The following is a 57,671-nucleotide window of genomic DNA, read 5'->3' on the forward strand; positions in this document are numbered from 1 at the left end:
TAGCAGTTAGAGAAATGCGAAAACATGCTGCGTGGTACTTAAAAGGTATTAAAGGAAATGCAAAAGCAAGGACTGCGGTTAATCAATGTGAAACAAGAGAACAGTTAGTAATATTATTAAATGCACTAGTATTAGAAGTAGAAGCGAGAGAGCAATCCGAAATCCAAGTGGGCTAATTTTGAAGGTAACTGTTTAAATTTCCTGTATTATGTGTAAAAATAAAGCTGTTGGATAAAAATCTGACAGTTTTTTTTCTTTTTTAGTGTCTGTAATCGTGACATTGTGTAGAATAATAAGGTATGTATAAAATTGAACGATTCCTTTTTTAGGTGATCATACATAAAAAGATAGTGGAGATGATTAAGCATGAGTCATGAAGAATTAAACTTAAATGACCAATTACTAGTTAGACGTAACAAAATGAATGAGTTACGCGAACAAGGAATAGATCCGTTTGGTAAACGTTTTGATAGAACTCATTTATCAGAAGCATTGAAAAAACAATATGAATCTCTAGAGAAAGAAGAGCTAGAGGAAAAAAATATTACTGTTACAATTGCCGGTAGAGTAATGACGAAAAGAGGAAAAGGAAAAGCTGGATTTGCTCATATTCAAGATCTTGAAGGACAAATTCAATTATATGTCCGTAAAGATAATGTAGGAGAAGAGCAATATGCTATTTTCAACTCTGTAGACTTAGGAGATATCGTTGGTGTAGAGGGTGTTTTATTTAAAACAAATGTAGGGGAACTTTCCATTAAAGTAAAAGATTTCACTCTGCTTACAAAAGCGTTGCGCCCGTTACCAGATAAATTCCACGGTTTAAAAGACATTGAACAACGTTATCGTCAACGTTATTTAGATTTAATTTCAAGTGAAGAAAGCAAGCATACATTTATTCTGCGCAGTAAGATTATTCAATCTATGCGCCGTTATCTAGACAGCCACGGTTATTTAGAAGTAGAAACACCGATGATGCATTCCATTGCAGGAGGAGCATCTGCGCGTCCTTTTATTACACATCATAATGCGTTAGATATGCCTTTATATATGCGTATTGCTATTGAACTTCACCTTAAAAGATTAATAGTTGGTGGATTAGAAAAAGTATATGAAATTGGTCGTGTATTCCGTAATGAAGGTGTATCAACCAGGCATAATCCGGAATTTACAATGATAGAACTTTATGAAGCCTATGCTGATTATCGAGATATTATGAGTCTTACAGAAAACTTAGTAGCTCATATTGCACAAGAAATCCATGGTTCAACTACAGTAGCATATGGAGATTATCAAGTTGATTTGAAGCCGGAATGGACAAGACTTCACATGGTAGATGCAATTAAGCAATATACAGGTGTAGATTTCTGGCCAGAGATGAGTGTTGAAGAGGCTAGAAAATTAGCAAAAGAAAATAATATAGAAATCAATGATAATATGACATATGGTCATATTGTTAATGAGTTCTTCGAGCAAAGAGTAGAAGAAAAATTAATCCAGCCTACATTCATTTACGGTCATCCGTTAGAAATTTCGCCATTGGCGAAGAAAAATGAGGAAGATCCTCGTTTTACAGATCGATTTGAATTATTCATCGTAGGAAGAGAGCATGCGAATGCCTTCACTGAATTAAATGATCCAATTGATCAAAGAGAAAGATTTGAAGCGCAATTAAAAGAGCGTGAGCAAGGAAATGACGAAGCGCACTTAATGGATGAGGATTTTGTAGAGGCATTAGAATATGGTATGCCTCCTACAGGTGGATTAGGAATTGGTATTGACCGTTTGGTTATGCTGTTAACAAATTCTCCGTCTATCAGAGATGTATTGTTATTCCCGTTGATGAGACATCGCTAATACAGAAACATGGTACCTACATGAAGGTACCATGTTTTTTATTTTCGAAAAAAGTTGTGTTCGATTTCTAATATATATTGATTCGCCTAAGGTCATGTAATAGAAGTGGAGGGTAGTGGGGGTATTTAGGGAGGGTGCAAGGTATTAAACTGAGGTAGACAGTACACTATAGAAGAGAGTGAAAGCGAAGGAGGAATTTAAGACGGATATTTGTAGTGTATTTGTTATTATATTTAAAAGTTAAATAACTCAACTTTCGCAGACCAAATTAGGCAGGTAAGCGCTGATGTAGCTCGGTAAACCTGCAATCCAATGTGATAGTTGATTTTTGAGTAATTTTTGTGTTTGTTTGTTTGTCTTCTTCAAGACATCTTGAAGAAGCTCGATTAATTGCTGTAATGCGACAGCCCAATCAAGTTCATTCACTTCGTCACACAGGTCGTAAAATAAACCACCTAATGTACGTTCATCTGTGTGGCAACGATTTTGCCACGAGAGAACAATGTATCTAGTAAAGACGATCGTTGTATGGCTGATGAGTAAGTCATACGAGCGTCCTTGAAACTCTTTTTGTAAACGAAGAAGTGACTTCGTCGTTTTAAAAAACACTTCAATATCCCAACGTATGCCGTAAATACGGACAATTTCTTGTTCAGATAGTGTGCAATCGGTGCTTAAAATGGCAAGCCACTCACTCTTCTTATTACGGTTTTGAACGAACACGACTTTAACGGGTACGCCATTTGCCATCGTCGTCGTGATTGAACGAAGTAGCCCTTTCTTTCCTTGAAGTGGCGTCGCAGATCGATAGAGTTGTTTTAAGGAAAGCATTTGTCCATTCACGTTGTAGCGTTGCTTGGCGTTCTTCACCATCCCAATCACATCAAGCCCTTGTTCAACGATAGCTTTAATAAGAGGTTGTTGAGTGAACCATGTGTCCATTAATACGTAAGACGCTTCAATTCCCTTGGATAACGCTCGTTCAATCATCGCCGGAATTTGGTCAGGTGCAGACTGTAACGCTTCTGTACGGCGTTTATAACCAGAACATCGCTTATCAACTTCTTCATTGATTCCGTTAATGGAAGATGTTTTTGAGCTTAGTAAAGAGAAGTCAATTGGCATGAAAGTATGCCCGTCTGACCAGCCTAATGTAAGCATTCGAAATCCTTTATAAAATCGCATTTTCAAAGAAGCATGATCAAAACAACGGGCAAGTAATTCAACATTTTTACTGCGATTACGATCAAACGTAGAGTCGTCAATAATGAGCACTTTTGGACGGTCCTTTGATGTAAGTACACTGACTTTTTGAATGGTAGCCGCACTAAAGTGTAAAAGAAATTTCCTCCAAGCAAACTTGGAGTGATTTAAAAATCGATAGACGGTATCTTTGCCTGGAAAACAATCATTCTTTTTGGATGTGACAAGGGCAAACCAATTTTTTTGATGGAAAATCAGACAAAAAACAAGCTGAAACAAATAGGCACATGAAAACCCAAAGCTTTTTCGAATACCTGCGCGACGCAGGTGTTTTGACACTTGCAATTCAGAGAATACAGCAGAAAGTTCATTTGGTAGTTGCTCACTCAAGTGTTTTTCCTTTATCATGGAGAAGGCACCTCTTCTTTGTGGTAATGGTTTCTAGTCAATTCCACTATACCAAAGAAGCAGGTGCTTTTTCTGTTTAAAAGCACTCGTCAAGTAACATAATTAATAGTTCTTAAAGCTTTGATAGACTTACTCAAATGTCAATTTTCAAGGTGCGAAAGTTGAGTTAAATAAGAAATAAAATACAATTAAATAATAAGAATATTTTTTCTTTTAAAAAGTAGTTGCATAGAGCGTGAAACGGTGGTATATTAATATTCGTTGCTGAAACAAGCAGTGATGAAAGAAAAAAAGAAATTAAAAAAGTGTTGACTTCGAGAATGGCTTCTGGTAATATTAAAAAGTCGCCGATGACGACATAAACAAATTGCTCTTTGAAAACTGAACAAACAAACGTCAACAATAATCATTTTATAACGAACGTTATAGAATGAAAACAACAAGTAATAAAAAAGCTAGAGTTTAGCAATGAGCTAATCAACTCTTTATTGGAGAGTTTGATCCTGGCTCAGGACGAACGCTGGCGGCGTGCCTAATACATGCAAGTCGAGCGGACTTTAAAAGCTTGCTTTTAAAGTTAGCGGCGGACGGGTGAGTAACACGTGGGCAACCTGCCTGTAAGACTGGGATAACTTCGGGAAACCGGAGCTAATACCGGATAATCCTTTTCTACTCATGTAGGAAAGCTGAAAGACGGTTTACGCTGTCACTTACAGATGGGCCCGCGGCGCATTAGCTAGTTGGTGAGGTAACGGCTCACCAAGGCAACGATGCGTAGCCGACCTGAGAGGGTGATCGGCCACACTGGGACTGAGACACGGCCCAGACTCCTACGGGAGGCAGCAGTAGGGAATCTTCCGCAATGGACGAAAGTCTGACGGAGCAACGCCGCGTGAGTGATGAAGGTTTTCGGATCGTAAAACTCTGTTGTTAGGGAAGAACAAGTACAAGAGTAACTGCTTGTACCTTGACGGTACCTAACCAGAAAGCCACGGCTAACTACGTGCCAGCAGCCGCGGTAATACGTAGGTGGCAAGCGTTGTCCGGAATTATTGGGCGTAAAGCGCGCGCAGGCGGTCCTTTAAGTCTGATGTGAAAGCCCACGGCTCAACCGTGGAGGGTCATTGGAAACTGGGGGACTTGAGTGCAGAAGAGAAGAGTGGAATTCCACGTGTAGCGGTGAAATGCGTAGAGATGTGGAGGAACACCAGTGGCGAAGGCGACTCTTTGGTCTGTAACTGACGCTGAGGCGCGAAAGCGTGGGGAGCAAACAGGATTAGATACCCTGGTAGTCCACGCCGTAAACGATGAGTGCTAAGTGTTAGAGGGTTTCCGCCCTTTAGTGCTGCAGCAAACGCATTAAGCACTCCGCCTGGGGAGTACGGCCGCAAGGCTGAAACTCAAAGGAATTGACGGGGGCCCGCACAAGCGGTGGAGCATGTGGTTTAATTCGAAGCAACGCGAAGAACCTTACCAGGTCTTGACATCCTCTGACACTCCTAGAGATAGGACGTTCCCCTTCGGGGGACAGAGTGACAGGTGGTGCATGGTTGTCGTCAGCTCGTGTCGTGAGATGTTGGGTTAAGTCCCGCAACGAGCGCAACCCTTGATCTTAGTTGCCAGCATTCAGTTGGGCACTCTAAGGTGACTGCCGGTGACAAACCGGAGGAAGGTGGGGATGACGTCAAATCATCATGCCCCTTATGACCTGGGCTACACACGTGCTACAATGGATGGTACAAAGGGCAGCAAAGCGGTGACGCCTAGCAAATCCCATAAAACCATTCTCAGTTCGGATTGTAGGCTGCAACTCGCCTACATGAAGCTGGAATCGCTAGTAATCGCGGATCAGCATGCCGCGGTGAATACGTTCCCGGGCCTTGTACACACCGCCCGTCACACCACGAGAGTTTGTAACACCCGAAGTCGGTGGGGTAACCGTAAGGAGCCAGCCGCCTAAGGTGGGATAGATGATTGGGGTGAAGTCGTAACAAGGTAGCCGTATCGGAAGGTGCGGCTGGATCACCTCCTTTCTAAGGAAAATGGAATTTACATTCCATCAAAGATTGTTGACGATTTGTTGTTCAGTTTTGAGGGAGCAATTCCTCAAAAACAGGCTTATAATAAGCCAATTGTTCCTTGAAAACTAGATTATGAATAGTAAAAACAAGAAAGAAACCGAGTAATCGCCATCTTAGATTCTCTATTTTAAATAGAAGAATTGAAATAAACTAAGGCTTTTAAGCCAATTAGTTAAGTTAGAAAGGGCGCACGGTGGATGCCTTGGCACTAGGAGCCGATGAAGGACGGGATTAACACCGATATGCTTTGGGGAGCTGTAAGTAAGCTTTGATCCAGAGATTTCCGAATGGGGAAACCCTCTATCCGTAATGGGATAGAATCTTTACCTGAATACATAGGGTACTGAAGGCAGACCCGGGGAACTGAAACATCTAAGTACCCGGAGGAAGAGAAAGCAAACGCGATTCCCTGAGTAGCGGCGAGCGAAACGGGATTAGCCCAAACCAAGAGGCTTGCCTCTTGGGGTTGTAGGACACTCTATATGGAGTTACAAAGGAACGGGGTAGACGAATCGATCTGGAAAGGTCAGTCGTAGAAGGTAAAAACCCTGTAGTCGAAACTTCGTTCCCTCTTGAGTGTATCCTGAGTACGGCGGGACACGAGAAATCCCGTCGGAAGCAGGGAGGACCATCTCCCAAGGCTAAATACTCCCTAGTGACCGATAGTGAACCAGTACCGTGAGGGAAAGGTGAAAAGCACCCCGGAAGGGGAGTGAAATAGATCCTGAAACCGTGTGCCTACAAGTAGTTAGAGCCCATTTATGGGTGATAGCGTGCCTTTTGTAGAATGAACCGGCGAGTTACGATTACATGCGAGGTTAAGTTGATAAGACGGAGCCGCAGCGAAAGCGAGTCTGAATAGGGCGAAATAGTATGTGGTTGTAGACCCGAAACCAGGTGATCTACCCATGTCCAGGGTGAAGTCCAGGTAACACTGGATGGAGGCCCGAACCCACGCACGTTGAAAAGTGCGGGGATGAGGTGTGGGTAGCGGAGAAATTCCAATCGAACTTGGAGATAGCTGGTTCTCTCCGAAATAGCTTTAGGGCTAGCCTCAAGATTTAGAGTATTGGAGGTAGAGCACTGTTTGGACTAGGGGCCCCCATCGGGTTACCGAATTCAGACAAACTCCGAATGCCAAATACTTATTCTTGGGAGTCAGACTACGAGTGATAAGATCCGTGGTCAAGAGGGAAACAGCCCAGACCACCAGCTAAGGTCCCAAAGTATACGTTAAGTGGAAAAGGATGTGGAGTTGCTTAGACAACCAGGATGTTGGCTTAGAAGCAGCCACCATTTAAAGAGTGCGTAATAGCTCACTGGTCGAGTGACTCTGCGCCGAAAATGTACCGGGGCTAAACGTATCACCGAAGCTGTGGATTGACATCTATGATGTCAGTGGTAGGAGAGCGTTCTAAGTGCGTCGAAGCTAGACCGTAAGGACTGGTGGAGCGCTTAGAAGTGAGAATGCCGGTATGAGTAGCGAAAGATGAGTGAGAATCTCATCCACCGAATGCCTAAGGTTTCCTGAGGAAGGCTCGTCCGCTCAGGGTTAGTCGGGACCTAAGCCGAGGCTGAAAAGCGTAGGCGATGGACAACAGGTTGATATTCCTGTACCACCTTTAAATCGTTTGAGCAATGGGGGGACGCAGGAGGATAGGGTAAGCGTGCTGTTGGATTAGCACGTCCAAGCAGTTAGGCCGGTAATGAGGCAAATCCCATTACCATAAAAGCGGAGCTGTGACGGCGAGGGAAATATAGTACCGAAGTTCCTGATTCCACACTGCCAAGAAAAGCCTCTAGCGAGATTTATGGTGCCCGTACCGCAAACCGACACAGGTAGGCGAGGAGAGAATCCTAAGGTGAGCGAGAGAACTCTCGTTAAGGAACTCGGCAAAATGACCCCGTAACTTCGGGAGAAGGGGTGCTCTTTTGGGTGTTAAAGCCCGAGAGAGCCGCAGTGAATAGGCCCAGGCGACTGTTTAGCAAAAACACAGGTCTCTGCGAAGCCGCAAGGCGAAGTATAGGGGCTGACACCTGCCCGGTGCTGGAAGGTTAAGAGGAGGGGTTAGCACGTTAAGTGCGAAGCTCTGAATTGAAGCCCCAGTAAACGGCGGCCGTAACTATAACGGTCCTAAGGTAGCGAAATTCCTTGTCGGGTAAGTTCCGACCCGCACGAAAGGTGTAACGATCTGGGCACTGTCTCAACGAGAGACTCGGTGAAATTATAGTACCTGTGAAGATGCAGGTTACCCGCGACAGGACGGAAAGACCCCGTGGAGCTTTACTGCAGCCTGATATTGAATTTTGGTACAGCTTGTACAGGATAGGTAGGAGCCTTGGAAGCCGGAGCGCTAGCTTCGGTGGAGGCATTGGTGGGATACTACCCTGGCTGTATTGACATTCTAACCCGCACCCCTTATCGGGGTGGGAGACAGTGTCAGGTGGGCAGTTTGACTGGGGCGGTCGCCTCCTAAAAAGTAACGGAGGCGCCCAAAGGTTCCCTCAGAATGGTTGGAAATCATTCGTAGAGTGTAAAGGCACAAGGGAGCTTGACTGCGAGACCTACAAGTCGAGCAGGGACGAAAGTCGGGCTTAGTGATCCGGTGGTTCCGCATGGAAGGGCCATCGCTCAACGGATAAAAGCTACCCCGGGGATAACAGGCTTATCTCCCCCAAGAGTCCACATCGACGGGGAGGTTTGGCACCTCGATGTCGGCTCATCGCATCCTGGGGCTGTAGTCGGTCCCAAGGGTTGGGCTGTTCGCCCATTAAAGCGGTACGCGAGCTGGGTTCAGAACGTCGTGAGACAGTTCGGTCCCTATCCGTCGTGGGCGTAGGAAATTTGAGAGGAGCTGTCCTTAGTACGAGAGGACCGGGATGGACGCACCGCTGGTGTACCAGTTGTCTTGCCAAAGGCATCGCTGGGTAGCTATGTGCGGAAGGGATAAGTGCTGAAAGCATCTAAGCATGAAGCCCCCCTCAAGATGAGATTTCCCATAGCGCAAGCTAGTAAGATCCCTGAAAGATGATCAGGTTGATAGGTCAGAGGTGGAAGCGTGGCGACATGTGGAGCTGACTGATACTAATAGATCGAGGACTTAACTAAAAACTCTTAGCGTAAGCTAAGAAAGATTACTTGTTTCTTATCTTTTACTTCATAATCTAGTTTTGAGGGAATAACTCTCAAAAATAAATAGTCTGGTGGCGATAGCGAGAAGGTCACACCCGTTCCCATACCGAACACGGAAGTTAAGCTTCTCAGCGCCGATGGTAGTTGGGGGTTCTCCCCCTGTGAGAGTAGGACGTCGCCAGGCGTTATATATGGAGGATTAGCTCAGCTGGGAGAGCATCTGCCTTACAAGCAGAGGGTCGGCGGTTCGATCCCGTCATCCTCCACCATTATTATTATTGGACAAACTATGATATGCCGGTTTAGCTCAATTGGTAGAGCAACTGACTTGTAATCAGTAGGTTGGGGGTTCAAGTCCTCTAGCCGGCACCACTTTATGAGCCATTAGCTCAGTTGGTAGAGCATCTGACTTTTAATCAGAGGGTCGGAGGTTCGAATCCTCCATGGCTCATCTTATTTTGTCTGCGGGTGTGGCGGAATTGGCAGACGCACTAGACTTAGGATCTAGCGCCGCAAGGCGTGGGGGTTCGACTCCCTTCACCCGCACCAATTAAATATACGCGGAAGTAGTTCAGTGGTAGAACACCACCTTGCCAAGGTGGGGGTCGCGGGTTCGAATCCCGTCTTCCGCTCCATAAAAAAACAATGCCGGGGTGGCGGAACTGGCAGACGCACAGGACTTAAAATCCTGCGGTAGGTGACTACCGTACCGGTTCGATTCCGGTCCTCGGCACCATTGTTTTTAAATTAATGCGCCCGTAGCTCAATTGGATAGAGCGTCTGACTACGGATCAGAAGGTTATGGGTTCGACTCCTTTCGGGCGCGCCATTATATTTCGGGAAGTAGCTCAGCTTGGTAGAGCACTTGGTTTGGGACCAAGGGGTCGCAGGTTCGAATCCTGTCTTCCCGACCATCATTGTTTGGGGCCTTAGCTCAGCTGGGAGAGCGCCTGCCTTGCACGCAGGAGGTCAGCGGTTCGATCCCGCTAGGCTCCACCAAAAAATAAAAAAGTATATTGACAGTGGTTTTAATAACTGTTATTATATAAAAGTTGCTTCTGATAGCAACAAACAAATTGCTCTTTGAAAACTGAACAAACAAACGTCAACAATAATCATTTTATAACGAACGTTATAGAATGAAAACAACAAGTAATAAAAAAGCTAGAGTTTAGCAATGAGCTAATCAACTCTTTATTGGAGAGTTTGATCCTGGCTCAGGACGAACGCTGGCGGCGTGCCTAATACATGCAAGTCGAGCGGACTTTAAAAGCTTGCTTTTAAAGTTAGCGGCGGACGGGTGAGTAACACGTGGGCAACCTGCCTGTAAGACTGGGATAACTTCGGGAAACCGGAGCTAATACCGGATAATCCTTTTCTACTCATGTAGGAAAGCTGAAAGACGGTTTACGCTGTCACTTACAGATGGGCCCGCGGCGCATTAGCTAGTTGGTGAGGTAACGGCTCACCAAGGCAACGATGCGTAGCCGACCTGAGAGGGTGATCGGCCACACTGGGACTGAGACACGGCCCAGACTCCTACGGGAGGCAGCAGTAGGGAATCTTCCGCAATGGACGAAAGTCTGACGGAGCAACGCCGCGTGAGTGATGAAGGTTTTCGGATCGTAAAACTCTGTTGTTAGGGAAGAACAAGTACAAGAGTAACTGCTTGTACCTTGACGGTACCTAACCAGAAAGCCACGGCTAACTACGTGCCAGCAGCCGCGGTAATACGTAGGTGGCAAGCGTTGTCCGGAATTATTGGGCGTAAAGCGCGCGCAGGCGGTCCTTTAAGTCTGATGTGAAAGCCCACGGCTCAACCGTGGAGGGTCATTGGAAACTGGGGGACTTGAGTGCAGAAGAGAAGAGTGGAATTCCACGTGTAGCGGTGAAATGCGTAGAGATGTGGAGGAACACCAGTGGCGAAGGCGACTCTTTGGTCTGTAACTGACGCTGAGGCGCGAAAGCGTGGGGAGCAAACAGGATTAGATACCCTGGTAGTCCACGCCGTAAACGATGAGTGCTAAGTGTTAGAGGGTTTCCGCCCTTTAGTGCTGCAGCAAACGCATTAAGCACTCCGCCTGGGGAGTACGGCCGCAAGGCTGAAACTCAAAGGAATTGACGGGGGCCCGCACAAGCGGTGGAGCATGTGGTTTAATTCGAAGCAACGCGAAGAACCTTACCAGGTCTTGACATCCTCTGACACTCCTAGAGATAGGACGTTCCCCTTCGGGGGACAGAGTGACAGGTGGTGCATGGTTGTCGTCAGCTCGTGTCGTGAGATGTTGGGTTAAGTCCCGCAACGAGCGCAACCCTTGATCTTAGTTGCCAGCATTCAGTTGGGCACTCTAAGGTGACTGCCGGTGACAAACCGGAGGAAGGTGGGGATGACGTCAAATCATCATGCCCCTTATGACCTGGGCTACACACGTGCTACAATGGATGGTACAAAGGGCAGCAAAGCGGTGACGCCTAGCAAATCCCATAAAACCATTCTCAGTTCGGATTGTAGGCTGCAACTCGCCTACATGAAGCTGGAATCGCTAGTAATCGCGGATCAGCATGCCGCGGTGAATACGTTCCCGGGCCTTGTACACACCGCCCGTCACACCACGAGAGTTTGTAACACCCGAAGTCGGTGGGGTAACCGTAAGGAGCCAGCCGCCTAAGGTGGGATAGATGATTGGGGTGAAGTCGTAACAAGGTAGCCGTATCGGAAGGTGCGGCTGGATCACCTCCTTTCTAAGGAAAATGGAATTTACATTCCATCAAAGATTGTTGACGATTTGTTGTTCAGTTTTGAGGGAGCAATTCCTCAAAAACAGGCTTATAATAAGCCAATTGTTCCTTGAAAACTAGATTATGAATAGTAAAAACAAGAAAGAAACCGAGTAATCGCCATCTTAGATTCTCTATTTTAAATAGAAGAATTGAAATAAACTAAGGCTTTTAAGCCAATTAGTTAAGTTAGAAAGGGCGCACGGTGGATGCCTTGGCACTAGGAGCCGATGAAGGACGGGATTAACACCGATATGCTTTGGGGAGCTGTAAGTAAGCTTTGATCCAGAGATTTCCGAATGGGGAAACCCTCTATCCGTAATGGGATAGAATCTTTACCTGAATACATAGGGTACTGAAGGCAGACCCGGGGAACTGAAACATCTAAGTACCCGGAGGAAGAGAAAGCAAACGCGATTCCCTGAGTAGCGGCGAGCGAAACGGGATTAGCCCAAACCAAGAGGCTTGCCTCTTGGGGTTGTAGGACACTCTATATGGAGTTACAAAGGAACGGGGTAGACGAATCGATCTGGAAAGGTCAGTCGTAGAAGGTAAAAACCCTGTAGTCGAAACTTCGTTCCCTCTTGAGTGTATCCTGAGTACGGCGGGACACGAGAAATCCCGTCGGAAGCAGGGAGGACCATCTCCCAAGGCTAAATACTCCCTAGTGACCGATAGTGAACCAGTACCGTGAGGGAAAGGTGAAAAGCACCCCGGAAGGGGAGTGAAATAGATCCTGAAACCGTGTGCCTACAAGTAGTTAGAGCCCATTTATGGGTGATAGCGTGCCTTTTGTAGAATGAACCGGCGAGTTACGATTACATGCGAGGTTAAGTTGATAAGACGGAGCCGCAGCGAAAGCGAGTCTGAATAGGGCGAAATAGTATGTGGTTGTAGACCCGAAACCAGGTGATCTACCCATGTCCAGGGTGAAGTCCAGGTAACACTGGATGGAGGCCCGAACCCACGCACGTTGAAAAGTGCGGGGATGAGGTGTGGGTAGCGGAGAAATTCCAATCGAACTTGGAGATAGCTGGTTCTCTCCGAAATAGCTTTAGGGCTAGCCTCAAGATTTAGAGTATTGGAGGTAGAGCACTGTTTGGACTAGGGGCCCCCATCGGGTTACCGAATTCAGACAAACTCCGAATGCCAAATACTTATTCTTGGGAGTCAGACTACGAGTGATAAGATCCGTGGTCAAGAGGGAAACAGCCCAGACCACCAGCTAAGGTCCCAAAGTATACGTTAAGTGGAAAAGGATGTGGAGTTGCTTAGACAACCAGGATGTTGGCTTAGAAGCAGCCACCATTTAAAGAGTGCGTAATAGCTCACTGGTCGAGTGACTCTGCGCCGAAAATGTACCGGGGCTAAACGTATCACCGAAGCTGTGGATTGACATCTATGATGTCAGTGGTAGGAGAGCGTTCTAAGTGCGTCGAAGCTAGACCGTAAGGACTGGTGGAGCGCTTAGAAGTGAGAATGCCGGTATGAGTAGCGAAAGATGAGTGAGAATCTCATCCACCGAATGCCTAAGGTTTCCTGAGGAAGGCTCGTCCGCTCAGGGTTAGTCGGGACCTAAGCCGAGGCTGAAAAGCGTAGGCGATGGACAACAGGTTGATATTCCTGTACCACCTTTAAATCGTTTGAGCAATGGGGGGACGCAGGAGGATAGGGTAAGCGTGCTGTTGGATTAGCACGTCCAAGCAGTTAGGCCGGTAATGAGGCAAATCCCATTACCATAAAAGCGGAGCTGTGACGGCGAGGGAAATATAGTACCGAAGTTCCTGATTCCACACTGCCAAGAAAAGCCTCTAGCGAGATTTATGGTGCCCGTACCGCAAACCGACACAGGTAGGCGAGGAGAGAATCCTAAGGTGAGCGAGAGAACTCTCGTTAAGGAACTCGGCAAAATGACCCCGTAACTTCGGGAGAAGGGGTGCTCTTTTGGGTGTTAAAGCCCGAGAGAGCCGCAGTGAATAGGCCCAGGCGACTGTTTAGCAAAAACACAGGTCTCTGCGAAGCCGCAAGGCGAAGTATAGGGGCTGACACCTGCCCGGTGCTGGAAGGTTAAGAGGAGGGGTTAGCACGTTAAGTGCGAAGCTCTGAATTGAAGCCCCAGTAAACGGCGGCCGTAACTATAACGGTCCTAAGGTAGCGAAATTCCTTGTCGGGTAAGTTCCGACCCGCACGAAAGGTGTAACGATCTGGGCACTGTCTCAACGAGAGACTCGGTGAAATTATAGTACCTGTGAAGATGCAGGTTACCCGCGACAGGACGGAAAGACCCCGTGGAGCTTTACTGCAGCCTGATATTGAATTTTGGTACAGCTTGTACAGGATAGGTAGGAGCCTTGGAAGCCGGAGCGCTAGCTTCGGTGGAGGCATTGGTGGGATACTACCCTGGCTGTATTGACATTCTAACCCGCACCCCTTATCGGGGTGGGAGACAGTGTCAGGTGGGCAGTTTGACTGGGGCGGTCGCCTCCTAAAAAGTAACGGAGGCGCCCAAAGGTTCCCTCAGAATGGTTGGAAATCATTCGTAGAGTGTAAAGGCACAAGGGAGCTTGACTGCGAGACCTACAAGTCGAGCAGGGACGAAAGTCGGGCTTAGTGATCCGGTGGTTCCGCATGGAAGGGCCATCGCTCAACGGATAAAAGCTACCCCGGGGATAACAGGCTTATCTCCCCCAAGAGTCCACATCGACGGGGAGGTTTGGCACCTCGATGTCGGCTCATCGCATCCTGGGGCTGTAGTCGGTCCCAAGGGTTGGGCTGTTCGCCCATTAAAGCGGTACGCGAGCTGGGTTCAGAACGTCGTGAGACAGTTCGGTCCCTATCCGTCGTGGGCGTAGGAAATTTGAGAGGAGCTGTCCTTAGTACGAGAGGACCGGGATGGACGCACCGCTGGTGTACCAGTTGTCTTGCCAAAGGCATCGCTGGGTAGCTATGTGCGGAAGGGATAAGTGCTGAAAGCATCTAAGCATGAAGCCCCCCTCAAGATGAGATTTCCCATAGCGCAAGCTAGTAAGATCCCTGAAAGATGATCAGGTTGATAGGTCAGAGGTGGAAGCGTGGCGACATGTGGAGCTGACTGATACTAATAGATCGAGGACTTAACTAAAAACTCTTAGCGTAAGCTAAGAAAGATTACTTGTTTCTTATCTTTTACTTCATAATCTAGTTTTGAGGGAATAACTCTCAAAAATAAATAGTCTGGTGGCGATAGCGAGAAGGTCACACCCGTTCCCATACCGAACACGGAAGTTAAGCTTCTCAGCGCCGATGGTAGTTGGGGGTTCTCCCCCTGTGAGAGTAGGACGTCGCCAGGCTGTCAAAAAGTTCTAAAAGCTTAATGCTTTTAGGGCTTTTTTATTTTAATTATCTTTTTTATATTTCCCCCCAAATGTATTATTCCTTTTAAATTCCTTCCGCTTTGATATGTATAAATATACCATTATTTATTCTATTAAGATAAGCCCCAACAAATTATTCAAACTTGAAAATTGTGATAAATCAGACTATAGTTAATATAATCTTATACACACTCTCCTCTGTGACATGAAAGAATGATGATAGCAGGTTTGGAATGACTAAAAAATGGGAAAATTAATAAAACGTCTTCCTTGCTAAATATTATTTTTATCGTGTATAATTATAGTCAAATATAGTCAAAGTCAGAAGGGGGAGGCTTGGTGAGAAATATTTCGGATATAATTGAGCATTACTTAAAAGAAGTATTAGAAATGAGCGAAAAATCATTAGTGGAAATAAAGCGAAGTGAAATCGCCGATAAATTTGAGTGTGTGCCATCACAAATTAATTATGTCATTAATACTCGTTTCACTATTGAAAAGGGGTATGTTGTTGAAAGTAAACGTGGTGGCGGTGGTTTCATTCGAATTATGAAAGTTCAAACATATGATCATGCCCATTTAATTGATCAATTACTATCCCTTATTCAAAGTCGGATACCTCAAAATAGTGCGGAAGATTTAATTCTTCGACTAGTAGAAGAAGATGTTATTAATAAGCGAGAAGCAAAGATTATGTTAAGTGTAATCGATCGCTCTGTATTATATTTAGAATTACCTTATCGAGATGAATTAAGAGCAAGATTATTAAAGGCGATGTTAACATCATTAAAATACAAATAACATCCCAGTTTTTAAATTGAGGTGAGAAATATGATGTGTTCTGAATGTAATCAAAGACCAGCTACTCTACATTTTTCAAAAAATATTAATGGGAATAAGACAGAGTTTCATCTCTGTGAGCATTGTGCAAAAGAAAATGGCGATATGTTTATGATAAATGGGGCATCTGGTTTATCTTTAAACAGTTTATTGGCTGGATTACTAAATATAGAGCCAAGTTTCCAACACATCACGGAGGATACTTATAAGCGACAGCAGCCTTTACAGTGTAAAGAGTGCCAGATGACATTTTCTCAATTCAGGAAAATTGGTAAATTAGGATGTCCTCACTGTTACGATACATTTAAAGAACAATTGCTGCCATTCATTAAACGATTGCATGGTGGCAATGTTGAGCATAAAGGAAAAATTCCAGAAAGAATAGGCGGCCATTATCTCATTAAAAAGGAAATTGACCAGTTACGAATGGAGATCAAGGAACTGATTAATAGGGAAGAGTTTGAAAAAGCAGCAGTTATTCGAGATGAAATAAAACATAAAGAAAAACAGTTAACTTCTTTAAATGAGGGAGGGGAGTAACGTGTCTTTAGAAAAATTTATAAGTAAAGCACGGACTTCGTGGATGAGTTCCGATGGACCAGACTCTGAAATTGTTCTTACCTCTCGGATTCGATTAGCTAGGAATATACAGAGCGTGAAATTTCCTCTTTTATTTTCAAAAGAAGAAGCTGATAATGTGATCCAGCAGGTAGAGGATTCTTTATTAAAGCAATCTGATCAATCTATTAGAGAGCTGGAATTGCTTGCAATGAGTGAATTAAACACATTAGAGAAAAGAGTTCTCGTAGAAAAGCATCTAATTAGTCCTCAACTTGCTGACCAATCTCCTTATGGAGCTGTCATATTATCAGAAGATGAAGAGTTAAGTATCATGATTAATGAAGAGGATCATATTCGAATTCAGTGTATAAAGCCTGGTCTCCAAATAGATGAAGCGTTTAAAGAGGCTGATTCAATAGATGATTTAATAGAAAAAAAGATAGATTATGCTTATCATACAGAAATGGGATATTTAACAAGCTGTCCGACTAATATTGGAACAGGTTTAAGAGCTTCTGTAATGATGCATTTACCAGGAATGGTGTTAACGCAACAAATGAGTCGCATTATTCCGGCTATTCAACAACTTGGCTTAGTGGTTAGAGGTATTTATGGGGAAGGCAGCGAGGCTCTAGGGAATATTTTCCAGATATCCAATCAAATAACTTTAGGAAGATCTGAAAAAGACATCATGGAGGAACTGAAAAGTGTTGTTACTCAGTTAATTGAGCAAGAAAAAGGAGCAAGAAATGCATTAGCACAAACCTCTAACATACAATTAGAAGATAGAGTTTTCCGTTCCTATGGAATACTACGCAATAGTCGTATTATGGAAACAAAGGAAGCGGCTAAATGCCTATCGGATGTTAGATTAGGTATTGATATGGGATATATTAAGAATATATCAAAAAGTATCCTTAATGAATTAATGATTCTTACTCAGCCAGGATTTTTACAACTTTACGCAGGAGAACAGATGAATCCAAATGATCGCGATATACGTCGTGCATCCTTAATAAGAGAAAGATTAAAATTGGAAGCAGAATAAAGATTCTAAGGAGGATGAAAGTATGATGTTTGGCCGATTTACAGAAAGAGCGCAGAAGGTATTAGCACTTTCCCAGGAAGAAGCAATTCGCTTAGGTCATAATAATATTGGTACAGAGCATATTTTACTTGGGTTAGTTCGTGAAGGGGAAGGAATCGCAGCCAAGGCTTTACAGGCGCTTGGATTAGGTGCTGAAAAAATTCAAGAGGAAGTAGAAAATTTGATCGGCCGTGGGCAAGATGCAGCACAAACTATTCATTATACACCAAGAGCTAAAAAAGTAATTGAACTATCGATGGATGAAGCAAGAAAATTAGGTCATTCTTATGTTGGTACAGAACATATCCTTTTAGGTTTAATTAGAGAAGGGGAGGGGGTAGCTGCTAGAGTATTAAATAATCTAGGTGTAAGCCTAAATAAAGCTCGTCAACAAGTACTGCAGTTACTTGGAAGTAGTGAGGCTGGCAATCATCCAGGTGGCTCGGCAGCTAGTGCTAATACTCCAACTCTTGATAGCTTAGCTCGTGATTTAACAGCTATTGCAAGAGAAGGAAGTCTTGATCCAGTTATCGGTAGAAGCAAGGAAATCCAACGTGTTATTGAAGTGTTAAGCAGACGAACAAAAAATAATCCTGTATTAATAGGGGAACCAGGTGTTGGTAAAACAGCTATTGCCGAAGGTCTTGCACAACAAATTATTCAAAATGAAGTTCCGGAAATTTTAAGGGATAAACGTGTTATGACATTGGATATGGGTACAGTTGTGGCTGGTACGAAATATCGTGGTGAATTTGAAGATCGTTTAAAGAAAGTAATGGATGAAATTCGCCAGGCTGGTAATATTATTCTATTCATTGATGAGTTGCATACTTTAATTGGTGCAGGTGGGGCAGAAGGGGCTATCGATGCTTCTAATATTCTAAAACCATCTTTAGCTAGAGGTGAGCTTCAATGTATTGGTGCTACTACATTAGATGAATATCGTAAATATATTGAAAAAGATGCGGCTTTAGAAAGAAGATTCCAGCCTATTACTGTAGATGAACCTACTAGTGAAGAATCTATTCAAATTTTAAAAGGATTAAGGGATCGATATGAAGCACATCATCGTGTTTCTATTACAGATGAAGCGATTGATGCAGCTGTGAAATTATCTGATCGCTATATTTCTGATCGTTTCTTACCAGATAAAGCAATTGATTTGATTGATGAGGCTGGTTCTAAGGTTCGTTTAAGATCCTATACAACTCCGCCTAATTTAAAAGAGTTGGAAGTAAAGTTAGAGGAAGTACGCAAAGAAAAGGATGCTTCTGTTCAAAGTCAGGAATTCGAGAAGGCGGCATCTTTACGTGATACAGAACAAAGGTTAAGAGAACAATTAGAAGAGACGAAGAAGAATTGGAAAGAAAAGCAGGGACAAGAAAATACAGAAGTGACAGTGGAAGATATTGCGAGTGTTGTTTCTAGCTGGACTGGAATACCTGTATCTAAGCTTGCACAAACGGAAACAGATAAGTTATTAAACATGGAAAATATTCTTCACAATCGAGTAATTGGTCAAGAAGAAGCAGTAATTGCGATTTCTAAAGCGGTAAGACGTGCTAGAGCTGGATTAAAAGATCCAAAGAGACCAATTGGCTCCTTTATTTTCCTTGGTCCTACTGGGGTAGGTAAAACGGAGCTTGCTCGTGCTCTTGCGGAGTCTATGTTTGGGGATGAAGATGCGATGATTCGTATCGATATGTCTGAATACATGGAGAAGCACTCCACTTCAAGATTAGTAGGATCACCTCCAGGGTATGTTGGGTATGAAGAAGGCGGACAATTAACGGAGAAAGTAAGAAGAAAACCATATTCTGTTGTGCTTTTAGATGAAATTGAGAAGGCACATCCTGATGTATTTAATATCTTACTTCAAGTGCTAGAAGATGGTCGCTTAACAGACTCAAAAGGAAGAACGGTTGATTTCCGTAATACTGTATTAATTATGACTTCTAATGTTGGTGCTTCTGCGTTAAAACAAAATAAATATGTTGGTTTCAACGTTCAGGATGGAGACCAAGATTATAAAGATATGAAGGGCAAAGTAATGGAAGAGCTAAAAAGAGCATTCCGTCCAGAGTTCTTAAACCGTATCGATGAGACAATTGTTTTCCATGCATTAGAGAAGAAGCATTTAAAGGAAATCGTAACTTTAATGGCAGATCAGTTAGTTAAACGCCTAGCAGAGATGGATATTCAATTAGCCATTACAGAAGCTGCAAAAGAAAAAATTGCAGAAGAAGGTTATGATCCAGAGTATGGAGCAAGACCACTTCGTCGTGCAATACAAAGGCATGTAGAGGACCGATTATCTGAAGAGCTTTTAAAAGGAACCGTATTAACTGGTCAACAGATTGAATTAGATGTAGAAAATGGTGAGTTCACAGTAAAGGTAAATGGAGCAGAGCCAGCAGTAAATCTGCAAAAATAATAAGCGAATAGATTAATATAAGTGACACACGTATTACAGCTTCCTGCGTGTGTCCTTTCTTTATTTAATAAAATATAGGGAAAAGATAACCGTCTAAGTATTCGAATAGAAACAAATCAGGAATACATATCATTAGGATGGGAGAAATTAGTAGACGAAAGGAAAAGGGTGCTGAACATGGCCAAGAGGAAAACAAAATTTCTTTGTCAGGATTGCGGATATGAATCTGCAAAATGGATGGGGAAATGCCCAGGGTGCGGCAACTGGAATACAATGGTGGAAGAAGTAGAGAAAGGCGCTGTTCAAAGAAAAGGAGCGTTCGCCCACTCAGCTACCAGTACGATTGCTGCAAAACCGATTCCTATAACAAGTATTGAAACTGTTAATGAACCAAGAATTTATACAGATTTAACCGAATTAAATCGTGTGCTTGGAGGAGGTATAGTTCGTGGTTCACTCGTATTAATAGGAGGGGATCCAGGGATAGGGAAGTCAACACTTCTATTACAAGTCTCCTCTCAGTTGGCACAGAAAAAGCACTCTGTTTTATATGTATCTGGGGAGGAATCCCAGAAGCAAACAAAGTTAAGAGCGGACCGCTTAGGAGTAGTTTCAGACCATTTGCTTGTTTATTCGGAAACCAATCTAGAAGATATAAGTAGAACGATTGAAAATACAAATGTAGAGTTTGTCGTTATTGATTCTATTCAAACAATCTATCATCCGGAAGTTACTTCCGCACCTGGAAGTGTTTCTCAAGTTAGAGAATGTACAGCGGAATTAATGCGAATTGGAAAAACAAAAGGAATAGCAATTTTTATTGTAGGACATGTAACAAAAGAAGGCTCTATCGCAGGTCCAAGATTGTTAGAACATATGGTGGATACTGTTTTGTATTTCGAGGGAGAAAGGCATCATACATATCGCATTTTGCGAGCAGTAAAGAATCGTTTTGGCTCTACCAATGAGATGGGCATTTTTGAGATGAAGGAATTTGGTCTTGAAGAAGTGGAGAATCCATCTGAAATTTTCCTGGAAGAGCGTTCACAAGGTGCCGCTGGTTCAACCGTTGTAGCATCAATGGAAGGGACAAGACCTGTACTTGTTGAAATCCAAGCATTGATATCACCGACTAGCTTCGGAAATCCAAGGAGGATGGCGACAGGGATAGATCATAACAGAGTCCCGCTTTTAATGGCAGTATTAGAAAAAAGAGTAGGGATGTTATTACAGAATCAGGATGCATATTTAAAAGTAGCTGGTGGTGTAAAACTGGATGAGCCTGCTATTGATTTAGCAATCGCAGTAAGTATTGCCTCAAGCTTTAGAGATAAACCGACTAGAGCAACGGATTGTATTATAGGAGAAGTTGGTTTAACAGGAGAAGTGAGAAGGGTTTCTCGTATTGAACAAAGAGTACAAGAGGCTGCTAAACTTGGGTTTGAACGTGTTATTATTCCATCAAATAATTTAAGTGGTTTAAAGGCTCCAGAGGGAATCGAGGTTGTTGGAGTTAATACAGTGGCAGAAGCATTAACAGCGGCATTGGGGCATTAATTTAGAAAAAATACATTGATGTGAATTTTCAGTTGTGTTAAAATGGAATATTTATTTATTTGACAGGAATTTATTTTTAATGCTAATCTAGTTTTATCAAATAAAATAGGTATTTATCTCTTTGTCTGTGTTAAATTTCCAATTTATAGTAGGGGATTATGTGCTTTTTCTATGTATCTTCCTTAATCAAGAATTTTTATAGATGGATACGAAGGCGGAATTTGAAGTATATTATTATTTCCCGCGCAATGTATAAGGAGCGCATCATTATTAACACTAGTATTTGGCATAGTCATCATATCTATAAAAATAACTTTTTCATTACAAATAAAAAATTCCTGTAATATTAGGTTTCAAAACTGGGAATTTGTTTATAATGTGAAAGAGGAGGTGGAAGTATTGTTAAAACGCATTGTTCAAATTTGTTTTTTAATTATTGGAGGAACAATAGGATTTTTATTCATTCCTGATTTATTCTCAATAATGTCCATTGATCATGATCTTATTAATAACGCATATGTATCAGCAATACTTGGTGCCATTATTTTTTATCTTATTACTTTTTGGGCGGTTGATTATATTGTTAACTTTATCAAGTTCTTGGAAGAATCGATTGTAAAGGCTCCAATAACGGATATAATTTTTGGAAGTGTTGGAATAGGGTTTGGGTTAACATTAGCCTTTTTAGTAGGGTATGCGTTAACGTCTGTTCCTGTGCTTAATACTGTCGCTCCAATCCTTTTATCATTACTTTTTGGATATTTAGGTTTTCAAGTTGGATTTAAGAAGAGAGATGAACTATTGACCCTCTTCACAGCAAGAAAGAAAAAAGTAGTGGAAGAAGAACCCTTAAAAGTTGAGAAAAGTAATTTAAAAATATTGGATACTAGTGTTATTATTGATGGAAGAATAGCTGATATTTGTCAAACAGGATTCTTAGAGGGCACAATTGTTATTCCGCAATTTGTTCTTGGGGAGCTTCAGCATATAGCAGATTCATCAGATGCGCTTAAACGTAATCGAGGAAGAAGAGGATTAGATATTCTTAATCGGATACAAAAGGAATTAGCGATTAAAGTGGAAATTTACGAAGGTGATTTTGAAGATATCGCAGAAGTAGATAGTAAACTAGTTAAATTAGCTAAATTAACAAATGGCGTTGTTGTAACGAATGATTTTAACCTAAATAAAGTTTGTGAACTGCAGAAGGTTGCTGTTCTTAATATTAATGACTTGGCAAACGCTGTAAAACCGGTTGTTCTTCCTGGTGAAGAGATGAAAATCCAAATTATCAAAGACGGGAAAGAGCATAATCAAGGTGTTGCATATCTAGATGATGGAACAATGATTGTTGTAGAAGAAGGACGCAATTATATTGGAAAGCATATAGATGTTCTTGTAACAAGCGTTTTGCAGACGTCTGCGGGTCGAATGATTTTTGCTAAACCAAAGTTATTAGAAAAAGCATTGTAAGAATAGGGGTTAGTTACATGGCTTATGAAGTCATTATTCCGGCGGCTGGACAAGGAAAACGAATGGGACTAGGAAAGAATAAGTTGTTTCTTGAGCTAGACCATTTACCAGTATTTATTCATACCTTAATTGTTTTCGAAAATGATCCAAACTGTAATGGAATTTGGTTGGTAGTTAGTTCAGACGATAAAAAACAAATGAATGAATTAGTAAAGAAATATGCAATTACGAAAGTTACTGCACTAATTGAGGGTGGTAGCGAAAGACAACACAGTGTCTACCATGCAGTAAAGGAAATACCGGATGATACGATTGTTCTTGTTCATGATGCGGCTAGACCTTTTATTCAAACAGATCAAATAGCTAGATTGACAAAGGTTGCAGAGGAAATTGGCGCAGCTGTTTTAGCAGTACCAATTAAAGATACTGTCAAAAAGGTTGATGGTGATTTGGTAGTGGAAACAGTTGAGCGTTCAAGCTTGTGGGCTATTCAGACCCCACAAGCTTTTCGCATTTCCATTTTAAAAGATGCACATGAAAAAGCGGTTGTAGATACATATATAGGTACAGATGATGCTAGTTTGGTGGAGAGATTAGGACAAGCTGTTCATATTGTTGAAGGAAACTATGACAATATTAAATTGACGACTCCAGAAGATTTGTACTTTGCTGAAGCGATAGTGGCGAAGCGAAGAACAAAGAATTAGGTGTGCGAGAAATATTTTATAATAAGGGAAAAAGACTGGAGGAGTTTTAAGATGTTTCGGATTGGACAGGGGTTTGACGTTCATCAATTAGTAGCCGGGAGGCCGCTTATTATCGGTGGGATAGAAATACCGCATGAAAAGGGACTATTAGGACACTCTGATGCAGATGTTTTATTACATACGATTGCGGATGCCTGTTTAGGCGCTATTGGAGAAGGGGATATTGGAAAGCATTTTCCAGATACGGATGAAGCATTTAAAGATGCTGATTCAGCAAGACTATTGCAGCATGTATGGCAAATAGTGAAAGAAAAAGGCTATAAATTAGTAAATGCTGATTGTACGATTATGGCACAGCAACCTAAAATGGCACCCCATATTCAGGCAATGCAAGCAAGGATTGCGGAATTACTCGAAACAGAACAGGAAAATGTAAATGTAAAAGCGACTACGACAGAGAAATTAGGGTTTACTGGAAGAGGAGAAGGGATTGCTTCACAAGCGGTTGTATTACTCCAAAAAAGAAATGTATAAATGATAGGTAATTAAGGGCGAACACCTTTTAAAGGAAAAAGCAAAGTGATAGAATAGATTAGAAAAAGCGTAAGTAATCAAGGAGGCACAAGCATGTCTAACGAAATTCGTGTTCGTTATGCTCCAAGTCCAACAGGACATCTGCATATTGGGAATGCGCGTACAGCATTATTTAATTATTTATTTGCACGTAGTAAAGGCGGAAAGTTTATCATCCGCATTGAAGATACGGATAAAAAAAGAAATATTCAAGGCGGAGAAGAAAGTCAGTTAAAATATTTGAAATGGCTTGGAATGGACTGGGATGAGAGTACGGATGTTGGTGGAGAATATGGACCGTATCGTCAGTCTGAAAGAAATGATATTTACAAAAAGTACTACACGGAATTATTGGAAAAAGGACTTGCATATAAATGTTATTGTACGGAAGAAGAAATTGAAGCAGAAAGAGAAGAGCAAGTAAGCAGAGGAGAAACACCTAAGTATTCAGGAAAATGCCGCCATTTAACAAAAGAACAGCAGGAGAAATTAGAAGCTGAGGGAAGACAGCCTAGTATTCGAATTCGTGTTCCTGAAAATGTTGTTTATGAATTTAATGATATGGTTAAAGGGGACGTTTCTTTTGAATCAGAAACAATTGGCGATTATGTCATTGTTAAAAAGGACGGTACTCCAACATATAATTTTGCTGTGTCTATTGATGATCATTTAATGGAAATCACCCATGTTTTACGTGGAGATGATCATATTACCAATACACCAAAACAATTAATGCTTTATGACGCGTTTGGTTGGGAAAGACCGATATTTGGGCATATGACTTTAATTGTCAATGAAAGCAGAAAGAAATTGAGTAAACGTGACGAATCCATTATTCAATTTATTGAGCAATATGAAGAATTAGGCTATTTACCTGAAGCGTTATTCAATTTTATTGCTCTATTAGGCTGGTCACCAGAAGGCGAAGAGGAATTATTCTCTATCGAAGAATTTATTCGTATTTTTGACCCAACGAGATTGTCTAAATCTCCTGCGCTATTTGATCAAAATAAATTGGCATGGATGAATAATCAATATATTAAAAAGGCGGATATAGAGACAGTTGTTCGTCTAGCTGTTCCTCATTTAGAAAAAGCTGGTTTAGTGAATGAAAATCGTTCTGCTGAAGAAAAAGCATGGGTGAATAATTTGGTTGGTTTATATCAAGAACAAATGAGCTGTGGAGCAGATATTGTAGACTTATCTACTTTGTTCTTTAGTGATGAAATCCATTATGATGAAGAAGCAAAAGAAGTTTTAGCTGGGGAACAGGTTCCTGCAGTAGTACAAGCCTTTAAAGAGGCGTTAGCTGAAATGTCGGAATGGAGTGCGGATCAGATAAAGGCTTCCATCAAAGCAGTTCAAAAGGCTACTGGCCAAAAGGGTAAAAACTTATTTATGCCAATTCGAGTAGCTACAACTGGACAAACCCATGGACCAGATTTACCAAAAGCAATTGAGCTTCTAGGAAAAGAAAAAATTGATGTTAGATTAACGGCATTAATTAGTTAACATTTGTAGGGAAATGTAATATAGTAATAGGAAAGCTATATAGAAAAATCGTAGATGAGGAAAAGTAAAAAAGGAGAAGCTTATTAGAGAGAATCATCACCCGGCTGAAAGTGATTCAAGTAACCTCTTTTTTGAAGTGCGCCTCAGAGTCCTGTATCGAAAAAAATGTTTTTAGTAGATAGAGGCGGAGCCTATCCGTTAACAGGGATGAGTGGAGATTATTGTGATGAGCGATAGTCTAAACAGAGTGGAACCGCGCCTCAAAAAGCGTCTCTGTCTTTTTAGACAGAGATGCTTTTTTTATGGATTTATAAATTTATCCAATGAGAGGTAAAGGCTAATTTGTTTTGAGGAAGAAATGTTTTTCCTTAGTATTGGAGTTTGATTTCTATGGGGGACGTGGGGAATTTTAATCCTGATTCTAAATAGAACTTTTTTAGGAGTTAAGCTGTTTGTTTCTTGTGTATAAAGAAATATAAATGCTTTAGGAAATGAAGATAAGGAGTATGACTGTTAGAAAGCAGATATAGTCGCAAATGGGGGGAGATTAATATGTTTCAGCGCATAAAAGAGGATATAGCTGTTGTGTTTGAACAAGATCCTGCTGCAAGAAGCTCAATAGAGGTCATCTTAACCTATTCAGGGGTGCATGCCATATGGTTTCATCGAATTGCTCATTTTTTATTTAGACATAAAAGATTCTTTCTAGCTAGGGTCATCTCACAATTTAGCCGCTTTTTGACAGGTATTGAAATACACCCAGGAGCAAAGATTGGTAATCGACTGTTTATTGATCACGGAATGGGTGTTGTCATAGGGGAAACGTGTGAAATAGGGGATAATGTCACCATTTTTCAGGGAGTAACGCTGGGTGGAACAGGGAAAGAAAAAGGAAAAAGACATCCGACCGTTAAGGATAATGCACTTATTGCCTCAGGTGCCAAAGTTTTAGGATCGATTGTTATTGGGGAAAACGCCAAAATAGGTGCTGGATCCGTTGTACTTAGAGATGTACCAGCAAATTCAACGGTTGTAGGTATTCCGGGAAGAGTAAAAGTGCAAGATGGTATTAAAATAAAGAAAGACTTAAACCATTGTGATTTACCAGATCCAGTTGCTGATCGACTAAAAGAAATGGAAATGGAAATTACTCAATTAAGAGAACAACTAAAAGAATTACAGGAAGAAAGGAGTTATAAGTAATGTCTATTCAAATATATAACACTTTAACAAGAGTAAAGGAGGCCTTTGTTCCACTTGAAGAGGGAAAGGTCAAAATGTATGTATGTGGACCAACTGTCTATAACTATATCCATATTGGTAATGCTCGACCTGCCATTGTTTTTGACACAGTTCGTCGTTATCTAGAATTCCGTGGTTATGATGTACAATACGTATCCAATTTCACCGATGTGGATGATAAATTGATTAAAGCAGCAAATGAACTTGGAGAAACAGTGCCTGTTATTGCTGATCGCTTTATCCATGCATACTTTGAAGATGTTTCCGCATTGGGTTGCAAAAAAGCTGATTCGCATCCCCGAGTAACAGAGAATATGGATATTATTATCGATTTTATTGCTGCATTAATTGAAAAGGGCTTTGCCTACGAGTCAGAAGGTGATGTCTATTATCATACAAGAGCTTTTGATGGATACGGTAAGCTTTCTCATCAATCCATTGATGAACTGCGCTCAGGTGCTAGAATTGCGGTAGGAGAGAAAAAACAAGATTCATTAGATTTCGCTCTATGGAAAAAGGCGAAAGATGGAGAGATTTTCTGGGATAGTCCTTGGGGGCAAGGTCGTCCGGGATGGCATATCGAATGCTCTGCAATGGTCCGCAAATATTTAGGTGATACCATTGATATCCATGCAGGCGGACAGGATTTAGCATTTCCCCATCATGAAAATGAAATTGCTCAGTCTGAAGCATTAACAGGAAAGACCTTTGCTAATTACTGGATGCATAATGGATATATTAATATTGATAATGAGAAGATGTCTAAATCACTTGGGAATTTTATTACGGTAAACGATATTATTAAAATTCATAATCCACAAGTGCTAAGATTCTTTATGCTATCTGTTCACTATCGCAATCCGATTAACTATAGTGAAGAGGTATTGGAAAATACGAGGGCTGGATTAGAAAGAATTCGGACTTCTTATGAAAACTTAAAGCATCGCAGTGCAGCTAGTACAGATCTTACTGATACAAATGACGAATGGATTGCCAAAATTGTCGAGCTTCGAAAACAATTTGTGGAAAGTATGGATGATGATTTTAATACAGCGAATGGAATTTCTGTTCTTTTTGAATTATCGAAGCAAGCAAACTATTATCTACTTGAAAAAACAACATCACCTGCTGTTATTCATGCTTATATGAAAGAATTTGAAGAATTATTTGGAGTGCTTGGTCTATCCTTATCTCCTGATGAGGAATTATTAGATGAAGAAATAGAAGCACTAATTGAAAAAAGAACGCAAGCAAGAAAGGATAGAAATTTTGCGCTTGCTGATCAAATTAGAGATCAATTAAAGGCAATGAATATCATTTTAGAGGACACAGCACAAGGTATACGATGGAAAAGAGGGTAAAAGATGCTTCTCTATGATAAAAAAGTAGATGAAAAGCAATTGAACAGCCTTGCCCTTGCCTATATGGGCGATGCTGTTCTTGAAATATATGTGAGAAGACATTTATTATATAGCGGAAAAGTGAAGCCAAATCAGCTTCATAGGGAAGCTACTAGATATGTATCAGCTAAAGGACAAGCAAAGGTAGTGCATTACCTCTTTGAAAAGGAATTTTTTTCAGAAGAGGAAATAGCGGTATTAAAGAGGGGGAGAAATGCCAAATCAGGCACGGTTCCCAAAAATACAGATGTACAGACATATCGATATAGTACTGGTTTTGAAGCGGTACTAGGATATTTATATTTAGCGAAGAAAGAAGAGCGACTTGAGGAAATAATCCAAGCGGCTTTTTCTGTCATTGAAAGCAAATAGGAGGAGCGAAAAGTGTCTAGTGACTTTATTGTTGGAAAAAATGCAGTAATTGAAGCGTTAAAATCAGAAAGAGATGTAAATAAAATACTTATTGCTGAAGGTTCACAAAAGGGCCAAATGCAAACAGTAATCGGTTTAGCTAAACAGGAAAATGTGCTTGTTCAATTTGTTCCCAAAAAGAAATTGGATAGCTTGGTAGATGCGAATCATCAAGGGGTTGTAGCGCAAGTTGCTGCCTATCAGTATGCAGAAATAGATGATTTGTTTGCTTTGGCAGAAAAGAAGCAAGAAACACCTTTTTTCTTGTTGCTTGATGAGATTGAGGATCCACATAATTTAGGGTCTATCATGCGAACTGCTGATGCAGTAGGTGCCCATGGCATTATTATTCCACGGAGACGAGCAGTAGGTTTAACGGCAACTGTAGCCAAAGCTTCTACAGGTGCCATTGAGCATATTCCCGTAGTACGAGTGACAAATATGGCAAGGACGATCGATGAACTTAAAACGAGAGGGATATGGATTGCAGGAACAGATGCAAAAGGAAGTGAAGATTATCGTAGATTTGATGGAACGATGCCATTAGGATTAGTGATTGGTAGTGAAGGGAAAGGCATGGGAAGGCTGATTAAGGACAAATGTGATTTTCTTATTCATTTACCTATGGCTGGAGCTGTCACTTCTTTAAATGCTTCTGTTGCAGCCGCACTTTTAATGTATGAGGTATATCGGAAACGCCATCCACTTGAGGGATAATAATGGATATTCTTATCGTCGACGGATATAACATTATTGGAGCTTGGCCAGAATTAAATGCGCTAAAGCATAAAGATCTTGCAGCTGCAAGGGATGCTTTGGTAGGCAAAATGGCGGAGTATCAGGGATATTCAGGATACCGGGTAATAGTTGTCTTTGATGCCTATTATGTGAAGGGGACAGAGAAAAAGTATAAAGATTACAAAGTGGAAGTCATTTTTACTCGTGAAAATGAAACAGCTGATGAACGGATCGAAAAGCTAGCTATTGAGCTAAATAACAGAAAAACACAAATCCATGTTGCGACATCGGATTTCACGGAACAGTGGGCAATTTTTGGACAAGGTGCACTGCGAAAATCAGCCAGGGAATTGTGGATAGAGATGGGTGGTATGGAGCAGGAAATAGGAAAAAAAGTGAAAAAAATAAAAGAAAAAAAGCCTGTTGCTAAGATTCCGCTTTCAAGAGAAGTAGAAGAAATTTTCGAAAAATGGCGCCGTGGAGAGAAATGAGTTGTTGACGCTCAAAAAAAAGCTAGAGTATAATGGATTTATCCATGATTGCACGGTCGGGGGGATCTGTATGAGTACTGACAACTGGACTAAGAGTAACGAATATATTGGAAATTATATGGAACTTGAAGATGAAGTGTTAGTGGAATTGGTGCACCAAGGGGAAAGTGATGCTTTAGATTATTTAATTCAAAAGTATCGTAACTTTGTGCGAGCTAAAGCCAGATCCTATTTCTTAATCGGAGCAGACAAAGAAGATATAGTACAAGAAGGAATGATTGGTCTATATAAGGCGATTCGTGACTTTAAAGAGGACAAGCTCTCCTCATTTAAGGCTTTTGCAGAACTATGTATAACGCGCCAGATTATAACTGCTATTAAAACGGCAACTAGGCAAAAGCATATTCCTTTAAATTCTTATGTTTCTTTGGACAAGCCAATCTATGATGAAGAGTCTGATCGAACATTGATGGATATTATATCTGGTGCAAAAGTACTTGATCCAGAAGAATTAATCATTAATCAGGAAGAGTATGATCATATCGAGATAAAAATGTCTGAATTATTGAGTGATTTAGAAAGAAAAGTATTGTCTCTATATCTCGATGGTCAATCTTACCAGGAAATTTCTGAAGAGTTGAATAGACACGTAAAGTCTATTGATAATGCTCTACAACGGGTGAAAAGAAAGTTAGAGCGATATTTAGAAATAAGAGAATTTTCGCTTTAAGCGTCAATGTTTTTTTGAAATAGCAAATATTTACTGATATTGACATCTTATGCGTGTCCATGATACAGTTTGAGAAGATATAAAGGACGTAGTAGGTGTAATGTAAAATGAGAAAAAAGCTTGTGTTAGCATGTGAAAAATGTGGGTCAAGAAATTATTCTACTGTGAGTAACAATGGAACAGAACGTTTGGAGATAAAGAAATTTTGTCAAACCTGTAATGCTCACACCGTTCATAAAGAAACAAAATAGCGATTTTTAGGATAAATTGCCCGCACTTAAAGATGGAGGTAACAAAATGCAAAGTGCTGTTAAGTATTTTCGCGAAGTTGGTAGAGAGTTAAGAAAGGTTAGTTGGCCGAGAAAGAAAGAGTTAACTAATTATACACTCACAGTTCTTGTAACTGTTGTCTTTTTTGCTATCTTCTTTGCAGTTGTTGATTTAGGATTTTCTGAACTTATTCGTTTAATACTTGAATAACAGTTGTCTACTCATGGTATAATGGTAAAACGATAGGAAACATTTACAAAAGCCCGGTAACGGGTTTTTTCATTTGCTGAAAAATAAATGAATTGTTCCTTACAGATACTATAAAAAACAGCACGAAAAAATAAAGTTACAGGGAGGGACGGACGAAGTAGTCCTCTTTTATGGAAAAAAACTGGTATGTAGTGCATACGTACTCTGGATATGAAAATAAGGTGAAAGCCAATTTAGAAAAAAGGGTAGAAACAATGGCGATGCAAGATAAAATTTTCCGCGTTGTTGTACCTGAAGAAGAAGAAACTGATATTAGAAATGGTAAAACAAAAGTAGTGAAAAGAAAAGTTTTCCCAGGTTATGTATTGGTAGAAATTGTTATGACGGATGATTCATGGTATGTAGTACGTAATACACCTGGCGTAACTGGGTTCGTAGGCTCTGCTGGATCGGGCTCTAAACCAACTCCGCTTTTACCGGAAGAAGTCCAAGTGATTCTGAAGAGAATGGGTGTCGAGGAACAAAGAATTGAAATTGAGTTTGAATTAGGGGAAACAGTGAAGGTGAATGAAGGTCCATTTGCTAATTTCACTGGGACTGTTGAGGAAATTGATAAGGATAAAGCGAAGGTTAAAGTATTAGTAAATATGTTTGGAAGAGATACTCCTGTGGAACTCGATTTTACACAAATTGAAAAATTTTAACCAGAAAACTTGAAATGATCTTGAAAAAGTGTTACTATTTCATAGGTCAGTATATCTCATAAAGAGATAGTATATTGTCAAATTTCTTTATTTCATATAAAGACGATAAGTTGAGTGGGAGGGGAAACCCCTATTACCACATCACGGACTTTAAGGAGGTGTGTCTCGTGGCTAAAAAAGTAATTAAAGTTGTTAAATTGCAAATCCCAGCAGCTAAAGCGAATCCGGCACCACCAGTTGGTCCTGCATTGGGTCAAGCTGGCGTAAACATCATGGGATTCTGTAAGGAGTTTAACGCTCGTACAGCTGAACAAGCTGGTTTAATAATTCCTGTTGAGATTACGGTTTTCGAAGACCGTTCATTTACATTTATTACAAAAACTCCACCTGCTGCAGTTTTACTTAAAAAAGCAGCTGGTATCGAGTCTGGTTCTGGTGAACCAAACCGTAATAAAGTAGCAACTGTTAAGCGTGACAAAGTACGCGAGATTGCTGAAACAAAAATGCCTGATCTAAATGCAGCTAGCGTTGAAGCAGCTATGCGTATGGTTGAAGGTACTGCCCGTAGCATGGGTATTGTTATTGAAGACTAAACCTATAATATGGTTAGTGTTGATTAAGGTTGTGACGACGGTAAATCTTTAGTCGCAACCTTTATTCGTGGGAGGTAATTCCGCTAAAACCACAATTCAAGGAGGAAATATAGTTATGGCTAAAAAAGGTAAGAAGTATTTAGAAGCTATCAAACTTGTTGATCGTACTAAAACTTACCCAATTCAAGAAGCAATTGAGTTAGTGAAAAAGACTAGCACTACTAAATTTGATGCATCTGTTGAGGTTGCTTTTCGTTTAGGCGTTGACCCTAAGAAAGCTGACCAACAAATCCGTGGAGCAGTTGTTCTTCCGAACGGAACTGGTAAAACTCAACGCGTTTTAGTTTTTGCTAAAGGAGAAAAATTAAAAGAAGCTGAAGCAGCAGGAGCAGACTATGTAGGCGATGCTGAATATATAACTAAAATCCAACAAGGTTGGTTCGATTTTGACGTAATCGTTGCAACTCCAGATATGATGGGTGAAGTTGGTAAACTTGGTCGTGTATTAGGACCTAAAGGTTTAATGCCAAACCCTAAAACAGGTACAGTTACATTTGATGTAACGAAAGCTGTTAACGAAATCAAAGCTGGTAAAGTAGAATACCGCGTAGACAAAGCTGGTAACGTGCATGTTCCAATTGGTAAAGTTTCATTTGATGAAACTAAACTAGTTGAAAACTTCCAAACTATCTTTGAGACAATGTCAAAAGCAAAACCAGCAGCTGCAAAAGGAACTTATATGAAGAACGTTTCTGTTACTTCAACAATGGGTCCTGGCGTAAAAGTAGATCCTTCTACTGTATGATAAAATTTGGTATTTGACAAAATGAGATGGATATCATATACTTCATCTTGTTGAAAAAAATAAATAACATTTGTACCGTAGACAGTAGGTGCTTATAACAAGCTTAATTTCCTACCGAGGTAATACGATAGATTATTTGATCAGTTGTGAGAACGACTATTGTATACACCTCCATGTCTAAATGATATGGAGGATTTTATTTGTCGGTATGAATGTAGAAATTCTACAGGAGGTGTAAAGATGAGCATCGTAATCGAACAAAAGAAACAAGTAGTATCTGATATTGCTGAAAAATTCAAAGCAAGTAAATCAACTATCGTTGTTGACTACCGTGGTTTGACTGTTTCAGAAGTAACTGAACTTCGTAAACAACTTCGTGAAGCAGGAGTAGAGTTCAAAGTTTTCAAAAACTCTTTAACTCGCCGTGCTGCAGAATCTGTTGAATTAGCAGGTTTAAACGAATCTCTAATTGGTCCAAACGCTATCGCGTTCAGTAATGAGGATGTTGTTGCACCAGCAAAAATTTTAAACGACTTCGCTAAAAAACACGAAGCGTTAGAAATTAAAGCAGGCGTAATCGAAGGAAACCTAGCAACAGTTGAAGAAGTGAAAGCTCTTGCTGAACTTCCATCACGCGAAGGTTTACTTTCTATGTTACTCAGCGTTCTTCAAGCACCAATCCGCAATCTTGCTCTTGCTACAAAAGCAGTTGCAGATCAAAAAGAAGAACAAGGCGCTTAATATTTTATACGGAAACGTATCATAAAAACCCAAAATACAAGGAGGAAAAATATAATGTCTAAAGAACAAATCTTAGAAGCAGTTAAAAATATGACTGTTTTAGAATTAAACGATTTAGTAAAAGCAATTGAAGAAGAATTTGGAGTAACTGCTGCTGCTCCTGTAGCTGTAGTTGCAGGTGGCGGAGAAGCTGCTGCAGAAAAAACTGAGTTTGATGTAGTTCTTGCATCTGCTGGAGACCAAAAAATCAAAGTTATCAAAGTTGTACGTGAAATCACAGGTCTTGGTCTTAAAGAAGCAAAAGAACTTGTTGACAACACTCCAAAAGCAGTTAAAGAAGGAGCTTCTAAAGAAGAAGCTGAAGAAATCAAAGCTAAACTTGAAGAAGTTGGAGCTAACGTTGAAGTTAAGTAATGTTAGTTAAAAAAGAAGCTCGCTATAATAGCGGGCTTTTTTTTCCTAAAGTGTATGAGGCTTAAGAAGCATCTAGTCACAATCAGCCCAGTGGGAATGGCGTTTGAAACCATCTTTTTGTGTAAGTGAATTATGTGAGAAGATATGGGAGAAGTCTGCTGACTGTATGTGATAGCTTAAAAGTCATCTGCGCTTTTTTTGATTCATTGCAAGAATTGCCTTGCTTTGCAATTAATCCTCAAGTGGTCTTCCTTATATAAATTCTCCTAAGGAGGTGTTCGTATGACAGAACATTATTATTCCCGAACCCAGAATGTAAATAGCGATCCGAATTACTGGAATTTTACGCTTAAAGGTAATACAATACGTTTTAAAACAGATAATGGGGTTTTCTCTAAAAGAGAAGTTGATTTTGGCTCTAGACTATTAATTGAAACCTATACATTTCCAAATATAGATGGAGATGTTTTGGATGTAGGCTGTGGCTATGGTCCGATAGGTCTTTCTGTTGCAAAAGCAGATCCAGATAGAATGGTTCATATGGTAGATGTTAATTTAAGAGCGATTGAATTAGCACGAGAAAATGCACAGCAAAATGGTATTGGAAATGCACAAATTTATGAAAGTGATCGACTTCTTGATGTGAAAGCGAACAAGTTCGCTTCTATCTTGACTAATCCGCCGATTAGAGCAGGGAAAAAAGTAGTCCATGATATTTTTGAACAAAGCTATGAACATTTAGCTGCAAATGGTGAGCTATGGGTAGTGATTCAAAAGAAACAAGGCGCTCCATCAGCTATCACGAAATTAGAAGAGTTTTTTAAAGAGGTAAATGTAGTAGAAAAGAAAAAAGGGTATTTTATAATTCAAGCAAAAAAGATTGACTAGTCCTTTTTGTTGTGATAGCATTGTAAAATGCCAATATAATATTTTTCTGAAACTCGCAATTTTATCCAACTTATTGTATAAAATTGGTGTGAGAAGGAAAAACTAACAGAATAATATTAGAAATATGAAAATGTGGTTTTTTGATTGGAAAACCCTTTTTCTTTTTGTCTTATAAAAACGGGTTTTTTTAAGCCTTTTTTATAAGATGTTAATAGATGTACTATAACGTTTGATTTGAGGGGTGAATCAGTTGACAGGTCAACTTGTTCAGTATGGACGACACCGCCAGCGGAGAAGCTACGCACGAATTAGTGAGGTTTTAGAATTACCAAATCTTATTGAAATCCAAACCTCTTCCTATCAATGGTTTTTAGATGAGGGATTGCGAGAAATGTTCCAGGACATTTCACCTATTGAAGATTTTACTGGCAATTTATCACTTGATTTCATTGATTATAGCTTAGGCGATCCTAAGTATTCAGTGGAAGAATCGAAAGAGCGAGATGTTACATATTCTGCACCTTTGCGTGTGAAGGTCCGTCTTGTGAATAAAGAAACAGGAGAAGTAAAAGACCAAGATGTATTCATGGGTGATTTCCCGCTTATGACTGAAACTGGTACTTTTGTTATTAATGGTGCGGAACGTGTTATCGTTTCTCAGTTAGTACGTTCTCCAAGTGTTTATTATAATGGGAAGCTCGATAAAAACGGAAAAAAAGGATTTACCGCAACGGTTATTCCTAACCGTGGAGCATGGCTAGAGTATGAAACAGATGCAAAGGATGTTGTATATGTGCGTATTGACCGTACACGTAAACTTCCGGTTACTGTTCTGTTGCGTGCATTAGGATTTGGTTCTGATCAGGAGATTCTTGAATTGATCGGTGACAATGAATATTTACGCAATACTTTAGAAAAAGATAACACAGAAGGAACAGACAAAGCGCTATTAGAAATTTATGAGCGTCTGCGTCCTGGTGAACCGCCTACTGTTGAAAATGCAAAAAGTCTATTGGTATCAAGATTCTTCGATCCAAAAAGATATGATCTTGCAAATGTAGGTCGTTATAAAATCAATAAAAAGCTTCATATAAAAAATAGATTGTTTGGTCAACGTTTGGCGGAAACATTAGTGGACCCTGAAACAGGAGAAATCATTGCTGAAAAAGGAACACTTTTAGATCGCCGTGCGCTTGATCGCATTATTCCAAATCTAGAAAACAATATTGGATTCAAAAAACTAAGCCCTTATGGTGGCGTGTTAGAAGATGATGTTGTTGTGCAATCGGTGAAAATTTATTCGCCGTTAGATGAAGGGGATAAAGAAATTAATGTTATTAGTAATGCATACGTAGAAGAAGCTGTGAAAAACATTTCTCCTGCAGATATCATTGCTTCTATCAGCTATTTCTTTAACCTATTACATGGGGTAGGTTTAACAGATGATATTGACCATTTGGGTAACAGACGTCTACGTTCTGTAGGTGAATTGTTACAAAACCAATTCCGTATTGGTTTATCTAGAATGGAACGTGTTGTTCGTGAAAGAATGTCTATTCAAGATACGAATACCATTACTCCGCAACAGTTAATCAATATTAGACCTGTTATCGCATCAATTAAAGAGTTCTTTGGAAGCTCTCAGCTTTCTCAATTTATGGACCAAACAAACCCATTAGCAGAATTAACGCATAAACGTCGTCTATCTGCATTAGGACCTGGTGGTTTAACAAGAGAACGTGCAGGAATGGAAGTTCGTGACGTTCACTATTCTCACTATGGCCGTATGTGTCCGATTGAAACACCTGAGGGACCAAACATTGGTTTGATTAACTCTTTATCTTCTTATGCAAAAGTGAATAGATTCGGGTTTATTGAGACACCATATCGACGTGTTGATCCTGAAACAGGTAAAGTATCATCAAGAATTGATTATTTAACTGCTGATGAACAAGATAACTACGTTGTTGCCCAAGCGAACTCTCGTTTAGGAGAAGATGGTTCTTTCTTAGATGAAGATGTAGTTGCGCGTTTCCGTGATGAGAACGTTGTTGTTAAGCGTGAGCGTATTGACTATATGGACGTTTCTCCAAAGCAGGTTGTATCTGCTGCGACAGCATGTATCCCGTTCTTAGAAAACGATGACTCTAACCGTGCCTTGATGGGTGCGAACATGCAACGTCAAGCAGTACCTTTAATGCAGCCGGAAGCTCCAAGAGTAGGAACTGGAATGGAGTACGTTTCAGGAAAAGACTCTGGTGCAGCGGTTATCTGTAAGTATCCTGGTATTGTTGAACATGTAGAAGCACGTGAAGTTTGGGTTAGACGTATTTCGGAAGTAGATGGTCAAGAAGTTAAAGGAAATCTTGATAAATACAAAATGCTTAAATTTGTTCGTTCAAACCAAGGTACATGCTATAACCAACGCCCAATTGTTGCTGTTGGAAACAAAGTAACAAAAGGGGAAGTTCTAGCAGATGGACCTTCTATGGAGCTTGGTGAATTAGCACTTGGTCGTAACGTATTAGTTGCCTTTATGACATGGGACGGATACAACTACGAGGATGCTATTATCATGAGCGAACGCTTAGTAAAAGATGATGTATATACTTCTATTCATATTGAAGAATATGAATCAGAATCTCGTGATACAAAGTTAGGACCGGAAGAAATTACACGTGATATCCCGAATGTCGGGGAAGATGCTTTACGCAACTTAGATGATCGCGGTATTATTCGAATCGGCGCAGAAGTGAAAGATGGAGATTTACTAGTTGGTAAAGTTACACCTAAAGGGGTAACGGAATTAACAGCAGAAGAACGTTTATTACATGCTATTTTTGGTGAAAAAGCACGTGAAGTTCGTGATACAAGCTTACGTGTTCCACATGGCGGCGGCGGTATTGTTCATGATGTTAAAGTCTTCAATAGAGAAGATGGAGACGAATTACCACCAGGTGTTAACCAATTGGTCCGTGTATACATTGTTCAAAAACGTAAAATCCATGAAGGCGATAAGATGGCTGGTCGTCACGGTAACAAAGGGGTAATCTCTCGTATTTTACCAGAAGAAGATATGCCATATTTACCAGACGGAACACCAGTTGATATCATGTTAAACCCACTAGGTGTACCATCACGTATGAACATCGGTCAGGTATTAGAATTGCATCTAGGGATGGCTGCAAGAAGCCTAAACATCCATGTTGCATCTCCGGTATTTGATGGTGCTCGTGAAGAAGACGTATGGGAAACAATTAGAGAAGCTGGAATGGCACAGGATGCGAAAACAGTACTTTATGATGGACGTTCAGGTGAACCATTTGATAACCGTGTATCCGTTGGAGTTATGTATATGATCAAACTTGCTCACATGGTTGATGATAAACTACATGCTCGTTCAACAGGACCATATTCTTTAGTAACGCAACAGCCACTAGGAGGAAAAGCTCAATTCGGTGGTCAGCGTTTTGGAGAAATGGAGGTTTGGGCGCTTGAAGCTTATGGAGCAGCGTATACTTTACAAGAAATTCTAACTGTTAAATCAGATGACGTTGTTGGTCGTGTGAAAACGTATGAAGCAATTGTTAAAGGAGAAAATGTTCCAGAGCCAGGAGTACCTGAATCATTCCGTGTATTAATGAAAGAGCTACAAAGTTTAGGGTTAGATGTAAAAATCTTATCTAGCACGGAAGAAGAAATCGAAATGAGAGACACCGACGATGATGATGACATTCATCAAGCTGAATCTCTTACGATTGTTTCGGAAACAAAAGAGCCTGAGTCAGAAAAGGTAGGCATGCAAGAATAATAAAGTAATGAACAAGGCCTGTCTAAAAACGAAAGGGTCAGACTCCACCATGAAGATATCTAGATAGAAGATCCTTATATATCTTTTATAATTAGATTATTCACGTGAGGTCAGACCCTTTTGTGACGGCCTGTCTTTGATTATAAATGTATATAAGAAGTTTTAAGTAAGGCAAAAGCCTGAAGATCGAAAGGGAGGTAGGACCCTTGTTGGATGTTAATAATTTTGAATATATGAAAATAGGTCTAGCTTCACCAGACAAAATCCGTTCTTGGTCATTTGGTGAAGTCAAAAAGCCAGAAACAATTAACTATCGTACTTTAAAACCGGAAAAAGATGGCTTGTTCTGTGAGCGTATTTTTGGTCCTACAAAAGACTGGGAATGTCACTGTGGTAAATACAAGCGTGTTAGATACAAAGGTGTAGTTTGTGATCGGTGTGGAGTAGAAGTTACTCGTGCAAAAGTTCGTCGTGAGCGAATGGGTCATATCGAATTAGCAGCTCCAGTTTCACATATTTGGTATTTTAAAGGAATCCCAAGCCGTATGGGACTTGTTTTAGATATGTCTCCACGTGCTTTGGAAGAAGTTATTTATTTTGCTTCTTACGTAGTTACAGATTCAGGTGATACTGCTCTTGAGAAAAAACAACTTCTTTCAGAAAAAGAATATAGAGCATACCGTGACAAATACGGCGTGAAATTCCAAGCTTCTATGGGAGCTGAAGCAATCAAAAAACTACTATCTGATATTGATTTAAATAAAGATGTAGAAGCATTAAAGGAAGAATTAAAAACTGCACAAGGTCAAAGAAGAACACGTGCAATCAAAAGACTAGAAGTATTAGAAGCATTCCGTGGTTCTGGTAATGAACCTTCTTGGATGATTCTTGACGTACTTCCAGTAATTCCTCCAGAATTACGTCCTATGGTTCAATTAGATGGTGGACGTTTTGCAACTTCTGACTTAAATGATTTATATCGTCGTGTAATTAACCGTAATAATCGCTTAAAAAGATTATTAGACTTAGGAGCACCAAGTATTATCGTTCAAAACGAGAAACGTATGCTTCAAGAAGCGGTTGACGCACTGATCGATAACGGTCGTCGTGGGCGTCCGGTAACTGGTCCTGGTAACAGACCACTTAAATCACTTTCTCACATGTTAAAAGGTAAACAAGGACGTTTCCGTCAAAACTTACTAGGAAAACGTGTTGACTATTCTGGACGTTCGGTAATCGTTGTTGGTCCGAACTTAAAGATGTATCAGTGTGGTCTGCCTAGAGAAATGGCAATTGAATTGTTTAAGCCTTTCGTAATGAAAGAGTTAGTAGAAAAAGGTATTGCTCATAATATCAAGTCTGCAAAAAGAAAAATTGAAAGACTTCAACCAGAAGTATGGGATGTGCTTGAAGAAGTAATTAAAGAGCATCCAGTATTGCTTAACCGTGCCCCAACTCTACATAGATTGGGAATCCAGGCATTTGAACCAACTTTAGTAGAAGGCCGTGCGATTCGCCTTCATCCACTAGTATGTACAGCATACAATGCTGACTTTGATGGAGACCAAATGGCGGTTCACGTTCCTTTATCTTCTGAGGCACAAGCGGAAGCACGTTTACTTATGCTTGCAGCTCAAAACATCTTGAACCCAAAAGATGGTAAACCGGTTGTTACTCCTTCACAGGATATGGTATTAGGAAACTACTACCTAACATTAGAACGTGAAGGTGCTGTTGGAGAGGGTATGATTTTCAATGATACAAGCGAAGCAATATTGGCTTACCAAAACGGTTATGTACATTTACACACTCGTGTAGCAGTACGTGCTAGCTCTTTAAATAATGAAACATTTACAGAAGAGCAAAATAATCAATTGTTATTAACGACAGTTGGTAAATTAATTTTCAATGAAATTTTACCGAAATCTTTCCCATATATTAACGAACCGACTAAAACAAACTTAGAAGAAAAAACTCCTGAAAGATATTTTGTTGAGCCAGGTGTAGATGTGCCTGCTACTATCAGAGAGTTGCCAATTCTTGAGCCGTTTAAGAAGAAAATTTTGGGGAATATAATCGCTGAAGTATTTAAACGATTCAAGATTACTGAAACTTCTAAGATGTTGGATAGAATGAAAGATCTAGGATTCAAACATTCCACAAAAGCGGGTATTACTGTTGGTGTAGCTGATATCGTTGTATTAGGTGAAAAGCAAGAAATTATCGAAGAAGCGCAAGGTAAAGTTGATAATGTCATGAAACAATTTAGACGTGGGTTAATTACCGAGGAAGAACGTTATGATCGCGTAATTTCTATCTGGAGCTCTGCGAAAGATATAATCCAAGCGAAGCTGATGAAGTCCTTGGATAAACGAAATCCAATCTTTATGATGAGTGACTCAGGTGCCCGTGGTAACGCATCTAACTTTACACAGCTTGCTGGTATGCGTGGTTTGATGGCCAACCCAGCTGGTAGAATCATTGAATTGCCGATTATCTCAAGTTTCCGTGAAGGATTAACAGTATTAGAATACTTTATTTCTACTCACGGTGCTCGTAAAGGTCTTGCCGATACAGCACTGAAAACAGCAGATTCTGGTTACTTAACTCGTCGTCTAGTAGATGTAGCACAAGATGTTATTGTCCGTGATGATGATTGTGGTACAGATAGAGGATTATTGGTTTCTGCTCTTAAAGAGGGGACAGAAATTATTGAATCCCTGGATGAGCGTTTAATTGGACGATATGCAAGAAAGGCCATTAGACATCCAGAAACGAAGGAAGTACTTGTTCCTGAAAATGGACTGATTACAGAAGATTTAGCTGTGGAAATTGTAGAAGCTAATATTGAAGAAGTGTGGATTCGTTCTGCATTTACATGTAATACTCGTCATGGAGTATGTAAAAAATGTTATGGTCGCAACTTAGCAACTGGCCAAGAGGTGGAAGTAGGAGAAGCTGTTGGTATTATTGCAGCACAATCAATCGGGGAACCAGGTACACAGTTAACAATGCGTACATTCCATACAGGTGGGGTTGCTGGAGACGATATTACACAAGGTTTACCTCGTATTCAGGAAATATTTGAAGCTCGTAATCCAAAAGGGCAAGCGGTTATTACTGAAATGGCAGGGATAATTGTTGGTATCAATGAAGGCAGAGACCGTCAACATGAAATTGTTGTTCAAGGTGAATTAGAAACTAGAACATATACTGCTCCTTACACAGCAAGATTGAAAGTTAAGATCGATGATGTTGTAGAACAAGGACAGGAATTAACAGAGGGTTCTATTGATCCGAAAGAATTAATTAAAGTGAAAAACGTTACAGCAGTACAAGAGTATCTACTTCGCGAAGTACAAAAAGTATATCGTATGCAAGGGGTAGAAATTGGGGATAAACACGTAGAAGTAATGGTTCGCCAAATGTTACGTAAAATCAGAGTAGTGGATGCTGGTGAGACGGATGTATTACCAGGTACACTATTAGATATTCACCAATTTACGGATGCAAACGCAAAAGCTTTAAAAGAAGGAAAACTTCCAGCAACAGGAAGACCAGTTTTACTAGGAATTACGAAAGCGTCTCTTGAAACGGATTCATTCCTATCCGCTGCATCATTCCAAGAAACTACAAGAGTTCTTACAGATGCTGCGATTAAAGGAAAACGTGATGAATTACTAGGATTAAAGGAGAATGTAATTATTGGTAAATTGGTTCCGGCTGGAACAGGTATGCCAAGATATCGCTATGCAGAGCCAATTACTGTAGAAGAACAAACAGAAGAGTCGGTTATTGTAGAGTAAATAAATTGATTTATTCCTGAAAAAAGAAAGAATATGGTTATTATGGGGATTCTATCGATTCTATCATTATTAGATGCTCGATAAATCCTCATAAACCATGACTTTTAGGAAAAAAATATAATTACTAGTAAAGTTTTTTAGGAAAATAATTGACATAAAAATTTATAGATGATACTATAACAAAGGTGCTCCTATTCACCTGTTACTTTGGAGGATATAAAAAATGTCTTATGAAAAAGTACTACAGGCAAGTAAAATAGTAGTAGGAACAAAGCAAACAGTAAAAGCGTTAAAAAAAGGAATAGCGACTGAAGTTATTGTTGCAAAAGATGCTGATCCAATGTTAATTAGAAAAGTATCTGAGATAGCCGAAGAAGTTAACATTCCAATTATACTTGTTGAATCCATGAAGAAGCTCGGCGAATCATGTGGAATAGAAGTAGGCGCAGCAACTGTTGCCATAATTAATTAAAACTGTTTTTATGGAATTTGCCATGAAAACTTTGTTTTTGCCCTAATATGAACCACCTGGATGTGTGGGCTTCAAACATAAAAGGAAGGGAGGAAAAAGAAATGCCTACAATTAACCAATTAGTACGCAAGCCTCGTCAATCTGCTGAAGAGAAGTCGAAGTCTCCTGCGTTAAACAAAGGTTATAACAGTTTCAAAAAAGCACAAACAAACGTATCTGCACCTCAAAAACGTGGGGTATGTACTCGTGTTGGTACAATGACACCGAAGAAACCAAACTCTGCATTACGTAAATATGCACGTGTTCGTTTAACAAACGGTATCGAAGTAACAGCATACATTCCTGGTATTGGTCACAACCTACAAGAACATAGTGTTGTACTAATCCGTGGAGGACGTGTAAAAGACTTACCGGGGGTACGTTATCATATCGTACGCGGTGCGCTTGATACTGCTGGTGTTACAAACCGTATGCAAGGTCGTTCTAAATACGGTACTAAAAAACCAAAAGCAGCTAAAAAATAATAAATTAGATTTTATAGCATAATCGAAAGGAGGAAATCAAATGCCACGTAAAGGTCCTGTAGCAAAAAGAGACGTGTTACCAGATCCAATTTACAATTCAAAGCTTGTATCTCGTTTAATCAACAAGATGATGATTGATGGTAAAAGAGGGAAATCTCAAGCTATCCTATATTCAGCATTCGAAATCGTTGCTGAGCGTTCTGGAAAAGAAGCGATTGAAGTATTTGATCAAGCATTAAAGAATATCATGCCAGTTCTTGAAGTAAGAGCACGCCGTGTTGGTGGTTCTAACTATCAAGTTCCAGTGGAGGTTCGTCCTGAAAGACGTACAACTTTAGGTCTTCGCTGGTTAGTTAACTATTCTCGTCTTCGCGGTGAGAAAACAATGGAAGAAAGATTAGCTAACGAAATTCTAGATGCAGCAAACAACACTGGTGCATCTGTGAAGAAACGTGAAGATACACATAAAATGGCTGAAGCGAACAAAGCGTTTGCTCACTATCGTTGGTAAGATTATTATTTACAAAAATACTTTCATTATGAAAGGAGAAAGACCAAATGGCAAGAGAGTTCTCCTTAGAAAACACTCGTAATATTGGTATCATGGCACACATTGATGCTGGTAAAACGACTACAACCGAGCGTGTACTTTATTACACTGGTCGTATCCACAAAATTGGTGAAACTCACGAAGGTGCATCTCAGATGGACTGGATGGAGCAAGAACAAGAACGTGGAATTACCATTACATCAGCAGCTACAACTGCACAATGGAAAGGTAACCGTGTAAACATTATCGATACTCCAGGGCACGTAGACTTCACTGTTGAAGTTGAACGTTCTCTTCGTGTACTTGATGGTGCTGTTGCAGTACTTGATGCTCAATCAGGTGTTGAGCCACAAACAGAAACAGTTTGGCGTCAAGCAACAACTTACGGTGTACCTCGTGTAGTATTCGTAAACAAAATGGATAAAATCGGTGCAGACTTCCTTTATTCATTAAAAACTTTGCATGATCGCTTGCAAGCAAACGCTCATGCAATTCAACTACCAATTGGTGCTGAAGATCAATTCGAAGGTATCATTGACTTAGTTGAAATGAAAGCAACATTCTACGGAAATGATCTTGGAACAGATATTCAAGAACGTGAAATTCCAGAAGAATACAAAGAGTTAGCTGATGAATACCATGAAAAATTGGTTGAAGCAGTAGCAGAACTTGATGAAGATCTAATGGAAAAATACCTTGGTGGTGAAGAAATCACTACTGATGAGTTAAAAGCTGCTATCCGTAAAGGTACAGTTAACGTTGAATTCTATCCAGTAATCTGTGGATCTGCTTTCAAAAACAAAGGTGTTCAAAAAATGCTTGATGCTGTAATTGATTACTTACCATCTCCATTGGACGTACCTTCAATTAAAGGTAATCTTCCTGATACTGATGAAGTAATCGAAAAGCATTCAAGTGATGATGAGCCATTTGCTGCTCTTGCATTCAAAGTAATGACAGATCCATTCGTTGGTAAACTGACATTCTTCCGTGTATATTCTGGTACATTGAGCTCAGGTTCATATGTACAAAACTCTACAAAAGGCAAGCGTGAACGTGTAGGACGTATCCTTCAAATGCATGCAAATAGCCGTCAAGAGATTACAGAAGTACATGCTGGTGATATTGCAGCAGCAGTTGGTTTAAAAGATACTACAACTGGAGATACTCTATGTGATGAAAAGAACTTAGTAATCTTAGAATCCATGGAATTCCCAGAGCCAGTTATCGAATTATCTATTGAACCAAAATCAAAAGCTGACCAAGATAAAATGACAACTGCACTACAAAAATTACAAGAAGAAGATCCGACATTCCGTGCGCATACAAACCAGGAAACTGGTCAAGTTATCATTGCTGGTATGGGTGAACTTCATTTAGATATTCTTGTAGACCGTATGCGTCGTGAATTTAAGGTTGAAGCTAATGTTGGTGCGCCTCAGGTTGCTTACCGTGAAACATTCCGTTCATCTGCATCAGTTGAAGGGAAATTCAGCCGTCAATCTGGTGGTCGTGGACAATATGGTCACGTTTGGATTGAATTCGCTCCAAATGAAGAAGGAAAAGGATTTGAATTTGAAAATGCTATCGTCGGTGGTGTTGTTCCTCGTGAATACATCGCTCCAGTCCAAGCAGGACTAGAAGATGCATTACAAAGAGGAGTACTTGCTGGTTATCCATTGGTAGACATCAAAGCTAAATTATTTGATGGATCATACCATGATGTTGACTCATCTGAAATGGCGTTCAAAATCGCTGCTTCAATGGCATTGAAAAATGCAGCATCTAAATGTAGTCCTGTAATTCTTGAGCCTGTTATGAAAGTAGAAGTTATCATTCCTGAAGAATACATGGGTGATATCATGGGTAATATTACTTCACGTCGTGGACGTGTTGAAGGTATGGAAGCTCGTGGTAACGCACAAGTAGTTCGCGCAATGGTTCCTCTTTCTGAAATGTTTGGTTATGCTACGACATTACGTTCAAGCACGCAAGGTCGTGGAGTATTCTCAATGGTGTTTGACCATTATGAAGAAGTACCGAAATCAATCTCTGAAGAGATCATCAAAAAAAATAAAGGGTAATTGTTGATTTTACCTTTTTAATGAAGTATAACTACTATGTAAGCAGTAAAGCTGTGATGAATAATCACAGCTCTATAAAAATACTTAATTTTTTACAAATCAAAGGAGGATTTTCCTAATGGCAAAAGCTAAATACGATCGTTCTAAGCCCCATGTAAATATCGGAACTATTGGTCACGTTGACCATGGTAAAACTACATTAACAGCTGCTATCACAACTGTACTTGCAAAAGCAGGTGGAGCTGAAGCACGCGGTTATGATCAAATCGACGCTGCTCCAGAAGAGCGTGAGCGTGGAATCACAATCTCAACTGCACACGTTGAGTATGAAACTGAAACTCGTCACTATGCACACGTTGACTGCCCAGGACATGCTGACTATGTTAAAAACATGATCACTGGAGCTGCTCAAATGGATGGCGGAATCTTAGTAGTATCTGCTACTGATGGTCCTATGCCACAAACTCGTGAGCACATCCTTCTTTCTCGTCAAGTTGGTGTACCTCACTTAGTAGTATTCCTAAACAAATGTGATATGGTTGATGATGAAGAATTATTAGAATTAGTAGAAATGGAAGTACGTGACCTATTATCAGAATATGAATTCCCTGGTGATGATATTCCTGTAATTAAAGGTTCTGCTCTTAAAGCTCTTGAAGGAGAAGCTGCTTGGGAAGAAAAAATCACTGAGCTTATGGCTGCAGTTGATGAATATATCCCAACTCCAGCACGTGACACTGACAAGCCATTCATGATGCCAGTTGAGGATGTATTCTCAATCACTGGTCGTGGTACAGTTGCTACTGGTCGTGTTGAGCGTGGACAAGTTAAAGTTGGTGACGTTGTAGACATCATCGGTTTAGCTGAAGAGAAAAAATCAACTACTGTAACTGGTGTTGAAATGTTCCGTAAATTACTTGATTATGCAGAAGCTGGAGATAACATCGGTGCACTTCTTCGTGGGGTTGCTCGTGAAGATATCCAACGTGGTCAAGTATTAGCGAAACCAGGTACAATTACTCCACACGTAAAATTTAAAGCTGAAGTTTACGTATTATCAAAAGAAGAAGGTGGACGTCATACTCCATTCTTCACAAACTACCGTCCTCAGTTCTACTTCCGTACAACTGATGTAACTGGTATTTGTAACTTACCTGAAGGCGTAGAAATGGTTATGCCTGGCGATAATATCGAAATGGATGTTGAATTAATTTCTTCTATCGCTATCGAAGAAGGAACTAAATTCTCTATCCGTGAAGGTGGACGTACAGTAGGCGCTGGTGTAGTTGCTACTATCGTTGAGTAATAACTTTTTTAAAAAAACAAGCTGATTCTTCAGCTTGTTTTTTGTTTACAGTAATCCTAGTAAAAGATTATATGTAAGAATTAAAATTACATAAGAAATAGATAAGTTGGTTAGGTTTAAAGAGCATGGAGATCAGTTATACTAGTTAGAGTTATTTAATATAGAAGAAAAGAGATTTCCAATATCTTTCTATATAAACTACAATCCATATTTGTTAGAATAAAAAAGTCGTATTAATAGATTAGTTCAATCAAATTATCATTAGCTTTTAATTGACTGACTATTATACATTGGGTTGAAAAATCGTGACAGTATATGTATAATAATCTGAGTGTACTAAAACGAAAGAAAAATAATAATTGTTGTTGCTTTTCTAGGCGTTTTTATGTATAATAAACAATGTTGGTCTTTGACTGCGATGATGCGGGAGGTTGCTGACACACCCGGCCGCTTTGCCATGGCGAGTGTGTGGGAAATTCCTGCGGAGAATGTCTATTCTAAAATAGGCGAAAAGGAGGGAAAGTAATGGCAAAACAAAAAATTCGTATTCGTTTAAAAGCGTATGATCATAGAATTTTAGATCAATCAGCTGAGAAAATCGTTGAAACTGCAAAACGTTCTGGTGCTGCTGTATCTGGACCAATTCCGTTACCGACAGAAAAGTCTATTTACACAATCCTACGTGCGGTTCATAAATATAAAGATTCTCGTGAACAGTTTGAAATGCGTACGCATAAACGTCTAATCGACATCGTGAACCCAACTCCACAAACAGTTGATTCACTAATGCGTCTGGATTTACCATCAGGTGTAGATATCGAAATTAAATTATAATTGAAATAAACATTTAAACTATCAGGAGGTGTGACTTAAATGACCAAAGGAATCTTAGGAAGAAAAATAGGTATGACTCAAGTATTCGCTGAAAACGGCAACCTTATCCCTGTAACAGTAGTTGAAGCTGCTGAGAACGTTGTTCTTCAAACGAAAACTGTTGAAGCTGATGGCTACACAGCAGTTCAAATCGGTTTTGAAAACAAACGCGAAAAGTTAGCTAACAAACCTGAACAAGGGCACGTTGCTAAAGCAAGTACTGCTCCTAAGCGCTTCGTTCGTGAATTCAGAGATGTTAGTGTGGAAGAGTATGAGGTTGGTCAAGAAGTCAATGTAAGTATTTTCGCTGAAGGCGATGTAGTAGATGTAACAGGTATCTCTAAAGGGAAAGGTTTCCAAGGTTCAATTAAGCGCCATGGACAATCTCGTGGACCAATGGCCCATGGATCTCGTTATCATCGTCGTCCGGGTTCAATGGGACCTGTAGCACCAAACCGTGTATTTAAAGGGAAAGCATTACCTGGTCGTATGGGCGGAGAACAAATTACTGTTCAAAACTTAGAGATCGTTAAAGTAGATGCAGAACGCAATCTGCTATTAATTAAAGGTAACGTACCTGGAGCTAGAAAAGCTTTATTAAAAATCAAAACTGCTGTTAAAGCATAATTATTAATCTGGAAAGGAGGAAATAAGAATGCCTAAAGTTGCATTATTCAACCAAGACGGTACGCAAGCTGGAGATATCGAATTAAACGAATCAGTATTTGGTATCGAGCCTAACAACCATGTTTTATTTGAAGCAGTTGTTATGCAAAGAGCTTCTTTACGTCAAGGAACTCATAAAACTAAAATTCGTTCTGAGGTTGCTGGTGGTGGACGTAAGCCATGGCGCCAAAAAGGTACAGGACGTGCACGTCAAGGATCTATCAGATCTCCACAATGGCGTGGTGGTGGAACAGTGTTTGGACCGGTTCCACGTAGCTATAGCTACAAATTACCTAAAAAAGTTCGTAGATTAGCAATTAAATCTGCATTATCTGCTAAAGTATTAGAAGAAAATGTTTTAGTATTACAAAACCTTGCTTTTGATGCACCTAAAACAAAAGATTTTAAAGCGGTACTAGGTAATCTTTCTGTTGAAAAGAAAGCATTAATCGTTACAGCTGACCTTGATGAAAACGTAGCATTATCTGCTCGTAACATCCCAGGGGTAACAGTTGTTACTGCTACTGGAATTACTGTTTTAGATGTTTTAAACCATGATAAATTAATCATGACAAAAGCAGCGGTTGAAAAAGTAGAGGAGGTGCTTGCATAATGGATGCACGCGATACGATTAAGCGCCCCGTTATCACTGAACGTTCTACTGATTTAATGGTTGATAAAAAATACACGTTTGAAGTTGATGTAAGAGCTAATAAAACTCAAGTTAAAGATGCTGTTGAAGAAATCTTTGGCGTAAAAGTTGAAAAAGTTAACATCATGAACTACAAAGGTAAGTTCAAGCGTATGGGACGTTTCGTAGGATACACAAATAAACGTCGTAAGGCAATTGTTAAATTAACAGCTGACAGCAAAGAAATCGAATTCTTTGAAGCTTAATAATAATATTTAGAAGAGGAGGGAACACAAATGGCGATTAAAAAATACAAACCTACCTCCAATGGTCGACGTAACATGACGTCATCTGACTTTAGTGAAATCACTACAAGTACTCCAGAGAAGTCATTGCTTGCTCCTTTACACAGAAAAGGCGGCCGTAATAACCAAGGTAAGTTAACTGTTCGTCATCAAGGTGGAGGTCATAAGCGTCAATATCGTGTTATCGATTTTAAACGTGACAAAGATGGCATTCCAGGACGCGTTGCTACAATTGAGTATGATCCAAACAGATCTGCTAACATCGCGTTAATTAATTATGTAGATGGTGAAAAACGCTACATTCTTGCACCGAAAAATTTAGAAGTTGGATTAGAAGTTATGTCAGGACCTGAGGCTGATATCAAACCAGGTAATGCATTACCTCTTGTTAATATCCCAGTGGGTACAGTTATCCACAACATCGAATTAAAACCAGGCAAAGGTGGACAATTAGTTCGCTCTGCTGGAACAAGCGCTCAAGTGCTTGGTAAAGAAGGTAAATACGTACTAGTACGTTTAAATTCTGGTGAAGTTCGTTTAATTCTTGCTACTTGCCGTGCTTCTATCGGTCAAGTTGGTAATGAACAACACGAATTAATCAACATCGGTAAAGCAGGTCGTAATCGTTGGTTAGGTAAACGCCCAACTGTACGTGGATCTGTAATGAACCCTAATGACCATCCACACGGTGGTGGTGAAGGACGTGCACCAATCGGACGTAAATCACCAATGTCTCCTTGGGGTAAACCAACACTTGGTTTCAAAACACGTAGCAAGAAAAATAAATCTGATAAATTTATTGTACGTAGCCGTAAAAAATAACGGGGTTGAACTACGGTTCAATGATAGAACCGTAGAACAATCACGAAGGGAGGTTCCATTATGGGTCGCAGCTTAAAAAAAGGGCCTTTTGTTGATGATCATTTACTAACAAAGATCGAAAAATTAAGTGATAGTGATAAGAAACAAGTTGTTAAAACTTGGTCTCGTCGTTCTACGATCTTCCCACAATTCATCGGTCAAACAATCGCTGTTTATGATGGTCGTAAACATGTTCCAGTTTATGTTACTGAAGACATGGTAGGTCACAAACTTGGAGAATTTGCTCCAACTCGTACTTACAAAGGTCATGCAAGTGACGATAAGAAAACAAGACGTTAATGAGAGGAGGGCATTCCTATGCAAGCAAAAGCTGTTGCAAATACAGTTCGTATTGCTCCTCGTAAAGCTCGTTTAGTCGTAGATTTAATTCGAGGAAAGCAAGTTGGTGAAGCGGTAGCTATTTTGAAGTTAACTCCAAAAGCAGTTTCTCCAATCATAGAGAAAGTTTTAAAATCTGCTGTTGCTAACGCAGAGCATAACTACGAAATGGATATTAACAACCTAGTGGTTGAACAAGCATACGTTAATGAGGGACCAACTCTAAAGAGATTCCGTCCACGTGCACAAGGTCGTGCAAGTCAAATCAACAAACGTACTAGCCATATCACTATCGTTTTATCAGAAAAGAAGGAGGGGTAATTAGTGGGTCAAAAAGTAAATCCAGTCGGTTTACGTGTTGGGATCATTCGTGACTGGGAATCTAAATGGTTCGCAGGTAAAGACTATGCTGATCTTTTACACGAAGACCTAAAGGTACGTGAGTATATTACAAAACGCCTAAGCGATGCTTCTGTTTCTAAAGTAGAAATCGAGCGTGCAGCTAACCGCTTAAATGTTACTATCCACACTGCTAAACCAGGTATGGTTATTGGTAAAGGTGGTACAGAAGTTGAAGCTTTACGTAAAGCTCTTAACTCACTTACTAACAAACGTGTACACATCAATATCTTAGAAATTAAAAGAGCAGACATGGATGCAAAACTAGTTGCTGAGAACATTGCTCGTCAATTAGAAAATCGTGTATCTTTCCGTCGTGCTCAAAAACAAGCAATCCAACGTTCAATGCGCGCTGGTGCTAAAGGTATTAAAACAATGGTATCAGGTCGTTTAGGCGGCGCAGATATCGCACGTTCTGAATCTTATAGCGAAGGAACTGTTCCGTTGCACACTCTACGCGCAGATATTGATTATGCTGCTGTAGAAGCTGATACAACTTATGGTAAATTAGGTGTAAAAGTTTGGATCTACCGTGGAGAAATCCTTCCAACTAAGAAGAAAACTGTGGAAGGAGGCAAATAATATGTTACTACCTAAACGTGTAAAATATCGTCGTGTACACCGTGGCAAAATGCGTGGTCAAGCAAAAGGTGGTACAGAAGTAGCATTTGGTGAATTTGGTTTACAAGCTTTAGAAGCTTCTTGGATTACAAACCGCCAAATCGAAGCTGCTCGTATTGCAATGACACGTTACATGAAACGTGGCGGTAAAGTTTGGATTAAAATTTTCCCACATAAGCCTTACACTGCTAAGCCTCTTGAAGTCCGAATGGGTTCCGGTAAGGGTGCTCCTGAAGGTTGGGTTGCAGTTGTTAAGCCTGGAAAAATATTGTTCGAAGTAGCAGGTGTATCTGAAGAGATTGCTCGTGAAGCACTTCGTCTTGCAGCGCACAAACTTCCTATTAAATGTAAGTTTGTAAAACGTGAAGAAATTGGTGGTGAAACTAATGAAAGCTAATGAAATTCGTGACCTTACCACTGCTGAAATTGAACAAAAAGTTAAATCCTTAAAAGAAGAGCTTTTCAACCTTCGCTTTCAATTAGCGACTGGACAACTTGAAAATACAGCTCGCATTCGTGAAGTACGCAAAGCGATCGCTCGAATGAAAACTGTCATTCGTGAGAGAGAAATCGGCGTTAACAATCGATAAGTTGAGAGGAGGTTCGTAAAATGAGCGAACGCAATCAACGCAAAGTCTATACTGGTCGTGTTGTATCTGATAAAATGGATAAAACCATTTCAGTTGTTGTTGAAACATACAAAAAACACTCTTTATATGGCAAACGCGTGAAATACTCTAAGAAGTATAAAGCTCATGATGAGCAAAACACAGCAAAAATTGGCGATGTAGTCCGCATCATGGAAACACGTCCATTATCAGCTACAAAACGTTTCCGTCTTGTAGAAGTAGTAGAAAAAGCAGTTATTATATAATTGTTCGGAATTAAGCATCCCGAAGGGAGGTTACACACATGATTCAACAAGAATCACGTTTGAAAGTTGCTGACAACTCTGGTGCTCGTGAAGTACTTACTATTAAAGTTCTTGGTGGTTCAGGACGTAAAACTGCAAACATCGGTGATATCATCGTAGTTACTGTAAAACAAGCAACACCAGGTGGCGTTGTTAAAAAAGGTGACGTAGTTAAAGCAGTAGTCGTTAGAACTAAAAGTGGTGTTCGTCGTGCAGACGGTACTTACATTCGTTTCGATGAAAACGCATGTGTAATTATCCGTGATGATAAGAGTCCACGTGGAACACGTATCTTTGGACCAGTTGCACGCGAACTTCGCGACAATAACTTTATGAAGATTGTATCATTAGCTCCAGAAGTACTATAATATAAATTTTAATTGCCTTTAAGGAGGTGCGAACAGATGCATGTTAAAAAAGGTGACAAAGTAATGGTCATCTCTGGTAAGGATAAAGGCAAAACAGGTGTTGTTCTTGCTGCATTCCCTAAGAAAGATCGCGTGATCGTCGAAGGGATTAATATTGTTAAGAAGCACTCTAAGCCATCCCAATTGAATCCACAAGGTGGAATCAACGACCAGGAAGCTGCTATTCATGTATCCAACGTTATGCCTATCGACCCTAAAACTGGTGAACCTACTCGTGTAGGAACAAAAACTGTTGAAGGAAAAAAAGTACGCGTAGCGAAAAAATCCGGTGAAATTCTAGATAAATAGTACAAGAAGAAGGGAGGTACAATGAATGAACCGCCTAAAAGAAAAATTTGTTAAAGAAACTACTCCTGCTCTTATGAGCAAGTTCAATTATAAATCAGTAATGGAAGTTCCAAGACTGGAAAAAATCGTTGTTAACATGGGTGTTGGTGATGCTGTAGCAAACGCAAAAGCATTAGATGTTGCTGTTGAAGAATTAGCACAAATTACTGGTCAAAAACCATTAATCACTCGTGCAAAAAAATCAATTGCAGGTTTCCGTCTACGTGAAGGAATGCCAATCGGAGCAAAAGTTACTCTTCGTGGAGAACGCATGTATCAATTCATTGATAAACTTGTATCTGTTTCTCTTCCACGTGTACGTGACTTCCGTGGTATATCTAAAAAGTCATTTGACGGTCGCGGTAACTACACTTTAGGTGTAAAAGAACAATTAATTTTCCCTGAAATTGATTACGATAAAGTAAACAAAGTAAGAGGAATGGACATTGTTATCGTTACAACTGCAAAAACAGATGAAGAAGCTCGTGAACTGTTAACTCAATTTGGAATGCCGTTCCAAAAGTAATCTCTAATTAGAGGGAGGCGAAGATGTGGCTAAAAAGTCAATGATTGCGAAGCAAAAACGCACGCCTAAATATAAAGTACAAGAATACACACGTTGCGAACGTTGTGGTCGTCCACATTCTGTGTACCGTAAATTTAAGCTTTGCCGTATTTGTTTCCGCGAATTAGCGTATAAGGGACAAATTCCTGGTGTGAAAAAAGCAAGCTGGTAAAACCCGATATTGGGAAGGAGGTAAATACAAATGGTTATGACAGATCCAATTGCAGATTTGCTTACAAGAATCCGTAATGCGAATATGGTTCGTCACGAAAAATTAGAAGTTCCTGCTTCTAACATCAAAAAAGAGATCGCTGAAATCTTAAAGCGTGAAGGTTTTGTACGTGATGTAGAATATATCGAAGACAACAAACAAGGTATTATCCGCATTTTCTTAAAATACGGTTCAAGCAACGAGCGTGTAATTACTGGACTTAAAAGAATTAGTAAACCAGGTCTTCGTGTATATGCGAAAGCAACAGAAGTACCTCGTGTATTAAACGGTCTTGGAGTTGCATTAGTTTCTACTTCTCAAGGAGTACTTACTGATAAAGAAGCTCGTGCGAAACAAGTTGGCGGAGAAGTATTAGCATACGTTTGGTAATAATAGGTTTAATGAATGGAGGTGCAACTAAATGTCTCGTGTAGGTAAAAAACCAATCGAAGTACCAGCAGGCGTTACAGTTTCTATGGATAACAGTACTGTAACGGTGAAAGGTCCTAAAGGTGAATTAACTCGTACTTTTAATTCTGATATTGCAATCAGCTTGGAAGAAAACGTGATTAATGTAACTCGTCCTTCTGATGCGAAGGAACATCGTGCATTACATGGAACAACTCGTGCATTGTTATCAAACATGGTTGAGGGTGTTTCAAAAGGCTTTGAGAGAGGTCTTGAATTAATCGGTGTCGGTTACCGTGCTCAAAAACAAGGAAGCAAGCTTGTTTTGAACGTAGGTTACTCTCATCCAGTAGAAATCGAACCAGAAGCTGGTATCGAAATCGAAGTACCATCTGCTACGAAAGTAGTTGTTAAAGGAACTAGTAAAGAACGTGTTGGAGCACTTGCTGCTAACATTCGTGACGTTCGCCCACCAGAACCTTATAAAGGTAAAGGTATCCGTTATGAAGGCGAATATGTACGTAGAAAAGAAGGTAAAACTGGTAAGTAATGCCGCATAGGTAAACGAAAGGAGTGACCTAAATGATTACGAAGGCTGATAAAAATCAAGTCCGTAGAAAAAGACACGCACGTGTGCGTTCTAAACTTAGCGGAACTGAAGCTCGTCCTCGTTTAAATGTGTTCCGTTCAAACAAACACATTTACGCTCAATTAATTGATGATGTTAACGGTGTAACAATCGCAAGTGCATCTTCTTTAGATAAAGAGCTTAATCTTGAATCTACTGGTAATTTAGAAGCTGCTGTTAAGATCGGTGAATTAGTAGCTAAACGTGCTGTAGAAAAAGGAATTAAATCAGTAGTATTTGACCGCGGAGGATATTTATATCATGGTCGCGTTAAAGCTTTAGCTGATGCTGCTCGTGAGAACGGCCTAGAATTTTAATAGACAAAGGAGGGACATAAAAAGATGCGTCGTATTGATCCAAACAAACTTGAACTTGAAGAACGCGTAGTTACAGTTAACCGTGTAGCGAAAGTTGTTAAAGGTGGACGTCGTTTTCGTTTCTCTGCTCTAGTAGTAGTTGGGGACAAAAATGGTAACGTTGGTTTTGGTACTGGTAAAGCTCAAGAAGTACCAGATGCAATTCGCAAAGCGGTTGAAGATGCGAAGAAAAATCTTATTGAAGTACCAATGGTTGGTACAACAATTCCACACCAAATTATCGGACATTTTGGAGCTGGTGAAATTCTATTGAAACCTGCTTCAGAAGGTACTGGGGTTATCGCTGGTGGTCCAGTTCGTGCTGTACTTGAATTAGCTGGTGTAGCAGATATTTTATCTAAGTCATTAGGTACAAATACACCAATTAACATGGTTCGTGCAACTTTAGACGGTTTAAAACAATTAAAACGTGCTGAAGACGTAGCGAAGTTACGTGGAAAATCAGTAGAAGAACTGTTAGGATAAGGAGGGAAATTAGATGGCAAACAAACTGGAAATTACCCTCACTAAAAGCGTAATTGGTCGTCCGCAAGACCAACGCGAAACAGTTAAAGCTTTAGGATTACGTAAAGTAAATCAAACAGTTGTTCAACAAGATAATGCTGCTATTCGTGGTATGATCAATAAAGTATCACATCTTGTAACTGTATCAGAAAACTAAAAATCATTCTTCTTCAAATAAGGAGGTGCCAAAATGAAACTTCATGAATTAAAACCTGCAGAAGGTTCTCGTCAAGAACGCAAACGCAAAGGGCGCGGTATCGGTTCAGGTAATGGTAAAACTGCTGGTAAAGGTCATAAAGGTCAAAATGCACGTTCAGGTGGGGGTGTAAGACCAGGATTTGAAGGTGGTCAAACTCCTTTATTCCGTCGTTTACCAAAACGTGGTTTTACTAATATCAACCGTAAAGAATACGCTATTGTGAATTTAGATACTCTAAATCGTTTTGAAGATGGAACTGAAGTAACTCCAGAACTTCTTATCGAAACAGGAGTTGTTAGTAACGAGAGAGCAGGAATTAAGATTCTTGCAAAAGGCAACGTAGAGAAAAAGCTTACTGTTAAAGCTCATAAATTCTCCTCTGCTGCTAAGGAAGCTATTGAAGCTGCCGGCGGTCAAACAGAGGTGATCTGATGTTTCAGACAATCTCCAATTTTATGCGCGTGGGTGAAATAAGACGAAAAATCATATTCACCCTATTAATGTTGATTATATTTCGTTTAGGTACTTTTATTCCTGTACCTTATGTAAATGCAGACTTCTTAAAAGCACAAGATGCTTTCAGTGCCTTCGGAATTTTAAATACTTTCGGTGGTGGGGCATTAAAAAACTTTTCTATTCTTGCAATGGGGATCATGCCTTATATTACAG

55 protein-coding genes, 9 tRNA genes, 6 rRNA genes and 2 other annotated features (2 of these 72 running past the window's edge) are annotated in these 57,671 nt (G+C 40.1%); of the genes, 69 read left to right on the forward strand and 1 reads right to left on the reverse strand.

Annotated features, from left to right (window positions below; all coding sequences use genetic code 11):
• On the forward strand, positions 1-176 hold the 3' end of the coding sequence (dusB, locus tag AB3U99_RS00500; protein WP_400244793.1) for a tRNA dihydrouridine synthase DusB. 826 nt of this gene lie to the left of the window's left edge; the window shows 176 of its 1,002 coding nt (coding positions 827-1,002); its start codon lies off the left edge, out of view; it ends in the stop codon at positions 174-176.
• A 190-nt stretch (positions 177-366) separates the two neighbouring features.
• The gene (lysS, locus tag AB3U99_RS00505; protein ID WP_400244795.1) at positions 367-1,857 is read left to right on the forward strand and encodes a lysine--tRNA ligase; all 1,491 of its coding nucleotides are present in this window, start codon (positions 367-369) and stop codon (positions 1,855-1,857) included.
• A 249-nt stretch (positions 1,858-2,106) separates the two neighbouring features.
• Here lysS and AB3U99_RS00510 read toward each other — a convergent pair whose 3' ends face one another.
• Positions 2,107-3,468 carry a transposase gene (locus tag AB3U99_RS00510; RefSeq protein WP_400244797.1) on the reverse strand — a complete coding sequence of 454 codons (1,362 nt, stop codon included), beginning with the start codon at positions 3,466-3,468 and terminating at the stop codon, positions 2,107-2,109.
• A 485-nt stretch (positions 3,469-3,953) separates the two neighbouring features.
• Between AB3U99_RS00510 and AB3U99_RS00515 the strand changes: the two genes are divergently transcribed.
• The 67 genes from AB3U99_RS00515 to secY all read left to right on the forward strand — a co-directional run.
• Positions 3,954-5,501, forward strand: a 16S ribosomal RNA gene (locus tag AB3U99_RS00515).
• Between the two features lie 218 nt (positions 5,502-5,719).
• Positions 5,720-8,658 (forward strand): 23S ribosomal RNA (locus AB3U99_RS00520).
• Between the two features lie 91 nt (positions 8,659-8,749).
• Positions 8,750-8,866, forward strand: a 5S ribosomal RNA gene (rrf, locus tag AB3U99_RS00525).
• A gap of 9 nt (positions 8,867-8,875) precedes the next feature.
• Positions 8,876-8,951, forward strand: a tRNA-Val gene (locus AB3U99_RS00530).
• A 27-nt stretch (positions 8,952-8,978) separates the two neighbouring features.
• A tRNA-Thr gene (locus AB3U99_RS00535) sits at positions 8,979-9,054 on the forward strand.
• Positions 9,055-9,060: 6 nt separating this feature from the next.
• Positions 9,061-9,133, forward strand: a tRNA-Lys gene (locus AB3U99_RS00540).
• 13 nt (positions 9,134-9,146) lie between these two features.
• Positions 9,147-9,231: transfer RNA gene (locus tag AB3U99_RS00545), tRNA-Leu, on the forward strand.
• Between the two features lie 11 nt (positions 9,232-9,242).
• Positions 9,243-9,317: transfer RNA gene (locus AB3U99_RS00550), tRNA-Gly, on the forward strand.
• A 12-nt stretch (positions 9,318-9,329) separates the two neighbouring features.
• Positions 9,330-9,418: transfer RNA gene (locus AB3U99_RS00555), tRNA-Leu, on the forward strand.
• A 16-nt stretch (positions 9,419-9,434) separates the two neighbouring features.
• Positions 9,435-9,511 (forward strand) — tRNA-Arg (locus AB3U99_RS00560).
• 8 nt (positions 9,512-9,519) lie between these two features.
• A tRNA-Pro gene (locus AB3U99_RS00565) sits at positions 9,520-9,596 on the forward strand.
• Positions 9,597-9,605: 9 nt separating this feature from the next.
• Positions 9,606-9,681 (forward strand) — tRNA-Ala (locus AB3U99_RS00570).
• A 195-nt stretch (positions 9,682-9,876) separates the two neighbouring features.
• Positions 9,877-11,424 (forward strand): 16S ribosomal RNA (locus AB3U99_RS00575).
• Positions 11,425-11,642: 218 nt separating this feature from the next.
• Positions 11,643-14,581 (forward strand): 23S ribosomal RNA (locus AB3U99_RS00580).
• A gap of 91 nt (positions 14,582-14,672) precedes the next feature.
• Positions 14,673-14,789 (forward strand): 5S ribosomal RNA (gene rrf / locus AB3U99_RS00585).
• The 16S, 23S and 5S rRNA genes sit together here with 9 tRNA genes alongside, the layout of an rRNA operon.
• A gap of 363 nt (positions 14,790-15,152) precedes the next feature.
• Positions 15,153-15,614 (forward strand): CtsR family transcriptional regulator, encoded by a 462-nt coding sequence (locus AB3U99_RS00590; RefSeq protein WP_400244799.1) that lies wholly within the window; start codon positions 15,153-15,155, stop codon positions 15,612-15,614.
• Between the two features lie 30 nt (positions 15,615-15,644).
• Positions 15,645-16,193: a UvrB/UvrC motif-containing protein gene (locus tag AB3U99_RS00595; protein WP_400244801.1), complete on the forward strand. Its 549-nt coding sequence runs from the start codon at positions 15,645-15,647 to the stop codon at positions 16,191-16,193.
• A 1-nt stretch (position 16,194) separates the two neighbouring features.
• The gene (locus AB3U99_RS00600) at positions 16,195-17,262 is read left to right on the forward strand and encodes a protein arginine kinase (protein WP_400244803.1); all 1,068 of its coding nucleotides are present in this window, start codon (positions 16,195-16,197) and stop codon (positions 17,260-17,262) included.
• A gap of 22 nt (positions 17,263-17,284) precedes the next feature.
• Positions 17,285-19,735, forward strand: a complete 2,451-nt coding sequence (gene clpC / locus AB3U99_RS00605; RefSeq protein WP_400244804.1) for an ATP-dependent protease ATP-binding subunit ClpC — start codon at positions 17,285-17,287, stop codon at positions 19,733-19,735.
• Positions 19,736-19,912: 177 nt separating this feature from the next.
• On the forward strand, positions 19,913-21,292 hold the full coding sequence (gene radA / locus AB3U99_RS00610) for a DNA repair protein RadA (protein ID WP_400244806.1): 1,380 nt from the start codon (positions 19,913-19,915) through the stop codon (positions 21,290-21,292).
• A gap of 399 nt (positions 21,293-21,691) precedes the next feature.
• A complete protein-coding gene (locus AB3U99_RS00615) occupies positions 21,692-22,765 on the forward strand; it encodes a PIN/TRAM domain-containing protein (RefSeq protein WP_400244808.1) in 1,074 nt (357 codons plus the stop codon).
• A 17-nt stretch (positions 22,766-22,782) separates the two neighbouring features.
• Positions 22,783-23,472: a 2-C-methyl-D-erythritol 4-phosphate cytidylyltransferase gene (gene ispD, locus AB3U99_RS00620; RefSeq protein ID WP_400244810.1), complete on the forward strand. Its 690-nt coding sequence runs from the start codon at positions 22,783-22,785 to the stop codon at positions 23,470-23,472.
• A 51-nt stretch (positions 23,473-23,523) separates the two neighbouring features.
• Positions 23,524-24,006, forward strand: a complete 483-nt coding sequence (ispF, locus tag AB3U99_RS00625; protein ID WP_400244812.1) for a 2-C-methyl-D-erythritol 2,4-cyclodiphosphate synthase — start codon at positions 23,524-23,526, stop codon at positions 24,004-24,006.
• Between the two features lie 93 nt (positions 24,007-24,099).
• Positions 24,100-25,557 (forward strand): glutamate--tRNA ligase, encoded by a 1,458-nt coding sequence (gene gltX, locus AB3U99_RS00630; protein ID WP_400244814.1) that lies wholly within the window; start codon positions 24,100-24,102, stop codon positions 25,555-25,557.
• 42 nt (positions 25,558-25,599) lie between these two features.
• Positions 25,600-25,835: a binding site (T-box leader), on the forward strand.
• Between the two features lie 274 nt (positions 25,836-26,109).
• A complete protein-coding gene (gene cysE, locus AB3U99_RS00635) occupies positions 26,110-26,760 on the forward strand; it encodes a serine O-acetyltransferase (RefSeq protein WP_400244816.1) in 651 nt (216 codons plus the stop codon).
• The gene (gene cysS / locus AB3U99_RS00640; RefSeq protein WP_400244818.1) at positions 26,760-28,160 is read left to right on the forward strand and encodes a cysteine--tRNA ligase; all 1,401 of its coding nucleotides are present in this window, start codon (positions 26,760-26,762) and stop codon (positions 28,158-28,160) included. The genes cysE and cysS overlap by 1 nt, the downstream gene beginning before the upstream one ends.
• 3 nt (positions 28,161-28,163) lie before the next feature.
• Positions 28,164-28,571, forward strand: a complete 408-nt coding sequence (locus tag AB3U99_RS00645) for a Mini-ribonuclease 3 (RefSeq protein ID WP_400244821.1) — start codon at positions 28,164-28,166, stop codon at positions 28,569-28,571.
• 12 nt (positions 28,572-28,583) lie between these two features.
• Positions 28,584-29,327: a 23S rRNA (guanosine(2251)-2'-O)-methyltransferase RlmB gene (rlmB, locus tag AB3U99_RS00650; RefSeq protein ID WP_400244823.1), complete on the forward strand. Its 744-nt coding sequence runs from the start codon at positions 28,584-28,586 to the stop codon at positions 29,325-29,327.
• Positions 29,328-29,329: 2 nt separating this feature from the next.
• Positions 29,330-29,839 (forward strand): NYN domain-containing protein, encoded by a 510-nt coding sequence (locus AB3U99_RS00655; RefSeq protein WP_400244825.1) that lies wholly within the window; start codon positions 29,330-29,332, stop codon positions 29,837-29,839.
• 70 nt (positions 29,840-29,909) lie between these two features.
• A complete protein-coding gene (gene sigH / locus AB3U99_RS00660) occupies positions 29,910-30,569 on the forward strand; it encodes an RNA polymerase sporulation sigma factor SigH (protein ID WP_016204541.1) in 660 nt (219 codons plus the stop codon).
• Between the two features lie 107 nt (positions 30,570-30,676).
• Positions 30,677-30,820, forward strand: a complete 144-nt coding sequence (gene rpmG / locus AB3U99_RS00665) for a 50S ribosomal protein L33 (protein ID WP_400244827.1) — start codon at positions 30,677-30,679, stop codon at positions 30,818-30,820.
• 46 nt (positions 30,821-30,866) lie between these two features.
• Complete coding sequence (gene secE, locus AB3U99_RS00670; RefSeq protein ID WP_400244829.1) at positions 30,867-31,049, forward strand: preprotein translocase subunit SecE; 183 nt, start codon at positions 30,867-30,869, stop codon at positions 31,047-31,049.
• Between the two features lie 170 nt (positions 31,050-31,219).
• Positions 31,220-31,753 (forward strand): transcription termination/antitermination protein NusG, encoded by a 534-nt coding sequence (nusG, locus tag AB3U99_RS00675; protein ID WP_016204544.1) that lies wholly within the window; start codon positions 31,220-31,222, stop codon positions 31,751-31,753.
• Between the two features lie 167 nt (positions 31,754-31,920).
• A complete protein-coding gene (gene rplK / locus AB3U99_RS00680; RefSeq protein WP_141434103.1) occupies positions 31,921-32,346 on the forward strand; it encodes a 50S ribosomal protein L11 in 426 nt (141 codons plus the stop codon).
• A gap of 115 nt (positions 32,347-32,461) precedes the next feature.
• A complete protein-coding gene (gene rplA / locus AB3U99_RS00685) occupies positions 32,462-33,151 on the forward strand; it encodes a 50S ribosomal protein L1 (protein ID WP_400244834.1) in 690 nt (229 codons plus the stop codon).
• Between the two features lie 57 nt (positions 33,152-33,208).
• Positions 33,209-33,359 (forward strand) — a sequence feature (ribosomal protein L10 leader region).
• A gap of 32 nt (positions 33,360-33,391) precedes the next feature.
• Positions 33,392-33,892: a 50S ribosomal protein L10 gene (gene rplJ / locus AB3U99_RS00690; RefSeq protein WP_400244836.1), complete on the forward strand. Its 501-nt coding sequence runs from the start codon at positions 33,392-33,394 to the stop codon at positions 33,890-33,892.
• Positions 33,893-33,946: 54 nt separating this feature from the next.
• Complete coding sequence (rplL, locus tag AB3U99_RS00695; RefSeq protein ID WP_016204548.1) at positions 33,947-34,306, forward strand: 50S ribosomal protein L7/L12; 360 nt, start codon at positions 33,947-33,949, stop codon at positions 34,304-34,306.
• Positions 34,307-34,588: 282 nt separating this feature from the next.
• Positions 34,589-35,194 (forward strand): class I SAM-dependent methyltransferase, encoded by a 606-nt coding sequence (locus AB3U99_RS00700; protein ID WP_400244837.1) that lies wholly within the window; start codon positions 34,589-34,591, stop codon positions 35,192-35,194.
• Positions 35,195-35,444: 250 nt separating this feature from the next.
• Positions 35,445-39,005: a DNA-directed RNA polymerase subunit beta gene (gene rpoB, locus AB3U99_RS00705; RefSeq protein WP_400244839.1), complete on the forward strand. Its 3,561-nt coding sequence runs from the start codon at positions 35,445-35,447 to the stop codon at positions 39,003-39,005.
• A 206-nt stretch (positions 39,006-39,211) separates the two neighbouring features.
• Positions 39,212-42,811, forward strand: coding sequence for a DNA-directed RNA polymerase subunit beta' (gene rpoC, locus AB3U99_RS00710; protein ID WP_400244841.1), 3,600 nt, complete (start codon positions 39,212-39,214; stop codon positions 42,809-42,811).
• A 223-nt stretch (positions 42,812-43,034) separates the two neighbouring features.
• A complete protein-coding gene (locus AB3U99_RS00715; RefSeq protein WP_400244843.1) occupies positions 43,035-43,283 on the forward strand; it encodes a 50S ribosomal protein L7ae-like protein in 249 nt (82 codons plus the stop codon).
• Between the two features lie 101 nt (positions 43,284-43,384).
• Complete coding sequence (rpsL, locus tag AB3U99_RS00720) at positions 43,385-43,807, forward strand: 30S ribosomal protein S12 (RefSeq protein WP_341191339.1); 423 nt, start codon at positions 43,385-43,387, stop codon at positions 43,805-43,807.
• Between the two features lie 40 nt (positions 43,808-43,847).
• The gene (gene rpsG / locus AB3U99_RS00725; RefSeq protein WP_341191340.1) at positions 43,848-44,318 is read left to right on the forward strand and encodes a 30S ribosomal protein S7; all 471 of its coding nucleotides are present in this window, start codon (positions 43,848-43,850) and stop codon (positions 44,316-44,318) included.
• 47 nt (positions 44,319-44,365) lie between these two features.
• Entirely contained in the window at positions 44,366-46,441 is a 2,076-nt protein-coding gene (gene fusA, locus AB3U99_RS00730) for an elongation factor G (RefSeq protein ID WP_400244846.1), read from the forward strand.
• 118 nt (positions 46,442-46,559) lie between these two features.
• On the forward strand, positions 46,560-47,747 hold the full coding sequence (gene tuf / locus AB3U99_RS00735; protein WP_400244848.1) for an elongation factor Tu: 1,188 nt from the start codon (positions 46,560-46,562) through the stop codon (positions 47,745-47,747).
• Between the two features lie 525 nt (positions 47,748-48,272).
• A complete protein-coding gene (gene rpsJ / locus AB3U99_RS00740) occupies positions 48,273-48,581 on the forward strand; it encodes a 30S ribosomal protein S10 (RefSeq protein WP_009336571.1) in 309 nt (102 codons plus the stop codon).
• Between the two features lie 39 nt (positions 48,582-48,620).
• Positions 48,621-49,247: a 50S ribosomal protein L3 gene (rplC, locus tag AB3U99_RS00745; protein WP_400244851.1), complete on the forward strand. Its 627-nt coding sequence runs from the start codon at positions 48,621-48,623 to the stop codon at positions 49,245-49,247.
• Positions 49,248-49,275: 28 nt separating this feature from the next.
• Complete coding sequence (gene rplD, locus AB3U99_RS00750) at positions 49,276-49,899, forward strand: 50S ribosomal protein L4 (RefSeq protein WP_400244853.1); 624 nt, start codon at positions 49,276-49,278, stop codon at positions 49,897-49,899.
• Positions 49,899-50,183 (forward strand): 50S ribosomal protein L23, encoded by a 285-nt coding sequence (rplW, locus tag AB3U99_RS00755; RefSeq protein ID WP_341191345.1) that lies wholly within the window; start codon positions 49,899-49,901, stop codon positions 50,181-50,183. Before rplD ends, rplW begins: the two co-directional genes overlap by 1 nt.
• A 30-nt stretch (positions 50,184-50,213) precedes the next feature.
• Positions 50,214-51,044, forward strand: a complete 831-nt coding sequence (gene rplB / locus AB3U99_RS00760; protein WP_400244854.1) for a 50S ribosomal protein L2 — start codon at positions 50,214-50,216, stop codon at positions 51,042-51,044.
• 60 nt (positions 51,045-51,104) lie between these two features.
• Positions 51,105-51,383: a 30S ribosomal protein S19 gene (gene rpsS / locus AB3U99_RS00765; protein WP_016204562.1), complete on the forward strand. Its 279-nt coding sequence runs from the start codon at positions 51,105-51,107 to the stop codon at positions 51,381-51,383.
• Positions 51,384-51,401: 18 nt separating this feature from the next.
• A complete protein-coding gene (rplV, locus tag AB3U99_RS00770; RefSeq protein ID WP_400244856.1) occupies positions 51,402-51,743 on the forward strand; it encodes a 50S ribosomal protein L22 in 342 nt (113 codons plus the stop codon).
• A gap of 3 nt (positions 51,744-51,746) precedes the next feature.
• Positions 51,747-52,403 (forward strand): 30S ribosomal protein S3, encoded by a 657-nt coding sequence (gene rpsC / locus AB3U99_RS00775; RefSeq protein ID WP_400244858.1) that lies wholly within the window; start codon positions 51,747-51,749, stop codon positions 52,401-52,403.
• Between the two features lies 1 nt (position 52,404).
• On the forward strand, positions 52,405-52,839 hold the full coding sequence (rplP, locus tag AB3U99_RS00780; RefSeq protein ID WP_400244860.1) for a 50S ribosomal protein L16: 435 nt from the start codon (positions 52,405-52,407) through the stop codon (positions 52,837-52,839).
• On the forward strand, positions 52,829-53,032 hold the full coding sequence (gene rpmC, locus AB3U99_RS00785; protein ID WP_003351417.1) for a 50S ribosomal protein L29: 204 nt from the start codon (positions 52,829-52,831) through the stop codon (positions 53,030-53,032). Before rplP ends, rpmC begins: the two co-directional genes overlap by 11 nt.
• A 20-nt stretch (positions 53,033-53,052) precedes the next feature.
• Positions 53,053-53,316: a 30S ribosomal protein S17 gene (gene rpsQ, locus AB3U99_RS00790; protein ID WP_341191350.1), complete on the forward strand. Its 264-nt coding sequence runs from the start codon at positions 53,053-53,055 to the stop codon at positions 53,314-53,316.
• A 38-nt stretch (positions 53,317-53,354) separates the two neighbouring features.
• Complete coding sequence (gene rplN / locus AB3U99_RS00795; RefSeq protein ID WP_016204567.1) at positions 53,355-53,723, forward strand: 50S ribosomal protein L14; 369 nt, start codon at positions 53,355-53,357, stop codon at positions 53,721-53,723.
• Between the two features lie 36 nt (positions 53,724-53,759).
• Positions 53,760-54,071 carry a 50S ribosomal protein L24 gene (rplX, locus tag AB3U99_RS00800; protein ID WP_400244865.1) on the forward strand — a complete coding sequence of 104 codons (312 nt, stop codon included), beginning with the start codon at positions 53,760-53,762 and terminating at the stop codon, positions 54,069-54,071.
• 25 nt (positions 54,072-54,096) lie between these two features.
• Positions 54,097-54,636: a 50S ribosomal protein L5 gene (gene rplE, locus AB3U99_RS00805; protein ID WP_400244867.1), complete on the forward strand. Its 540-nt coding sequence runs from the start codon at positions 54,097-54,099 to the stop codon at positions 54,634-54,636.
• 25 nt (positions 54,637-54,661) lie between these two features.
• Positions 54,662-54,847: a 30S ribosomal protein S14 gene (gene rpsN / locus AB3U99_RS00810; protein ID WP_009499044.1), complete on the forward strand. Its 186-nt coding sequence runs from the start codon at positions 54,662-54,664 to the stop codon at positions 54,845-54,847.
• 30 nt (positions 54,848-54,877) lie between these two features.
• Complete coding sequence (gene rpsH, locus AB3U99_RS00815) at positions 54,878-55,276, forward strand: 30S ribosomal protein S8 (RefSeq protein WP_341191353.1); 399 nt, start codon at positions 54,878-54,880, stop codon at positions 55,274-55,276.
• A gap of 31 nt (positions 55,277-55,307) precedes the next feature.
• Entirely contained in the window at positions 55,308-55,844 is a 537-nt protein-coding gene (rplF, locus tag AB3U99_RS00820) for a 50S ribosomal protein L6 (RefSeq protein WP_400244870.1), read from the forward strand.
• Positions 55,845-55,876: 32 nt separating this feature from the next.
• A complete protein-coding gene (gene rplR, locus AB3U99_RS00825) occupies positions 55,877-56,239 on the forward strand; it encodes a 50S ribosomal protein L18 (RefSeq protein WP_312097513.1) in 363 nt (120 codons plus the stop codon).
• Positions 56,240-56,263: 24 nt separating this feature from the next.
• Positions 56,264-56,764, forward strand: a complete 501-nt coding sequence (rpsE, locus tag AB3U99_RS00830) for a 30S ribosomal protein S5 (protein WP_312097515.1) — start codon at positions 56,264-56,266, stop codon at positions 56,762-56,764.
• A gap of 13 nt (positions 56,765-56,777) precedes the next feature.
• Positions 56,778-56,960 carry a 50S ribosomal protein L30 gene (gene rpmD / locus AB3U99_RS00835; protein WP_031537910.1) on the forward strand — a complete coding sequence of 61 codons (183 nt, stop codon included), beginning with the start codon at positions 56,778-56,780 and terminating at the stop codon, positions 56,958-56,960.
• Positions 56,961-56,993: 33 nt separating this feature from the next.
• A complete protein-coding gene (gene rplO / locus AB3U99_RS00840) occupies positions 56,994-57,434 on the forward strand; it encodes a 50S ribosomal protein L15 (RefSeq protein WP_031537912.1) in 441 nt (146 codons plus the stop codon).
• A protein-coding gene (gene secY / locus AB3U99_RS00845) for a preprotein translocase subunit SecY (RefSeq protein ID WP_400244873.1) crosses the window boundary here: on the forward strand, positions 57,434-57,671 show its start. It continues 1,058 nt past the right edge of the window; only the first 238 of its 1,296 coding nucleotides appear in the window; it begins with the start codon at positions 57,434-57,436; its stop codon lies off the right edge, out of view. The genes rplO and secY overlap by 1 nt, the downstream gene beginning before the upstream one ends.

Source organism: Niallia tiangongensis, assembly GCF_044704065.1.
GTDB classification, from domain to species: domain Bacteria; phylum Bacillota; class Bacilli; order Bacillales; family Cytobacillaceae; genus Niallia; species Niallia tiangongensis.

Bases quoted from the DNA above. Each gene is read 5' to 3' on its own strand.
- lysS (WP_400244795.1), top strand. From the start codon at position 367: ATGAGTCATGAAGAATTAAACTTAAATGACCAATTACTAGTTAGACGT.
- AB3U99_RS00510 (WP_400244797.1), bottom strand. From the start codon at position 3,468: ATGATAAAGGAAAAACACTTGAGTGAGCAACTACCAAATGAACTTTCT.
- AB3U99_RS00595 (WP_400244801.1), top strand. From the start codon at position 15,645: ATGATGTGTTCTGAATGTAATCAAAGACCAGCTACTCTACATTTTTCA.
- clpC (WP_400244804.1), top strand. From the start codon at position 17,285: ATGATGTTTGGCCGATTTACAGAAAGAGCGCAGAAGGTATTAGCACTT.
- radA (WP_400244806.1), top strand. From the start codon at position 19,913: ATGGCCAAGAGGAAAACAAAATTTCTTTGTCAGGATTGCGGATATGAA.
- ispD (WP_400244810.1), top strand. From the start codon at position 22,783: ATGGCTTATGAAGTCATTATTCCGGCGGCTGGACAAGGAAAACGAATG.
- ispF (WP_400244812.1), top strand. From the start codon at position 23,524: ATGTTTCGGATTGGACAGGGGTTTGACGTTCATCAATTAGTAGCCGGG.
- gltX (WP_400244814.1), top strand. From the start codon at position 24,100: ATGTCTAACGAAATTCGTGTTCGTTATGCTCCAAGTCCAACAGGACAT.
- cysE (WP_400244816.1), top strand. From the start codon at position 26,110: ATGTTTCAGCGCATAAAAGAGGATATAGCTGTTGTGTTTGAACAAGAT.
- cysS (WP_400244818.1), top strand. From the start codon at position 26,760: ATGTCTATTCAAATATATAACACTTTAACAAGAGTAAAGGAGGCCTTT.
- AB3U99_RS00645 (WP_400244821.1), top strand. From the start codon at position 28,164: ATGCTTCTCTATGATAAAAAAGTAGATGAAAAGCAATTGAACAGCCTT.
- AB3U99_RS00655 (WP_400244825.1), top strand. From the start codon at position 29,330: ATGGATATTCTTATCGTCGACGGATATAACATTATTGGAGCTTGGCCA.
- sigH (WP_016204541.1), top strand. From the start codon at position 29,910: ATGAGTACTGACAACTGGACTAAGAGTAACGAATATATTGGAAATTAT.
- rpmG (WP_400244827.1), top strand. From the start codon at position 30,677: ATGAGAAAAAAGCTTGTGTTAGCATGTGAAAAATGTGGGTCAAGAAAT.
- secE (WP_400244829.1), top strand. From the start codon at position 30,867: ATGCAAAGTGCTGTTAAGTATTTTCGCGAAGTTGGTAGAGAGTTAAGA.
- nusG (WP_016204544.1), top strand. From the start codon at position 31,220: ATGGAAAAAAACTGGTATGTAGTGCATACGTACTCTGGATATGAAAAT.
- rplA (WP_400244834.1), top strand. From the start codon at position 32,462: ATGGCTAAAAAAGGTAAGAAGTATTTAGAAGCTATCAAACTTGTTGAT.
- rplJ (WP_400244836.1), top strand. From the start codon at position 33,392: ATGAGCATCGTAATCGAACAAAAGAAACAAGTAGTATCTGATATTGCT.
- rplL (WP_016204548.1), top strand. From the start codon at position 33,947: ATGTCTAAAGAACAAATCTTAGAAGCAGTTAAAAATATGACTGTTTTA.
- AB3U99_RS00700 (WP_400244837.1), top strand. From the start codon at position 34,589: ATGACAGAACATTATTATTCCCGAACCCAGAATGTAAATAGCGATCCG.
- AB3U99_RS00715 (WP_400244843.1), top strand. From the start codon at position 43,035: ATGTCTTATGAAAAAGTACTACAGGCAAGTAAAATAGTAGTAGGAACA.
- rpsL (WP_341191339.1), top strand. From the start codon at position 43,385: ATGCCTACAATTAACCAATTAGTACGCAAGCCTCGTCAATCTGCTGAA.
- rpsG (WP_341191340.1), top strand. From the start codon at position 43,848: ATGCCACGTAAAGGTCCTGTAGCAAAAAGAGACGTGTTACCAGATCCA.
- fusA (WP_400244846.1), top strand. From the start codon at position 44,366: ATGGCAAGAGAGTTCTCCTTAGAAAACACTCGTAATATTGGTATCATG.
- tuf (WP_400244848.1), top strand. From the start codon at position 46,560: ATGGCAAAAGCTAAATACGATCGTTCTAAGCCCCATGTAAATATCGGA.
- rpsJ (WP_009336571.1), top strand. From the start codon at position 48,273: ATGGCAAAACAAAAAATTCGTATTCGTTTAAAAGCGTATGATCATAGA.
- rplC (WP_400244851.1), top strand. From the start codon at position 48,621: ATGACCAAAGGAATCTTAGGAAGAAAAATAGGTATGACTCAAGTATTC.
- rplD (WP_400244853.1), top strand. From the start codon at position 49,276: ATGCCTAAAGTTGCATTATTCAACCAAGACGGTACGCAAGCTGGAGAT.
- rplW (WP_341191345.1), top strand. From the start codon at position 49,899: ATGGATGCACGCGATACGATTAAGCGCCCCGTTATCACTGAACGTTCT.
- rplB (WP_400244854.1), top strand. From the start codon at position 50,214: ATGGCGATTAAAAAATACAAACCTACCTCCAATGGTCGACGTAACATG.
- rpsS (WP_016204562.1), top strand. From the start codon at position 51,105: ATGGGTCGCAGCTTAAAAAAAGGGCCTTTTGTTGATGATCATTTACTA.
- rplV (WP_400244856.1), top strand. From the start codon at position 51,402: ATGCAAGCAAAAGCTGTTGCAAATACAGTTCGTATTGCTCCTCGTAAA.
- rplP (WP_400244860.1), top strand. From the start codon at position 52,405: ATGTTACTACCTAAACGTGTAAAATATCGTCGTGTACACCGTGGCAAA.
- rpmC (WP_003351417.1), top strand. From the start codon at position 52,829: ATGAAAGCTAATGAAATTCGTGACCTTACCACTGCTGAAATTGAACAA.
- rpsQ (WP_341191350.1), top strand. From the start codon at position 53,053: ATGAGCGAACGCAATCAACGCAAAGTCTATACTGGTCGTGTTGTATCT.
- rplN (WP_016204567.1), top strand. From the start codon at position 53,355: ATGATTCAACAAGAATCACGTTTGAAAGTTGCTGACAACTCTGGTGCT.
- rplX (WP_400244865.1), top strand. From the start codon at position 53,760: ATGCATGTTAAAAAAGGTGACAAAGTAATGGTCATCTCTGGTAAGGAT.
- rplE (WP_400244867.1), top strand. From the start codon at position 54,097: ATGAACCGCCTAAAAGAAAAATTTGTTAAAGAAACTACTCCTGCTCTT.
- rpsH (WP_341191353.1), top strand. From the start codon at position 54,878: ATGGTTATGACAGATCCAATTGCAGATTTGCTTACAAGAATCCGTAAT.
- rplF (WP_400244870.1), top strand. From the start codon at position 55,308: ATGTCTCGTGTAGGTAAAAAACCAATCGAAGTACCAGCAGGCGTTACA.
- rplR (WP_312097513.1), top strand. From the start codon at position 55,877: ATGATTACGAAGGCTGATAAAAATCAAGTCCGTAGAAAAAGACACGCA.
- rpsE (WP_312097515.1), top strand. From the start codon at position 56,264: ATGCGTCGTATTGATCCAAACAAACTTGAACTTGAAGAACGCGTAGTT.
- rpmD (WP_031537910.1), top strand. From the start codon at position 56,778: ATGGCAAACAAACTGGAAATTACCCTCACTAAAAGCGTAATTGGTCGT.
- rplO (WP_031537912.1), top strand. From the start codon at position 56,994: ATGAAACTTCATGAATTAAAACCTGCAGAAGGTTCTCGTCAAGAACGC.